General features: G+C 62.2%; 53 protein-coding genes and 1 pseudogene (1 of these 54 only partly in view). 34 read left to right on the top strand and 20 right to left on the bottom strand.

The window, feature by feature from the left end; translation table 11 throughout:
* A protein-coding gene (locus NJC38_RS19975) for an MFS transporter (protein WP_253116780.1) crosses the window boundary here: on the top strand, positions 1-923 show its 3' portion. 271 nt of this gene lie to the left of the window's left edge; the window shows 923 of its 1,194 coding nt (coding positions 272-1,194); its start codon lies beyond the left edge, outside the window; the stop codon is at positions 921-923.
* Here the strand turns inward: NJC38_RS19975 and arfB are convergent.
* From arfB to NJC38_RS19935, 8 genes are all read right to left on the bottom strand, one after another.
* Positions 917-1,330: an alternative ribosome rescue aminoacyl-tRNA hydrolase ArfB gene (arfB, locus tag NJC38_RS19970; protein WP_253116778.1), complete on the bottom strand. Its 414-nt coding sequence runs from the start codon at positions 1,328-1,330 to the stop codon at positions 917-919. The genes NJC38_RS19975 and arfB overlap by 7 nt on opposite strands.
* A gap of 43 nt (positions 1,331-1,373) precedes the next feature.
* Positions 1,374-2,768 (bottom strand): amino acid permease, encoded by a 1,395-nt coding sequence (locus NJC38_RS19965; protein WP_045481589.1) that lies wholly within the window; start codon positions 2,766-2,768, stop codon positions 1,374-1,376.
* Between the two features lie 79 nt (positions 2,769-2,847).
* On the bottom strand, positions 2,848-3,978 hold the full coding sequence (gene rluB, locus NJC38_RS19960; RefSeq protein WP_045481592.1) for a 23S rRNA pseudouridine(2605) synthase RluB: 1,131 nt from the start codon (positions 3,976-3,978) through the stop codon (positions 2,848-2,850).
* Positions 3,979-4,175: 197 nt separating this feature from the next.
* Positions 4,176-4,367, bottom strand: a complete 192-nt coding sequence (locus NJC38_RS19955) for a DUF1289 domain-containing protein (protein WP_253116775.1) — start codon at positions 4,365-4,367, stop codon at positions 4,176-4,178.
* Positions 4,368-4,484: 117 nt separating this feature from the next.
* Positions 4,485-5,282: an SMC-Scp complex subunit ScpB gene (scpB, locus tag NJC38_RS19950; RefSeq protein ID WP_045481598.1), complete on the bottom strand. Its 798-nt coding sequence runs from the start codon at positions 5,280-5,282 to the stop codon at positions 4,485-4,487.
* Between the two features lie 12 nt (positions 5,283-5,294).
* On the bottom strand, positions 5,295-5,993 hold the full coding sequence (locus tag NJC38_RS19945) for a ScpA family protein (protein ID WP_162484340.1): 699 nt from the start codon (positions 5,991-5,993) through the stop codon (positions 5,295-5,297).
* A gap of 104 nt (positions 5,994-6,097) precedes the next feature.
* Complete coding sequence (locus NJC38_RS19940) at positions 6,098-6,727, bottom strand: L-threonylcarbamoyladenylate synthase (RefSeq protein WP_253116773.1); 630 nt, start codon at positions 6,725-6,727, stop codon at positions 6,098-6,100.
* Between the two features lie 14 nt (positions 6,728-6,741).
* On the bottom strand, positions 6,742-7,605 hold the full coding sequence (locus tag NJC38_RS19935) for a PHP domain-containing protein (RefSeq protein WP_253116771.1): 864 nt from the start codon (positions 7,603-7,605) through the stop codon (positions 6,742-6,744).
* A gap of 65 nt (positions 7,606-7,670) precedes the next feature.
* On the opposite strand from NJC38_RS19935, the gene NJC38_RS19930 reads away from it, so the two are divergent.
* The 5 genes from NJC38_RS19930 to NJC38_RS19910 all read left to right on the top strand — a co-directional run bounded on the left by NJC38_RS19930 (position 7,671) and on the right by NJC38_RS19910 (position 11,353).
* The gene (locus NJC38_RS19930; RefSeq protein WP_045481607.1) at positions 7,671-8,270 is read left to right on the top strand and encodes a septation protein A; all 600 of its coding nucleotides are present in this window, start codon (positions 7,671-7,673) and stop codon (positions 8,268-8,270) included.
* Between the two features lies 1 nt (position 8,271).
* Positions 8,272-8,571, top strand: coding sequence for a YciI family protein (locus NJC38_RS19925; protein WP_045481609.1), 300 nt, complete (start codon positions 8,272-8,274; stop codon positions 8,569-8,571).
* 35 nt (positions 8,572-8,606) lie between these two features.
* Positions 8,607-9,284, top strand: coding sequence for a response regulator transcription factor (locus tag NJC38_RS19920; RefSeq protein ID WP_253116768.1), 678 nt, complete (start codon positions 8,607-8,609; stop codon positions 9,282-9,284).
* Between the two features lie 206 nt (positions 9,285-9,490).
* Complete coding sequence (locus NJC38_RS19915) at positions 9,491-9,937, top strand: Spy/CpxP family protein refolding chaperone (RefSeq protein ID WP_045481613.1); 447 nt, start codon at positions 9,491-9,493, stop codon at positions 9,935-9,937.
* A 75-nt stretch (positions 9,938-10,012) separates the two neighbouring features.
* On the top strand, positions 10,013-11,353 hold the full coding sequence (locus tag NJC38_RS19910) for a HAMP domain-containing sensor histidine kinase (RefSeq protein WP_045481616.1): 1,341 nt from the start codon (positions 10,013-10,015) through the stop codon (positions 11,351-11,353).
* 226 nt (positions 11,354-11,579) lie between these two features.
* Here NJC38_RS19910 and NJC38_RS19905 read toward each other — a convergent pair whose 3' ends face one another.
* Positions 11,580-12,140: a nitroreductase family protein gene (locus NJC38_RS19905; RefSeq protein ID WP_253116766.1), complete on the bottom strand. Its 561-nt coding sequence runs from the start codon at positions 12,138-12,140 to the stop codon at positions 11,580-11,582.
* A gap of 157 nt (positions 12,141-12,297) precedes the next feature.
* Between NJC38_RS19905 and NJC38_RS19900 the strand changes: the two genes are divergently transcribed.
* Positions 12,298-13,752 carry a TrkH family potassium uptake protein gene (locus NJC38_RS19900; RefSeq protein WP_253116764.1) on the top strand — a complete coding sequence of 485 codons (1,455 nt, stop codon included), beginning with the start codon at positions 12,298-12,300 and terminating at the stop codon, positions 13,750-13,752.
* A 58-nt stretch (positions 13,753-13,810) separates the two neighbouring features.
* Positions 13,811-14,122, top strand: coding sequence for a DUF962 domain-containing protein (locus NJC38_RS19895; RefSeq protein ID WP_045481624.1), 312 nt, complete (start codon positions 13,811-13,813; stop codon positions 14,120-14,122).
* A gap of 122 nt (positions 14,123-14,244) precedes the next feature.
* On the opposite strand, the gene NJC38_RS19890 is transcribed toward NJC38_RS19895, so the two are convergent.
* Together NJC38_RS19890 and NJC38_RS19885 are read right to left on the bottom strand one after the other, a co-directional pair.
* Positions 14,245-15,057 carry a UDP-2,3-diacylglucosamine diphosphatase gene (locus tag NJC38_RS19890; protein ID WP_253116762.1) on the bottom strand — a complete coding sequence of 271 codons (813 nt, stop codon included), beginning with the start codon at positions 15,055-15,057 and terminating at the stop codon, positions 14,245-14,247.
* 105 nt (positions 15,058-15,162) lie between these two features.
* Positions 15,163-15,453 (bottom strand): SelT/SelW/SelH family protein, encoded by a 291-nt coding sequence (locus NJC38_RS19885; RefSeq protein ID WP_045481630.1) that lies wholly within the window; start codon positions 15,451-15,453, stop codon positions 15,163-15,165.
* 357 nt (positions 15,454-15,810) lie between these two features.
* Between NJC38_RS19885 and tssI the strand changes: the two genes are divergently transcribed.
* Entirely contained in the window at positions 15,811-17,838 is a 2,028-nt protein-coding gene (gene tssI, locus NJC38_RS19880; RefSeq protein WP_253116760.1) for a type VI secretion system tip protein TssI/VgrG, read from the top strand.
* Complete coding sequence (locus NJC38_RS19875; protein ID WP_253116758.1) at positions 17,835-18,695, top strand: DUF4123 domain-containing protein; 861 nt, start codon at positions 17,835-17,837, stop codon at positions 18,693-18,695. Before tssI ends, NJC38_RS19875 begins: the two co-directional genes overlap by 4 nt.
* On the opposite strand, the gene NJC38_RS19870 is transcribed toward NJC38_RS19875, so the two are convergent.
* The 3 genes from NJC38_RS19870 to NJC38_RS19860 all read right to left on the bottom strand — a co-directional run bounded on the left by NJC38_RS19870 (position 18,682) and on the right by NJC38_RS19860 (position 21,431).
* On the bottom strand, positions 18,682-19,497 hold the full coding sequence (locus NJC38_RS19870; RefSeq protein WP_253116756.1) for an ABC transporter ATP-binding protein: 816 nt from the start codon (positions 19,495-19,497) through the stop codon (positions 18,682-18,684). The genes NJC38_RS19875 and NJC38_RS19870 overlap by 14 nt on opposite strands.
* Before the next feature lie 2 nt (positions 19,498-19,499).
* Entirely contained in the window at positions 19,500-20,360 is an 861-nt protein-coding gene (locus NJC38_RS19865; protein WP_253116755.1) for an ABC transporter permease, read from the bottom strand.
* A gap of 165 nt (positions 20,361-20,525) precedes the next feature.
* Positions 20,526-21,431 (bottom strand): LysR family transcriptional regulator, encoded by a 906-nt coding sequence (locus NJC38_RS19860; protein ID WP_045481645.1) that lies wholly within the window; start codon positions 21,429-21,431, stop codon positions 20,526-20,528.
* A 252-nt stretch (positions 21,432-21,683) separates the two neighbouring features.
* Between NJC38_RS19860 and NJC38_RS19855 the strand changes: the two genes are divergently transcribed.
* From NJC38_RS19855 to NJC38_RS19780, 16 genes are all read left to right on the top strand, one after another.
* Positions 21,684-22,295 carry a cysteine dioxygenase gene (locus tag NJC38_RS19855; protein WP_045481648.1) on the top strand — a complete coding sequence of 204 codons (612 nt, stop codon included), beginning with the start codon at positions 21,684-21,686 and terminating at the stop codon, positions 22,293-22,295.
* On the top strand, positions 22,292-23,875 hold the full coding sequence (locus tag NJC38_RS19850) for a rhodanese homology domain-containing protein (RefSeq protein ID WP_045481651.1): 1,584 nt from the start codon (positions 22,292-22,294) through the stop codon (positions 23,873-23,875). Before NJC38_RS19855 ends, NJC38_RS19850 begins: the two co-directional genes overlap by 4 nt.
* Before the next feature lie 79 nt (positions 23,876-23,954).
* Positions 23,955-25,310 (top strand): LLM class flavin-dependent oxidoreductase, encoded by a 1,356-nt coding sequence (locus tag NJC38_RS19845; RefSeq protein ID WP_253116753.1) that lies wholly within the window; start codon positions 23,955-23,957, stop codon positions 25,308-25,310.
* A complete protein-coding gene (locus NJC38_RS19840; protein ID WP_045481658.1) occupies positions 25,307-25,978 on the top strand; it encodes a peroxiredoxin-like family protein in 672 nt (223 codons plus the stop codon). Before NJC38_RS19845 ends, NJC38_RS19840 begins: the two co-directional genes overlap by 4 nt.
* 42 nt (positions 25,979-26,020) lie before the next feature.
* A complete protein-coding gene (locus NJC38_RS19835) occupies positions 26,021-27,199 on the top strand; it encodes an acyl-CoA dehydrogenase family protein (protein ID WP_253116751.1) in 1,179 nt (392 codons plus the stop codon).
* Between the two features lie 433 nt (positions 27,200-27,632).
* A complete protein-coding gene (locus NJC38_RS19830) occupies positions 27,633-28,715 on the top strand; it encodes a methyl-accepting chemotaxis protein (protein WP_045481664.1) in 1,083 nt (360 codons plus the stop codon).
* A 74-nt stretch (positions 28,716-28,789) separates the two neighbouring features.
* Positions 28,790-29,155, top strand: a complete 366-nt coding sequence (locus tag NJC38_RS19825; protein ID WP_045481668.1) for a response regulator — start codon at positions 28,790-28,792, stop codon at positions 29,153-29,155.
* Between the two features lie 4 nt (positions 29,156-29,159).
* Positions 29,160-29,480 carry an STAS domain-containing protein gene (locus tag NJC38_RS19820; RefSeq protein WP_253116749.1) on the top strand — a complete coding sequence of 107 codons (321 nt, stop codon included), beginning with the start codon at positions 29,160-29,162 and terminating at the stop codon, positions 29,478-29,480.
* A 3-nt stretch (positions 29,481-29,483) separates the two neighbouring features.
* On the top strand, positions 29,484-31,601 hold the full coding sequence (locus NJC38_RS19815) for a chemotaxis protein CheA (protein ID WP_253116747.1): 2,118 nt from the start codon (positions 29,484-29,486) through the stop codon (positions 31,599-31,601).
* 27 nt (positions 31,602-31,628) lie between these two features.
* Positions 31,629-33,260 (top strand): methyl-accepting chemotaxis protein, encoded by a 1,632-nt coding sequence (locus NJC38_RS19810; protein ID WP_253116745.1) that lies wholly within the window; start codon positions 31,629-31,631, stop codon positions 33,258-33,260.
* Between the two features lie 27 nt (positions 33,261-33,287).
* Positions 33,288-33,809 (top strand): chemotaxis protein CheW, encoded by a 522-nt coding sequence (locus NJC38_RS19805; protein ID WP_045481679.1) that lies wholly within the window; start codon positions 33,288-33,290, stop codon positions 33,807-33,809.
* A gap of 1 nt (position 33,810) precedes the next feature.
* Entirely contained in the window at positions 33,811-34,623 is an 813-nt protein-coding gene (locus NJC38_RS19800; RefSeq protein ID WP_045481682.1) for a CheR family methyltransferase, read from the top strand.
* Complete coding sequence (locus NJC38_RS19795) at positions 34,614-35,123, top strand: chemotaxis protein CheD (RefSeq protein ID WP_253116743.1); 510 nt, start codon at positions 34,614-34,616, stop codon at positions 35,121-35,123. Before NJC38_RS19800 ends, NJC38_RS19795 begins: the two co-directional genes overlap by 10 nt.
* Positions 35,120-36,196: a chemotaxis response regulator protein-glutamate methylesterase gene (locus tag NJC38_RS19790; protein ID WP_253116742.1), complete on the top strand. Its 1,077-nt coding sequence runs from the start codon at positions 35,120-35,122 to the stop codon at positions 36,194-36,196. The genes NJC38_RS19795 and NJC38_RS19790 overlap by 4 nt, the downstream gene beginning before the upstream one ends.
* 176 nt (positions 36,197-36,372) lie before the next feature.
* Positions 36,373-37,029: a response regulator transcription factor gene (locus tag NJC38_RS19785; protein WP_045481691.1), complete on the top strand. Its 657-nt coding sequence runs from the start codon at positions 36,373-36,375 to the stop codon at positions 37,027-37,029.
* A gap of 100 nt (positions 37,030-37,129) precedes the next feature.
* Complete coding sequence (locus NJC38_RS19780) at positions 37,130-38,440, top strand: OprD family outer membrane porin (protein WP_253116740.1); 1,311 nt, start codon at positions 37,130-37,132, stop codon at positions 38,438-38,440.
* A 500-nt stretch (positions 38,441-38,940) separates the two neighbouring features.
* Here NJC38_RS19780 and NJC38_RS19775 read toward each other — a convergent pair whose 3' ends face one another.
* Complete coding sequence (locus NJC38_RS19775) at positions 38,941-39,846, bottom strand: LysR family transcriptional regulator (protein ID WP_253116738.1); 906 nt, start codon at positions 39,844-39,846, stop codon at positions 38,941-38,943.
* Between the two features lie 159 nt (positions 39,847-40,005).
* Between NJC38_RS19775 and NJC38_RS19770 the strand changes: the two genes are divergently transcribed.
* The 4 genes from NJC38_RS19770 to NJC38_RS19755 all read left to right on the top strand — a co-directional run bounded on the left by NJC38_RS19770 (position 40,006) and on the right by NJC38_RS19755 (position 45,973).
* Entirely contained in the window at positions 40,006-41,025 is a 1,020-nt protein-coding gene (locus NJC38_RS19770; protein WP_045481698.1) for an alpha/beta hydrolase, read from the top strand.
* A gap of 60 nt (positions 41,026-41,085) precedes the next feature.
* On the top strand, positions 41,086-42,516 hold the full coding sequence (locus NJC38_RS19765; protein WP_045481701.1) for a mechanosensitive ion channel family protein: 1,431 nt from the start codon (positions 41,086-41,088) through the stop codon (positions 42,514-42,516).
* 205 nt (positions 42,517-42,721) lie between these two features.
* A complete protein-coding gene (locus tag NJC38_RS19760) occupies positions 42,722-43,177 on the top strand; it encodes an AraC family transcriptional regulator (RefSeq protein WP_253116736.1) in 456 nt (151 codons plus the stop codon).
* Positions 43,178-43,207: 30 nt separating this feature from the next.
* The gene (locus tag NJC38_RS19755; protein ID WP_253116734.1) at positions 43,208-45,973 is read left to right on the top strand and encodes a winged helix-turn-helix domain-containing protein; all 2,766 of its coding nucleotides are present in this window, start codon (positions 43,208-43,210) and stop codon (positions 45,971-45,973) included.
* Positions 45,974-46,104: 131 nt separating this feature from the next.
* On the opposite strand, the gene NJC38_RS19750 is transcribed toward NJC38_RS19755, so the two are convergent.
* Positions 46,105-47,577 carry a winged helix-turn-helix domain-containing protein gene (locus NJC38_RS19750; RefSeq protein ID WP_045481710.1) on the bottom strand — a complete coding sequence of 491 codons (1,473 nt, stop codon included), beginning with the start codon at positions 47,575-47,577 and terminating at the stop codon, positions 46,105-46,107.
* Between the two features lie 203 nt (positions 47,578-47,780).
* On the bottom strand, positions 47,781-48,731 hold the full coding sequence (locus NJC38_RS19745) for a GlxA family transcriptional regulator (RefSeq protein ID WP_045481713.1): 951 nt from the start codon (positions 48,729-48,731) through the stop codon (positions 47,781-47,783).
* 247 nt (positions 48,732-48,978) lie between these two features.
* Between NJC38_RS19745 and NJC38_RS19740 the strand changes: the two genes are divergently transcribed.
* Together NJC38_RS19740 and NJC38_RS19735 are read left to right on the top strand one after the other, a co-directional pair.
* Positions 48,979-49,701 (top strand): pirin family protein, encoded by a 723-nt coding sequence (locus NJC38_RS19740; protein WP_253116732.1) that lies wholly within the window; start codon positions 48,979-48,981, stop codon positions 49,699-49,701.
* A gap of 181 nt (positions 49,702-49,882) precedes the next feature.
* Positions 49,883-50,740, top strand: a complete 858-nt coding sequence (locus NJC38_RS19735) for a sensor domain-containing diguanylate cyclase (protein WP_253116730.1) — start codon at positions 49,883-49,885, stop codon at positions 50,738-50,740.
* Between the two features lie 19 nt (positions 50,741-50,759).
* Here the strand turns inward: NJC38_RS19735 and NJC38_RS19730 are convergent, their stop codons facing one another.
* From NJC38_RS19730 to NJC38_RS19720, 3 genes are all read right to left on the bottom strand, one after another.
* Positions 50,760-51,524, bottom strand: a complete 765-nt coding sequence (locus NJC38_RS19730) for a hypothetical protein (RefSeq protein WP_253116728.1) — start codon at positions 51,522-51,524, stop codon at positions 50,760-50,762.
* A 233-nt stretch (positions 51,525-51,757) separates the two neighbouring features.
* On the bottom strand, positions 51,758-52,069 hold the full coding sequence (locus NJC38_RS19725) for a hypothetical protein (protein ID WP_144403175.1): 312 nt from the start codon (positions 52,067-52,069) through the stop codon (positions 51,758-51,760).
* A gap of 359 nt (positions 52,070-52,428) precedes the next feature.
* Positions 52,429-52,764, bottom strand: a complete 336-nt coding sequence (locus NJC38_RS19720) for a helix-turn-helix domain-containing protein (RefSeq protein ID WP_253116726.1) — start codon at positions 52,762-52,764, stop codon at positions 52,429-52,431.
* 256 nt (positions 52,765-53,020) lie between these two features.
* Here NJC38_RS19720 and NJC38_RS19715 point away from each other — a divergent pair.
* A pseudogene (locus NJC38_RS19715) lies at positions 53,021-54,070 on the top strand (TonB-dependent receptor); the annotation flags it as partial.
* A gap of 96 nt (positions 54,071-54,166) precedes the next feature.
* Positions 54,167-55,927, top strand: a complete 1,761-nt coding sequence (locus NJC38_RS19710) for a S8/S53 family peptidase (protein WP_253116724.1) — start codon at positions 54,167-54,169, stop codon at positions 55,925-55,927.
* Positions 55,928-56,421 lie beyond the last annotated feature (494 nt).

The raw sequence follows: 56,421 nt of genomic DNA, 5'->3' as shown, positions 1-56,421 counted from the left end.
TTGGCTGCGGCGTCAGCGGGGTGTTCATGCTGCTGGCGGTTGGCCTGCAAGACTGGCCATGGCTGAGCCTGGTCTGCCTGTTGGTGGGCCGGCTGATTCTAGGCAGCGCAGAGAGCCTGGTCGGCTCGGGGGCAATCGGCTGGGGGATTGGCCGGGTCGGTGCCCAGCATACGGCCAAGGTGATTTCCTGGAACGGCATCGCCAGTTACGGCTCGCTGGCCATCGGCGCCCCGCTGGGGGTATGGATGGTCAACAGCTACGGGCTGGCCAGCATGGGCCTGAGCCTGATTGTGCTGGGGCTCGTCAGCCAGCTGTTGGCCTGGAAAAAATCTCCGGTGCCGATCGTCAGCGGCGAGCGCCTGCCGTTCATCCATGTCCTGGGCCGGGTATTTCCGCACGGTATGGGCCTGGCACTGGGGTCGATCGGTTTTGGCACCATCGCCACCTTCATCACCTTGTATTACGCCAGCAACCAGTGGCCCAACGCAGCGTTGTGCCTGAGCCTGTTCGGCGCCTGCTTTATCATCGCGCGGCTGATCTTCGGCAACCTCATCAACCGCCTGGGCGGCTTTCGCGTGGCCATCGTCTGCCTGAGCGTCGAGACCTGCGGATTGCTGCTGCTATGGCTGGCCCAATCGCCGGAACTGGCCCTGACAGGCGCGGCGTTGACCGGTTTTGGCTTCTCGCTGGTATTCCCGGCGCTGGGCGTCGAAGCGGTGAATCTGGTACCGGCCTCCAGCCGCGGCGCAGCGGTGGGTGCCTATTCGCTGTTCATCGACCTGTCGCTGGGCATCACCGGGCCGCTGGCAGGTGCCATTGCCGCCGGGTTCGGCTTTGTATCAATCTTTCTGTTCGCCGCCCTGGCTGCACTGGCGGGGTTGTTGCTGAGTATCTGGCTGTATCGGCGCAGCCGGGCTCAATAGTCGACCTTGCCCCGCCCCGACTTGATCGAACTGCGCTTGGTCTTGGACTCCAGGCGGCGCTTTTGCGAACCGAGGGTCGGCTTGGTCGGGCGGCGCTTCTTCTCGACCTTGGTGGCGCTGACGATCAGCTCAGTCAGGCGCAACAGCGCGTCGTTACGGTTCTGCTCCTGAGTGCGATACTGCTGAGCCTTGATGATGATCACTCCGTCAGCCGTGATGCGGCTGTCGCGCAGGGCCAGCAGGCGCTCCTTATAGAACTCGGGCAGTGACGAAGCCTTGATATCGAAGCGCAGGTGGATCGCGCTGGAGACCTTGTTGACGTTCTGCCCACCGGCGCCCTGGGCGCGAATCGCCGACCATTCGATTTCGCAATCAGGCAGGTGAACGTTGCTGGAGATAATCAACATAGCGCCTCCGTGGGCCTGCCATGAGCCAGGCCCGAATCGCCGCTCAGGCCTTGATAGCCGCCTTGAGCGACTTGAGCAAGTAGAACAGCCACATCGCCGCCAGCCACAACGGAATGGCGAACACCGAATTACGGATGCCGGGAATCAACAGCATGATGCCCAGGATCAGCACCACGAAACCCAGGCACAGGTAGTTGCCCAGCGGATACCAGAGCGCCTTGAATGCCGGAACCTGGCCGGTGCGTTGCAGATGCTGGCGGAATTTCAGGTGCGAGTAACTGATCATCGCCCAGTTGATCACCAGGGTCGCGACCACCAGTGACATCAACAGCTCCAGCGCCTCACCGGGCATGAAATAGTTGATCAATACCGCCATGACCGTCACCGCTGCCGAGAGCAGGATGGCCCGTACCGGCACACCGCGGCGGTCGACCTGCGCCAGGCTGCGCGGCGCGTCACCCTGCTCAGCCATGCCCACCAACATTCGGCTGTTGCAGTAGGTGCCACTGTTGTACACCGACAGCGCTGCCGTCAGGACCACGAAGTTGAGCAGGTGCGCGGCGGTGTCGCTGCCGAGCATGGAGAACACCTGAACGAACGGGCTGCCACTGTAGGAATCGCCCGAAGCATTGAGGCTGCCTAGCAGGGTGTCCCACGGGGTCAGCGACAACAGCACCACCAGCGCACCGATATAGAAAATCAGGATGCGGTAGATGACTTGGTTGATGGCCTTGGGAATCACGGTTTTCGGCTGGTCCGCCTCGGCGGCGGTGAAACCGAGCATTTCCAGCCCGCCAAAGGAAAACATGATGAACGCCAGGGCCATCACCAGACCGCCCAGCCCGTTGGGGAAGAAGCCGCCATGCTCCCACAGGTTGCTGACCGAGGCCTGCGGGCCGCCCTTGCCGCTGACCAACAGGTAGCTGCCCAGCGCAATCATGGCGATGATCGCCAGCACCTTGATGATCGCGAACCAGAACTCGGTTTCGCCAAACACTTTGACGTTGGTCAGATTGATGGCGTTGATCAGCACAAAGAACACTGCGGCCGTGACCCAGCTCGGGATCTCCGGCCACCAGTAATGCACGTACTTGCCGACCGCGGTCAGCTCCGACATGCCGACCAGGATATACAGCAACCAGCAGTTCCAGCCCGACAGAAAGCCGGCAAAACCGCCCCAGTAGTTATGCGCAAAATGGCTGAACGAGCCGGCCACCGGCTCCTCGACGATCATCTCGCCCAATTGGCGCATGATCAGAAAGGCAATGAACCCACACAGGGCGTAGCCGAGAATCATCGACGGACCGGCGGACTTCAATACCCCGGCCGAACCCAGGAACAAGCCGGTGCCCACCGCACCGCCCAGGGCGATCAACTGGATATGCCGATTCTTGAGCTTGCGTTGCAGCCCGCTCGGCTGTACGTCAGTTGCACTCATTGAAAACTACCCGATCTTTATCTTTGACTGAAATGACAAACGCCGGTCGAAACCGGCGTTTGCTTGAGGCTCAAGAGCCTTACTGGGGCTTGCGACCCGGACCACGACGCGGTGCATCGTCACCCGACGGGCGCTTGCCGGCCGGCTTGCCCGGACGCTGACGCACGTCCGATGGCCGCTCGGCCACCGGCGTGGCACGACCACGACCGCCGCTGCGCGAATCGCCCGGCTTGCCGGACAGGTTTGGCCGCGCACGCTCTTCGGTCTTCGGCGCACGTGGCGCACGCTCGCTGCTGGCCGGGGCATCAGCCGCAGCCGCCGGACGCAGGTTACGCACCCGCTCGCCCTTGCCCAATGGACGCGAAGACTGGCGCTGCAGGCGCTCCATTTTCTCGCGGCTCTTGCCACTCATCACCGGCATGGCGACCGGTTTGAGGCCGACTTCTGCCGCCAGGATGTCGACTTCCTGCTGGCTCATTTCGCGCCAGCGGCCCATCGGCAGGTCGGAATTGAGGAACACCGGTCCGTAACGCACCCGCTTCAGACGGCTGACCACCAGACCTTGGGATTCCCACAGGCGACGCACTTCACGGTTACGACCTTCCATCACCACGCAGTGATACCAGTGGTTGAAACCTTCGCCGCCCGGAGCTTTCTGCACGTCGGTGAAACGCGCCGGGCCGTCTTCGAGGATCACCCCGTTCTTCAGGCGCAGCAGCATGTCATCGTCCACTTCGCCACGTACCCGTACCGCGTATTCGCGGTCCATCTCGTAGGAGGGGTGCATCAGCCGGTTGGCCAGCTCACCGTCAGTGGTGAACATCAGCAGCCCGGTGGTATTGATGTCGAGACGGCCGATGTTGACCCAGCGGCCTTCTTTGGGACGCGGCAGGCGGTCGAATACGGTCGGCCGGCCTTCAGGGTCGTCGCGGGTGCAGATTTCACCGTCCGGCTTGTTGTACATGATGACCCGGCGCACGTTCTCGCGGGACTCTTCGCGCTTGACCAGTTGCCCGTCGACACTGATCGCATCATGCAGGTCAACACGCTGGCCGAGGCTGGCGACAACGCCATTGACCTTGATCCGGCCCTGGCCGATCCAGGCTTCGACGTCGCGGCGCGAGCCCACGCCGATACGCGCCAGAACCTTCTGCAGTTTTTCGCCTGCGGGTTTTTCGGCCTGTTCGTCTTGCAGTTCTTTTTCACTCATCTGGGCACCTCCCGGTGTGTCGAATCAGGGTTCACCGAGGACCGGCAAAGCCTGTTGCCCGGCGGGCAGTGTGTGCCGCGCCCTGGCGAAATTCAAGAATCGTCTGGCCCTGGGTCGGTTGCCATCGGGCAATCACCGCGTTGCCGGGTCAGAGGGGCGCGAATCATACGCGCTTGTGGCTGGTTACGCACCCATGGTTATTTCTTTTTCCGCCGATCGGCGCCTTTGAGCGTGCTCATGCGCTTTTTGGCCAGGCTCAGAATCTCGCTGCGCTGATCCTTGTCGAGCTTCTTCCAGGCCTTGATTTCTTTCTTGCTGCGGCCACAGCCGAGGCAGATATCAGCATCGAACTTGCACAGACTGATGCACGGATTCTTGCTTGAGCTCATTGATACCTCGGCTTGGGGAATGTCTGTAGCAGGGGCCGGGCGGCGATCCGCTTCAGCCCGAAGCCAAGCCCCCCTTTCGCAGCTAAAGCTGCTCCTGCAAGCGATCGCGGTGGGGCATCAAGCCGGTTTTTCCAGCTCGGCCTCGTCGTCTTCCTGGTCCTCGATCGCCGCCTGGGGTTGCTCGCGCAGCAGGTCATCGAAGTCGGTTTTGAGCCCCTGCTCCATATCGTCGAGTTCCAGCAGCAGGGTGCGAAAGCTGGTTTCCTCTTTCGGTGCGGTGTCGCCGTCGCCGACCTCTTCGCCTTCAAAGCTGGCATCGGCCAATGCCTGCAGGTGCGCCGGCACCGGGGCGTCGTCGATGTCCAGCAGCGGCTCGGGTTCCATTTCACGCAGGTCGGCCAGCGGTGGCAGGTCTTCGAGGCTTTTAAGGTTGAAGTAGTCGAGAAATGCCTTGGTGGTGGCCAGCATCGCCGGGCGACCCGGCACGTCGCGGTAGCCGACGATGCGTATCCACTCGCGCTCCAGCAAGGTCTTGATGATCTGGCTGTTGACCGTCACGCCGCGCACATCTTCGATCTCGCCACGGGTGATCGGCTGGCGATAGGCAATCAGCGCCAGGGTTTCCAGCATCGCCCGCGAGTAACGCTGAGGGCGCTCCTCCCACAGCCGACCGACCCACGGCGCGTAGCGCTCGCGGATCTGCAAGCGGTAACCGGAGGCCACCTCTTTAAGTTCGAAAGCACGGCCTTCGCACGACTTGCCCAGCAGTTGCAGGGCCTTCTTGAAGACCGGCGGCTCCGGACGCTCGGCCTCTTCAAACAGCTCGTACAGACGCTCCAGAGGCTGCGGCTTGCCAGAGGCCAGCAGAAAAGCTTCCAGCAAGGGCGCCAGGTCGCGGGGTTCATTGAGGTTCATGGCAGGTTTGCTCTATTCGGCTCGGGCGCGCACGTGGATGGCGGTAAAGGGTTCATTCTGCACCAGTTCGACCAGCGACTCCTTGACCAGCTCCAGCACGGCCATGAAGGTCACCACCACGCCCAACCGCCCTTCTTCGGCGCTGAACAGCTCGATAAAGGGCACAAACCCGCCGCCTTTAAGGCGTTCGAGCACGTCGCTCATGCGCTCGCGGGTCGACAGGGTTTCGCGACTGATCTGGTGGCTTTCGAACATGTCGGCACGGCGCAGCACCTCGGCCATCGACATCAGCACCTCTTCGATACTGACCTCCGCCAGCAGCTTGCGCGCCCGCGCCTCGGGCGCCTCAAGGCGCGGCACAATGATGTCGCGGCCGACCCGGCTCAATTGATCGATGCCCTCGGCGGCATTTTTAAAGCGTTCATACTCTTGCAGACGACGGATCAGTTCGGCACGCGGGTCGTCTTCTTCGGCCTCGACGGCCTCGGAACGCGGCAGCAGCATGCGCGACTTGATCTCGGCAAGCATGGCGGCCATGACCAGGTACTCGGCGGCCAGCTCCAGGCGCACGCTTTTCATCAACTCGACATAGCCCATGTACTGCTTGGTGATTTCCGCCACCGGGATATCGAGAATGTCGACGTTCTGCTTGCGGATCAGGTACAGCAACAGGTCGAGCGGCCCTTCGAACGCTTCGAGGAAAACCTCCAGCGCATCCGGCGGAATGTACAGGTCCAGCGGCAACTGGGTGAACGGCTGGCCATAGACCCGCGCCAGCTGTTGGTCAAGTTGCGCCGGGCCGTCGAGTTCGCTCATCAGGCGGGCTCGGCAAACGGCGTCGGGTCACCACAGCCCACCCGCACGATCTGCGGCTCGCCATCGGACAGGTTGATGACCGTGGAGGCCGAGACGCCGCCGATACCGCCGTCGATAATCAGGTCGACGTGGTGTTCAAGGCGGTCGCGCATATCCTCGGGATCGCTCAGCGGCAAGCTGTCGCCGGGCAGGATCAGGCTGACGCTCATCATCGCCTCGCCCAGTTGCGCCAGCAACGCCTGGGCAATCGGATGCCCCGGCACCCGCAGGCCGATGGTGCGGCGCTTGGGATGCAGCACCAGACGCGGCACTTCACGGGTGGCGTTGAGGATGAAGGTGTAAGGGCCGGGAGTGTGGGCCTTGAGGGCGCGGAAAGCCCCGGTGTCGACCTTGGCAAACAGCCCCAGCTGCGACAGGTCGCAGCACATCAGGGTGAAATTGTGCTTGTCGTCCAGTTGGCGCAGGCGGCGGATACGCTCGATGGCGCTCTTGTCGCCGATCTGGCAGCCCAGGGCATAGGACGAGTCGGTCGGGTACACCACCAGCCCGCCGGCCTTGATGATCTCCACCGCCTGTTTGATCAGGCGTGGTTGCGGGTTCTCCGGGTGGACCTGAAAGAATTGGCTCACGGTAACTTCCTGTGTCATACAGCAGCAATCACGGGTTCTTGTTTGAAACGGTTCCATAGCGGCGGCAGATCTTCGGGCAGCGGCCGGTAAATACCGATTTCCGACCAGTGTCCCGGCCCGTGGAAATCGCTGCCGGCACTGACCAGCATGCCAAACTCCCGGGCCAGGATGGCCAGCGTACCGACCTGCTCGGCGGGCTGCATGCCGTTGACCGCTTCGATGGCATGGCCACCGGCCTGGAGAAAGTCGCCGACCAGGCGGCGTCGCTTGCTACGGGTGAAATCATAGTGCATCGGGTGTGCCAGGCTGACCCACGCGCCGGAAGCACGCAGGGTCGCGACCGTTTCTTCAAGGGTCGGCCAGTGTTGCTTGACGTCCCCGAGCTTGCCGGCGCCCAGCCACTTGCGAAACGCCTCGCCACGATCCTTGACGTATCCGGCATTGACCAGATAGTCGGCAAAATGCGGCCTGGCCGGGGCATTGCCACTGTCGCCCAACGCCTGTTGCACGGCCCTTGCTCCCTGAAGAGCGCCGGGCATGCCCTTTAGTTCAAGTTTTCGGCTGATTTCCTCGGCGCGCAGCCAGCGCCCGTGGTGCAGGCGGTCGATGGCCTCTTTGAGCGCTGGGGCGTCGAGGGCAAAACCGTAACCCAATACATGGATGGTCGCCCCGCCCCAGGTGCACGACAACTCGACGCCGTTGATCAGTTGCATGCCCAGCTCGCGGGCCGCCGTGTGGGCTTCAGGCAGCCCTTCAATGGTGTCGTGGTCGGTCAGCGCCAGCACCCGCACGCCATTTTCATGAGCCCGGGCAACCACCCGCGCAGGGGCAAGGGCGCCATCGGAGGCCGTACTGTGGCAGTGCAGATCAACAATCATGGGAGAGCTTTCGCGGTCTTGGATGTTTGTTATTATGCCGCCACATCCCGCTTCTGGCTGCCATTGTGAAACAATTCATCGATTTCATCCCGCTGCTGCTGTTCTTCATCGTTTATAAAACCGACCCGCGTACGGTCGAGCTGCTCGGCCATCAAGTGTCGGTCGGCGGCATCTTCAGCGCCACCGCGGTGCTGATCATCAGCTCCGTGGTGGTCTACGGCGTGCTGTATTTCAAGCAGCGCATGCTGGAAAAGAGCCAGTGGCTGACCCTGGGGGCGTGCCTGGTGTTCGGTAGCCTGACCCTGGCGTTCCACAGCGAAACCTTCCTCAAATGGAAAGCCCCGGTGGTCAACTGGCTGTTCGCCCTGGCTTTTCTCGGCAGCCATTTCATTGGTGACAAGCCGCTGGTCCAGCGGGTCATGGGCCACGCGCTGACCCTGCCGCAAGCGGTCTGGGTACGCCTGAACATCGCCTGGATCATCTTCTTCGTATTCAGCGGCGCCGCCAACCTGTACGTAGCCTTTACCTATCAAGACTTCTGGGTCGACTTCAAGGTCTTCGGCAGCCTGGCCATGACCCTGGTATTTCTGGTCGGCCAGGGCCTGTACCTGGCCCGCTACCTGAGCGACTCCGCACCTGATTCTGCGACCAAACCCAAGGACTGACATGCTCTACGCCATCATTGCCACTGATACTGCGGACTCCCTGGAAAAACGCCTGAGCGTGCGCCCCGCACACCTGGAGCGCCTCAACGCTCTGAAAGACGCCGGTCGTCTGGTGCTGGCTGGCCCTCACCCGGCCATCGACAGCAACGACCCAGGCCCGGCCGGCTTCAGCGGCAGCCTGATCGTCGCCGAATTCGAGTCGCTGGCGGCCGCCCAGAGCTGGGCCGAGGCCGACCCGTTCGTCGCCGCCGGGGTCTATGCCCAGGTTGTGGTCAAGCCGTTCCGTCAGGTTCTGCCCTGAGCCGCGCACCTGTCATTGGCCCGATAGAGTAAGTCATGAGCGAACTATTATTGATTGACGATGACCAGGAGCTGTGTGAGCTGCTGGGCAGCTGGTTGTCCCAGGAAGGCTTTCAGGTGCAGGCCTGTCACGACGGTCAAAGTGCGCGCAAGGCCTTGAACGAGGCCGCCCCGGCGGCCGTGGTGCTGGATGTGATGCTGCCCGACGGCAGCGGCCTGGAGTTGCTCAAGCAATTGCGCAATGAGCACCCCGACCTGCCGGTGCTGATGCTCTCGGCCCGTGGCGAGCCGCTGGACCGCATTCTGGGTCTGGAACTGGGCGCCGACGACTACCTGGCCAAGCCATGCGACCCGCGTGAACTGACCGCGCGGCTGCGCGCCGTGTTGCGCCGTAGCCACCCGGTCAGCACCTCAAGCCAGCTTGAACTGGGTGACCTGAGCTTCAGCCCGCTACGTGGCGTGGTCAGCATCGACGAAAAAGAGATGACCCTGACCGTCTCGGAAAGTCGCCTGCTTGAAGCGCTGCTCAGCCAGCCCGGCGAGCCGCTGGACAAACAGGAGCTGGCGCAACTGGCGCTGGGCCGCAAGCTGACATTGTATGACCGCAGCCTGGACATGCATGTCAGCAACCTGCGCAAGAAGATCGGCCCACATCCGGATGGCCGGCCCCGCATCGTGGCGCTGCGCAGTCGTGGCTATTACTACAGCGTGTAGAGGCGGCCGGGCGGCAATCCGTCTCGCTCGCGAAGGGGGTGAGACATTCGCAGCAGATACTGTGGTTTCAACGGCCTCTTCGCGAGCAAGCTCGCTCCTACAATCTCTTTACCCAAGCTTTACGCAGGGTTGACCGCGCTTGACCTTGATCTCCCTAAACTGGGCTCCAACGGCAACGAGCCGGACTGGAAATCAGGAGACACACCATGCGCAAGACCCTTACCGCTCTGATGTTTGCCGCTGCCCTGCCAACCGTGGCCATGGCTGCACCCGTAGCCCCGGCAGACGGCCACGACGGCGGCCCGCGCTTTCACCAGGACCATGGCCCAGGCAAACACCGTGGCGGTCCATTCGGTGATCTGGACCTGAGCCGCGAGCAGCGCCAGCAGATCGGCAAACTGATGGGTGAACAGGCCCACGCCCGCAAGGAAATCAACGAGCGCTTCCTGGCCAAGCTGCCCGCGGCAGACCAGAAGGCCATGAAGGATGAGCTCGAAGCCAGCCGCACCAAGACTGACACCGCGATCCGTGGCTTGCTGACCCCTGAGCAGCAGAAGGAATTTGACGCCGACAAGAAAAAGCGCGAAGAACGTCGCGCCGAGTGGGCTGAATTCCAGGCCTGGAAAGCTGAAAAGGCCAAAAAGGCGCAATAATCCCCCTAGTGATGTCATCATCGCGACCCGGCATGCCCCGCATGCCGGGTTTTACCGTTGCAGAGAGGTTGCTCCGTGCGTTCATTGTTCTGGCGAATCCTGGCCAGTTTCTGGCTGGCCATAGCCCTGGTGGCAGGGCTGTCGATTCTGGTCGGGCACATGCTCAACCAGGATGCCTGGGTGCTCAACCGCCACCCGGTGCTCAACGAGCTGCCGCAGAAGTGGACCAAGCGCTTCGAAGAACAGGGGCCCGATGCCGCCCAGGATTACCTGGAAAAACTCAAGCATCGCCACCGCATCGATGTGCAGGTGCTCAACAGCAACGGTGAAGCGGTGATCCCCGGTACTTTCCCGCCCCGCGCCGCCGCCTTCGAAGCCCGCCAGAAAAACGACCCCAAGCAATTGCCGTGGCGGCGGCTGACCACCGAATACACCAGCGAGACCAGCGGCGAAACCTACCTGCTGATTTATCGCATTCCGCACCCTGAGCTGGAGCAGTGGCATCGCCAGAGCCTGGTCTGGCCGCTCAGCGCGCTGTTCATTGCCCTGGTGGTGCTGACCCTGTTCAGCCTGATGGTGACCCTGTCGATCACCCGCCCGCTGAGCCGCTTGCGCAGCGCGGTCTATGACCTCGGCCAGACCAGCTATCAACAGCACAGCCTGGCGCAACTGGCCAACCGCCGTGACGAGTTCGGCGTGCTGGCCAATGACTTCAACCGCATGGGCGCACGTCTGCAAAGCCTGATCGGCAGCCAGCGTCAGTTACTGCGCGATGTGTCCCACGAATTGCGCTCGCCGCTGGCCCGGCTGCGTATCGCCCTGGCACTGGCCGGCCGGGCCACCCCGCAAGAGCGGGAAAAACTCTGGCCACGGCTGGATCGCGAGTGCGACCGCCTCGAAGCGCTGATCAGCGAGATTCTGGCGTTGGCGCGGCTGGATGCTGACCTGGCCAAGGCCGAACCGGTGGACCTCAATGAACTGCTGCACCGGTTGCGCAACGATGCGTTGCTCGATGGCCTGCCACCGGACATCGAGCTGCAGGTCGCCAACCCGCTGAGCGTTGAAGGCTGGCCGGACATGATCGAACGCGCCGTCGACAACCTGCTGCGCAACGCCCGACGCTTCAGCCCGCCGGAGCGCCCCGTCCAACTGAGCGCCCAGCGCAGCGGCGAGCAGATCCGCATCAGCGTCCGCGATCACGGCCCCGGCGCACCGGCAGAGCATCTGGCACAGCTGGGCGAGCCGTTCTTTCGTGCACCGGGTCAAACGGCTGCCGGTCATGGTTTGGGCCTGGCGATTGCCAAACGCGCCGCCGAACGGCACGGCGGCAGCCTGAGCCTGAGCAACCATCCCGACGGAGGCTTTGTGGCAATACTCGAACTGCCGCTGGTGCCAGTGAGCGGGCCTCCCGCTTAGCCGCTCATGCCCGCACAGCAAACACGGCCCCTCTGTGGGGACCTTGGTCGCGAAAGGGCCAGTAAAATCGGCACATCTGCTGTGAATGTAAAGTCGTCTTCACAAGCAAGCTCGTTCCCACAGAGAACCGCGCCGACCGTAACCGATCGGCATTAGTCCTACATTGCGGCTCGCGGCTAAAGCAGATCGCCGGCCGACGAATCGCCGCCCGGCCGCCCCTACCGCTTCAGCCCTGCCAGGCGCTGACGAACGCGGCAGGATCTTCCTTGGCGGCCACACGGGGCGGGTTCTGCGGGGTGCCAAGGTATAGAAAACCCAGCACTTCTTCGTCATCACTCAGGCCAAAACCCTTGGCTACATGGGCCGAAAACGACAGCTCGCCGGTGCGCCAGACGCCGCCCAGGCCCAGCGCATAAGCAGCCAGCAACACCCCGTGGGCAGCGCAGCCGGCGGTCAGACGCTGTTCGCTGCGGGGCACCTTGGGGTGATCCTGCAAACGGGCGACCACCACCACGACCAACGGCGCACGCAACGGCCCCAGGCGCGCCTTGTCCAGTTGTTGCGCGCTGGCCTCGGGGTCTTGCAGCAGCAGTGCTTCGGCCAGCAGGTCACCCATGCGCTCACGGGCCGGGCCTTCGACGCTCAGGAAACGGTACGGCTTGAGCAGACCATGATCAGGCGCACGCAACGCCGCGCCGAACAGGATTTCACGCTGCGCAGCATCCGGGGCCGGCTCGACCAGACGCGGGACCGAAACACGGTTGAGCAATACATCGAGCGCCTGCATGGGCGAATCTCCTTGAAAGGTGGTCGGGCATTCTAGGCCACAGTGGCTATCAATAACGAGTGCAAACGCGATAAACAGCTACTCTTGGGCTAGCGGTTTACATGGCCTCAAGCGCAGGTAGAATGGCGCCTCCTTCCCCACCCGTCCGAGCAGTTTCATGGCGTTGCCGACCCTTCGCATCATCGGTTTTATCATCGGCATCTTCCTGATCACCCTGGCGATCTCGATGATCGTGCCGATGCTGACCCTGGTGATCTACGACCGTTTCGAAGACCTGCGCTCGTTCCTGTGGGCCAGCGCCATCACCTTTATCGCAGGTCTTGCGCTGGTGATACCCGGGCGCCCGGAACATGTGCACCTGCGCCCGCGGGACATGTACATGCTGACCGTGTCGAGCTGGATCGTGGTGTGCATCTTCGCCGCCCTGCCGTTCTTGCTGACCACCCACATCAGCTATACCGACTCGTTCTTCGAGAGCATGTCGGGTATCACGGCCACCGGTTCGACCGTGCTTAACCACCTGGACAGCATGTCGCCGGGCATCCTGATCTGGCGCTCGATGCTGCACTGGCTGGGCGGTATCGGCTTTATCGGCATGGCGGTAGCGATCCTGCCGTTGCTGCGCATTGGCGGCATGCGGCTGTTCCAGACCGAGTCCTCGGACCGCTCGGAAAAGGTCATGCCCCGTTCGCACATGGTGGCCAAGTACATCATCCTCGCCTATGTCGGCTTTACCGTGTTCGGCAGCCTGGCGTTCTGGTGGGCGGGCATGGGCATTTTCGATGCGATCAACCATGCGATGTCGGCGATCTCCACCGGCGGCTTCTCCACCTCGGACCTGTCGCTGGCCAAATGGCCGCAACCGGCGGTGCATTGGGTCGCAGTGGTGGTGATGATCCTCGGCAGCCTGCCCTTCACCCTGTATGTGGCGACCCTGCGCGGCAACCGCAAGGCGCTGTTCAGGGATGAACAGGTGCAGGGGCTGCTGGGCCTGCTGCTGGTCACCTGGGCGCTGATGACCCTGTGGTACGGCCTGACCACTGACCTGCCATGGCTTGACGCCCTGCGCCACGTCGCGCTGAACGTCACCTCGGTGATCACCACCACCGGCTTTGCCTTGGGCGACTACAGCCTGTGGGGCAATTTCTCGCTGATGCTGTTTTTCTACCTGGGCTTCATCGGCGGTTGCTCCGGCTCGACGGCCGGCGGCGTGAAGGTGTTCCGCTTCCAGGTCGCCTACATCCTGCTCAAGGCCAACCTTAACCAGTTGATCCACCCGCGGGCGGTGATCAAGCAGAAGTACAACGGCCACCGCCTGGACGACGAGATCGTGCGCTCGATCCTGACCTTTTCGTTCTTCTTCACCATCACCATCTGCGTGATCGCCCTGCTGCTGTCGCTGCTCGGCCTGGACTGGATGACCGCCCTGACCGGCGCGGCCAGCACCGTGTCCGGGGTCGGTCCGGGGCTGGGTGAAGTGATCGGCCCGGCCGGCAACTTCGCCAGCCTGCCGGATGCCGCCAAATGGATTCTGTCGGCCGGCATGCTGCTGGGCCGGCTGGAGATCATCACCATCCTGGTGCTGTGCGTACCCGCATTCTGGCGTCACTGATGACGCGGCTTGTCGATCAGGGCTAGACTCAGACCTGATCGACAAGAGGACGTCATGCATGGAAAACGTCAGATCTTTCGCCAGTTTCGCGCAGTTCTATCCGTTCTATTTGCAGGAACACCGCAACAGCACCTGCCGGCGCCTGCACTTTGTCGGCACCAGCCTGGTGATCTTCCTGCTGGCGTTCGGTATCGGCAGTGGCCGCTGGTGGTTGCTGTGGTGGGTGCCATTGGCCGGTTATGGTTTCGCCTGGCTCGGGCACTACGTGTTCGAGAAAAACCGCCCGGCGACCTTCAAGCATCCGTTCTATAGCCTGCTGGCGGATTTCGTGATGTTCCGCGACATGCTGCTGGGCAAGGTGCCGTTCTAAGACGGCTTGCCTTATGGGGTCGGCCGACGATGCGCTGTAGGACCGGCCGGGCGGCGATCGGCTTTAGCCGGGAAAGCATTCACCGCTGTACGCGGGAAGCCCGTTCGCGGCTGAAGCCGCTCCTACGAGGCCGTCACCGCCTGTTCTTCGCGCTGTTTCGCCGTGCCCTGCGCATCGGCCAGTCGATACAGTTCGATGGTGCCGTCCAGGTGTTCGATCAGCGCCGTGCAGGACTCGACCCAGTCGCCGCAGTTGAGGTACTGCACATCCCCAACGTCGCGAATTTCCGCATGGTGGATATGCCCGCAGACCACGCCATCCAGTCCTCGGCGCACGCATTCGTGGGCAATCGCCTGCTCGAAGTCGCTGATGAAGCTCACTGCAGTCTTGACCTTATGCTTGAGGTACGCCGACAGCGACCAGTAGCCATAACCGTAGCGAGCGCGCCAGTGGTTGAGCCAGCGGTTGAGGGTCAGGGTGAATTCGTAGGCCGAGTCGCCCAGAAAAGCCAGCCAGCGGTGGTAGCGGGTAATCACGTCGAACTGGTCGCCATGGATCACCAGCAGGCGACGGCCATCGACGGTGACGTGCTCGGCCTCATCCACCAACTGGATATTGCCAAGGATCAGCTTCGAGTAACGGCGCAGGAACTCGTCGTGGTTGCCGGTGATGTAGATCACCTCTGTGCCACGCTTGCTCATGGTCAGCAGGCGGCGGATCACGTTGGTGTGCGCCTGGGGCCAGTACATGCCGCCGCGCATCTTCCAGCCATCGATGATGTCACCGACCAGGTAGATCGTGTCGGCCTGATAGCCTTTGAGGAAGGTCGACAGATGCTCGGCCTGGCAATCACGAGTGCCCAGGTGCACGTCGGAGATCCACAGGGTCCGTACCCGTTGCTTGCGGCTGGGCTTGGCGAATTCGGCGCTGGTCATACTGAACCTCCGGCAGGTTTTGGCGTAGCGTGCGCCTGACCGGTGAATTGAATATGACGTCAAGATGGCGTTAACGTGACAGCCGCCGGATTGCCGACCGGTCTGTTACTCAGCCACGCGGTCGTTGTGCCCCAGGTCGCGTTGCGGATCGATCTGGTCACGCACCCGTTGCTTGAGTACCTTGGCTTCCGGGAAGCCTCCATCGGCCTTGCGCTCCCAGATTTGTACATCGGCGCAGGTGATGCGAAATATCCCGCCCGTACCCGGTTCCAGACAGACCCGGCCAAGATCATCGCCAAAGGTACTGAGCAACTCCTGCGCCAGCCAGGCTGCACGCAACAGCCATTGGCACTGACTGCAATAGGTGATGACGATTTCGGCTTTAACGGTGCTCATCGAGGCAGGTCCCTGACGATGGATTGGAGAGCACCATGATACGCCGTCTGGTTGTTTGTAACCGGCCCAACAACCTTCAACTGCGCAATCAATGACCCGGGATTTGCGCCCCACAGCCCATTGCTGTGCTCCACACCCATTAACTTCGAGGCTTTCAGTGATGCGCAACACCCTGCGCAGCAAGATGCAATGGCTTGCCCGAAGCTTGTTCATTTTCTGTCCAGCCACTCACCACGGAAAACCACAACCCATTGATAAAACACAAAATTCTGTATTCGGCACAGTTCTTGGTTTGTCCGCCTGACGCCGCCGAACCGGCGCACATCTGCGACCCCGGTCAGCGCAAGGAGATCTGCCATGTCCGCCGCCCCCCAACAGCACGTTTTTACCCTCACCCTGCCCGGCCAGCATGATTTTCAGGTGCTGGCCTTTCAGGGCCGCGAAGCGCTGAACGAGCCGTTTCGCTTCGATATCCAGCTGGTCAGCGAACGCCAGGATCTGGATCTGCAAGCCTTTCTGCATCGCCCGGCGTTCCTGCAACTGAGCGCCGAGGGCGGTGGTATTCATGGTCAGGTCGAGCGCATCGCCCAGGGTGATCGCGGTCAGCGGCTCAGCCACTACCAATTGAGCCTGCGCCCGCGCCTGGCCAATCTCGCTTACCGCAGCAACCAGCGAATATTCCAGAACAAGAGCGTGCAGGAGATCATCATCCTGCTGCTCAAGGAGCACGGCATCCTTGCCGATGCCTGGCGCTTTCATGTGCACAAGCCGTACCCGCCCCGCGAGTACTGCGTGCAGTATCAGGAGTCGGACCTGCAGTTCATCCAGCGCCTGTGCGAAGAAGAAGGCTTGCACTATCACTTTGAACATAGCCGGCAAGGCCACGTGCTGGTGTTTGGCGACGACCAGACGTTCTTCCCGCGGCTGGCGCCCCAGCGCTACAACCCCAACACCTCGATGGTCGCCACGACGCCGGTGGTCAAGCGCTTCAAACTGCGCCTGGAAACCCGCAGCAACCGTACCGCCCGGCGTGACTGGAGTTTCACAATCCCACGGGTGCATTTGCACAGTGAGGCCAGCAGTGACGCCCCGCTCGACCTTGAAGACTATGTCTACCCGGCACGCTTCAGCCACCGCGAGCACGGCCAGTTGCTTGCTACCCGCGCTCTGGAACGCCATCGCCATGACCATCAGTTGGCCGAGGGTCACAGTGACCAGCCGCAACTGGTCAGCGGCCATTTTCTGCCCCTGACCGAACACCCGCGCGAGGTCTGGAATGAGTTGTGGTTGCTGACCGAGATCCAGCACGAAGGCCATCAGCCGCAAGTGCTTGAAGAAGCCGGTGAACCGGCGGCGCTGTCCCATGGCGAATTCAGCCAGGGCTACCGCAACCGCTTTCTGGCCACCCCGTCACAGGCGCTGTACCGTCCGCCGTTGCGCCATCGCAAACCACGGGTACTGGGCAGCCAGACCGCTATTGTCACCGGGCCCGCCGGGCAGGAGATTCACTGTGACCCGCATGGCCGGGTCAAGGTGCGCTTTCATTGGGACCGCGAGCGTCAAAACGACGAGCACTCCAGTTGCTGGATGCGCGTGGCCAGTGGCTGGGCCGGCAGCCACTACGGTGCGGTCAGTTTGCCCAGGGTCGGCACCGAAGTGCTGGTGACCTTTATTGAAGGCGACCCGGACCAACCCTTGGTCAGTGGCTGTCTGTACCACACCGACCAGCCACATCCCTATCCACTGCCCGAACACAAGACCCGCAGTGTGTTCAAGAGCATGAGCAGCCCAGGCGGTGGCGGCTTCAATGAAGTGCGCATCGACGACCGCCAGGGTCAGGAGCAGATCTTCGTCCATGCCCAACGTGACTGGGACCAGCGCATCGGCCACGACCAGAGAGTTCATGTTGGCAACGAACGCCACGAGCGGGTCGAAGCCACCAGCTACTCACACCTGTTGGCCGATGAGCACACCACTATCGATGCCGACCGACGCACGCAGGTCCAGGCCAATGATCACTTGAGCGTCGGCATGACCCAGCATGTGCGGCTGGGCGTCGCGCAGTTGGTCGAGGCCGGTCGGGAAATTCATCTCAAGGCCGGCAGCAGGCTGGTTCTCGACGGCGGTCAGCAAATCACCCTCAAGGCCGGCGGACACTTCATCAGCATCAATGCCGCTGGCATCACCATGAGCACCCTGCCCCTGCCTGACCCGCTGGGGATGGCCGCCGACGGCAGCCCCGCCCAACCTCTGCTGCCAGGCCCCCTGGACGCTGCCGCGAGCAGTGAACCACCGCCGTTGCGGGTAGCAGCCCAGCAGTTGACGTTCAAGCGCAGCGCCCGTTGCGAGCCATGCGAGCAAGCCGCGCGCAAGGCCAAGCCATGAACCTGACGCACTACCTGCTGGTCGACGGCCTGCTCATGCCTGACGCGCTCAGGCAGCTCCACGGCCGCCAGCAAAACCTCGACATCGAACCGCTGTACCTCGGCACCCGCTGGGCCGACTTCCAGGCCCAAGGCCCGATCCTGGTACAGGCCAGTGCATCACTCAGGGACGCATGGCCGAGCGATCCACACTGGCAGTCCTGTGCGAGCCTGCTGGCCAGTGGCGCAGCGCTGCTGGAGATTGCCAACCACCTGCGCCACTTCATCTGCCCGCCGGACGCGTTGGGCAATGCCAGCTTGCTGCGCTTCTCTGATCCGGTGGTGATGCATCACTGGCTGAGCAGTTTCGCTGCCGGGCAACTGGACCTTACGCTGGGTCCGATTGATGAGCTGCGGGTCGCAGAGCCCCGGCAACCCTGGCAGGCCGCCAAAGGTATCGCCGCATTCCGTGTAACCGGCGAGCGCCAGCCCTGGGCAGTCGGTTTCGCCCTGCAAGGTGCGCAGCAGCTCGAAGCCTTCGAACAGGCAACCGTGTTTGTCTTTCAACAACGCCTGTACAACTGGCTGCTTGGCGAGTATCCCACCGCCTTTGCCGGGCAAAGCCCCAACCAGATCGATCAATGGCTGGAGCAGTCACTGAGCAGTGGCCGTGAATGGGGGCTGATCACCGAGTTTGGTTTTGCGACCTGGGCCAGATACCGCCTGGCGCTGGGTGAAGACTTCGTCACCGCGCCCGATGGCGTCTGGCAGCAGTGGCTCCGGCAACAGACCGCACCCCGTTGTACCTCACCTGAACAACAGCTGGACGACTTCGATCTGCATCACAACAGCCTGACAGCCAGCCTCAGCGGGCATTAGCCACCCGCCGCAACGCGGTCAAGGTCTGATCTACTGCGGCACCGTGCTCGCCGGCCTTGACTCCCAGCAACCCCAGCAACCGGGCCCGGATTGCCTGGAAGCCAGGCTGACCGCTGTCACGCTGGCGCGGCAGGTCGATATGGATCTGGTCGGCGATTTTGCCGTGAGCCAGCACAATGACCCGGTCGGCCAGCAAGATGGCTTCATCCACGTCATGCGTCACCAGCAGCACCGCCGGGGTGTGTTTGCGCCATAGATCAATGATCAATTGGTGCATGCGGATGCGGGTCAGTGCATCAAGGGCGGCGAAGGGTTCATCGAGCAATAGCAGTTGCGGTTCGCGCACCAGGGCACGGGCCAGAGCAACCCGCTGGGCTTCACCACCGGACAGCGTCGCCGGAAAGGCATTGATGCGATGCGCCAGGCCAACCTCGGTCAGCGCTGCCTCGGCGCGGGCCTTGGCATCAATGCTGCGCAGGCCAAGGGTGACGTTTTTCCAGGCGCGTTTCCAAGGCATCAGCCGCGGTTCCTGAAACACCGCAGCGCGGGCCTTGGGCACCCGCAACTCGCCACCTTCGATACTGTCGAGCCCGGCCAGGCTGCGCAGCAAGGTGGTCTTGCCCGAACCACTGGCACCCAGCAAGGCGACGAATTCGCCGGGGGCAATGTCCAGTTGCAGATTGTCGATCACCCGCTGTTCGCCGAACTGGCGCACCACCTTACGCAGTTGGACGGCGGCAGGCGGCTGGTGCTCGGCACTGGAGCGGGCGGCGACGGGTTCCTGCAGGTCGAGAGCGTTCATGTTCAGGTCCTCAAGAAGGTCGGACGCCAGGCCAGTGCATAGCGTTCCAGAGTGCGGATGATGCCGTCGATCAACAGGCCCAGAACGCTGTAGATCAACAGGCAGATGACAATCACATCAGTGCGCATGAAATCGCGGGCATCACTGGCCAGGTAACCGATGCCGGCGGTGGTGTTGATCTGCTCGACAAACACCAGGGCCAACCACGAGATGCCCAGCGAGTATCGCAGGCCGACAAAGAACGAAGGCAGCGCGCCCGGCAGAATCACATGCCAGATCAGTTCGCGGCGGCTCAGGCCCAAGGTATTGGCCGCCTCGATCAGTTTGGGGTCGATATTGCGGATACCGGAAAACAGATTCAGATACACCGGAAACGTGGTGCCGGTGACGATCAGCGCCACCTTGGTGAATTCGCCAATCCCGAACCAGAGAATGAACAACGGCACCAGCGCCAGGGATGGAATGGTGCGCAGCATCTGCATGGGTGAGTCGAGAATCACTTCACCCTGTTTCGACAACCCGGTGAACAGCGCCGCCGCCACGCCAATTGCCACACCGATGCCCAAGCCGAGCAAGGCACGTTGCAAAGATACCCATAAGTGCCCGGCCAGTTCGCCGGAACTGATCATCTCCCACAGCGTGCCACCTATCTGCGAAGGCGCAGCGATTACCCGGCCAGGCAACAGGCCCGTCTGAGAGGCCAGTTCCCAGAGCAGCAATAACGCCAGCGGGCTGAGCAGGCGCACCACGAATGCCGGAACCGTCCAACGGCGCGCACCCGGTTTGCCAGCCGTGTGGGCCGGGTCAGGCTTGCTGATGGTTAGATAGCCGGCGGCGGCAGGCTCAAAGGCTTTTTCAGGCATGGGCAGCTTCCTTGGTAGTCACTCGGACGACACACATCCGAGTGGAGCAAGGCCCATGCTAGGCGCATAAGAAACGTCGGTGAAATTCTATTTAGCGATAACCTAATGTTTAAATCTTCTGATCATCGCCATTTATATAATGCAGATTTTTTATACAAAGCAGGTTCAGGCTGCGGCTGACACCTGCTTGAGCGAATGGGCTACCAGATTGCCAAACGCGTCGACCGGCGCTTGCAGATTGCCCAGAAAGCGCGGGTAAACCAGCCACAGGTCCATCACCGGCTTGAAGTCCTTGAGGTTGACCACCGCCAGTTGCTCACGGTGGGCACTGCGCTCCAGCAACGGCCGTGGCACCAGACCCAGCCCCATGCCATCGGCAACCAGCCCCAGTTGCAACTCAGTGCCGAAGGTTTCCAGGTTGACCTTCAGGCCCAGCCCCTGGTCAGACAAGGTGCGTTGCAAGCCGGCACGAAAACCGCAGCCGTCAGGGTTGAGCACCCAGCCCTGCTGGTAACAGTCAGCCAGTTTGACGGTCTTTTTCGGCGCCGATTCGCGAGCGCAGACCACCACCAGCTCGACCTTGCCGATCGACTGGCCAAGGATGTTGTCCGGAAAAATCTTGCCGGCCGGAAACAGTGCAGCTGCGGCATCCAGCTCGCCGTTCTCGATCTTGCCGATCAGGTGGCTGCCCCAACCGGTCACCACTTGGGCACGCAGCTCGGGAAACTCACCGCGCAATTGCTTGAGAGCGTCGAGCAACACCACATCGCCGATGGTCTGCGGCACGCCGAGACGCAACTGGCCGCTGGGCGGTGTATCGCTGGCCACCAGCTCGCGCAGGGCGTCCATCTCACGCAGGATCGCCAGGCACTTCTGATAGACCTGATGCCCCATGGGGGTGGGTTTGAGCGGTTTGGTATTGCGGTCGAACAGCTCGACCCCCAGCGCCTGCTCGAAATTCTGCACGCGCCGGGTAATGGCCGGCTGGGTCAGTTGCAAGGACTCAGCCGCGTGGCTGATCGACTGACAGCGGATCACTGCAACGAAAGCATCGATATCATCAATTTTCATTCGAACCGCACATAAAGGCATAAAAGGAACATAGGCAAAAAGCATAGTGCCATTCGCGCTTTCTGGAAAGTCCGATAACGTGCCGAACGCGCGGCGTGGCGGGTCCCGGACGAACCGATGCATATGCAAGGTCACAACGACAAAACAGCTTATAAAGAGCTTTTGGTTATATTCTAATCATAAAAAAATAGCATATTAAGTACAGCTATTATGTTTATATCCAGCCATGCCTCACCACCGCCTGGAATGGATATGTCACACACGCCTCATCCCGAAAGACTCCGTGCCTTTATCGGTGCGCTGGCCGAACTGATCGACGGCAATCCGCACGAGAGCGACCTGCTGCATCGCGGTGGCCAGTTGTTGTCGCAACTGGTCAGCTTCGATGACTGGCTGCCCGACGAATTTGCCATCCCGGACCCCACCCGCTACCAGCAGTTTCTGCTGCACGCCGATTCAAGGCAGCGCTTTTCCATCGTCAGTTTTGTCTGGGGACCGGGCCAGAGTACACCGATCCACGACCACCGGGTCTGGGGTCTGATCGGCATGTTGCGCGGCGCCGAGTACTCGCAAGGCTTCGTGCGCAGCGCCGATGGCCGGCTGGAACGTGAAGGCCCGGCCATCCGCCTGGAGCCAGGTCAGGTCGAAGCCCTGTCGCCACGCAGCAACGATGTGCATCAGGTCAGCAATGCCTTTGCTGACCAGGTGTCGATCAGCATTCACGTCTACGGCGCCAACATCGGTGCGGTGCGGCGTGCGGTGTACCTCGACGATGGCACCGAGAAGCCGTTCATTTCCGGGTATTCAAACGCCTTTCTACCCAACATCTGGGATCTGTCAAAAGAAGCGAGCCAAGCACGATGACTACACAAGCAACCCGTTCCTATACCGATATTCGCCAGGCGCTGCTGGACCGGCAAGAACTGGCCCTGGTCGACGTGCGTGAAGAAGCTCCGTTCGCCGAGTCGCATCCGCTGTTCGCGGTCAACATCCCGCTGTCCAAGCTGGAGCTGGAAGTGCTGGCGCGGATTCCGCGCAAGGACACCCCGGTGACCGTCTACGACAACGGCGAAGGCCTGGCGCAGCGTGCCGTGCAGCGCTTTGTCGAGCTGGGCTACAGTGACGTGAAACTGCTCGAAGGCGGCCTGGCCGGCTGGGGCGCGGCGGGCGGTGAGTTGTTCATCGACGTCAACGTGCCAAGCAAGGCGTTTGGCGAACTGGTCGAGCACCATCGCGGCACACCGTCGCTGGCCGCCGAAGAGGTCAAGGCGCTGCTCGATGCCAAGGCCGACGTGGTGGTGCTCGATGCCCGCCGCTTCGACGAATACCAGACCATGAGCATCCCGACCGGGATCAGTGTGCCCGGCGCCGAGCTGGTGCTGCGCGCCCGCGAACTGGCACCCGACCCGAGCACCCGGATCATCGTCAACTGTGCCGGTCGTACCCGCAGCATCATCGGCACCCAATCGCTGGTCAACGCTGGCCTGCCCAACCCGATCAGCGCCCTGCGCAACGGCACCATCGGCTGGCTGCTGGCTGGCCAGACCCTGGACCATGGTCAGGCCCGGCGTTTTGCCCAGGTCAGTGAACAAACCCGCCAGAGCGCCAGCGCCGACGCCCGCCAGGTCGCCGACAAGGCCCGGGTCCAGCGGGCCAGCCTGGCTGACCTGCAGCGTTTCCAGGCAGAGGCCGCGCGCACCACTTACCTGTTCGACGTGCGCACCCCGGAAGAATTTGCCAAGGGCCACGTGCCCGGCGCACGCTCGACACCGGGCGGGCAACTGGTGCAGGAAACCGATCACTTCGCCAGCGTGCGTGGCGCGCGCATTGTGCTGGCCGATGACGACGGCGTGCGCGCCAACATGTCAGCTTCATGGCTCGCGCAACTGGGCTGGGAAGTCTACGTGCTGGACGACTTGCAGCCGGCTGACTTCAGTGCCAGCGGCGAGTGGGACGCCCCCGCCCCGCCAACCCCGCAGGTCGAGCAGATCAGCCCCGAGACCCTGGCCCAGTGGCAGGCTCAGGGCAACGTCGCGGTCCTGGATTTCACCGCCAGCGCCAACTATGTCAAACAGCATATCCCCGGCGCCTGGTGGACATTGCGCGCCGATCTGGCCAACGCCCTGGCAAAGATCCCGAGCGCCGAACGCTATGTGCTGACCTGTGGCAGCAGCAAGCTGGCGCGCCTGGCCGTGGCCCAGGTCGAGGCGCTGACCGGCAAGCCGGTGTTCCTGCTTGAGGGCGGCACCGCCAGCTGGATCAAGGCCGGCCAGCCGCTGGAACACGGCGAAACCCGGCTGGCTTCAGCGCGTACCGACCGCTATCGCCGCCCGTATGAAGGCACCGACGCCCCCCGTGAGGCGATGCAGGCCTACCTGGACTGGGAATATGGCCTGGTGGCGCAACTGGGTCGTGATGGCACCCATGGGTTTTATGTGATCTGAACCGAAGACAGCCGCTCCTACGGCGCCCGGCCGGTCCATGCAGGTCCAGCCGGCCCTCTCATTTTCAGGAGAATTTTTCATGAGCAAGCAAGGTCATCTCAAGCAGCGTCATCTGAAACTGGGCGCCATGGTTCATGGTGTCGGTCACGGTTGGGGCGAGTGGCGCCATCCGGACGCGCTGGCTGATGCCAGCGTCAACTTCGGTTTTTACAAGCAGCAGACCCGCCTGGCTGAAGCCGCCAAATTCGACTTCGTGTTCATTGCCGACAGCCTGCACATTCACGAAAAGTCCAGCCCGCATTACCTCAACCGTTTCGAGCCGTTGACCGTCTTGTCGGCACTGGCGGCCACCACCGAACATATCGGTCTGGTGGCGACGGTGACAGTGAGCTACACCGAGCCCTTCCAGGTCGCCCGGCAATTTGCTTCTCTGGATCACATCAGCGGCGGTCGCGCCGGCTGGAACATCGTGACCTCCTGGCTGAGCGGCACCGCCGATAACTTCGGCAAAAGCGAACACCCGCCGCATGCCGTGCGCTATCGCATCGCCAAGGAGCACGTTTCGGTGGTGCGTGGCCTGTGGGACTCCTGGGAAGACGACGCCTTTATCCGCAACAAACAGAGCGGCGAATTCTTTGCCCCCGACAAGCTGCATGCACTCAATCACCAAGGCGAGTTCTTCAAGGTCAAAGGTCCGCTGAACATTGCCCGTTCGCGTCAAGGCCAGCCGGTACTGTTCCAGGCCGGCACCAGCGAAGACGGGCGTAACTTCGCCGCCGAATATTCCGACGCGATCTTCGTCCATGTCGAGTCGCTGCAGGACGGCATCGCCTATTCGGCAGACCTGAAAAAGCGCGCTGCCGGCTTTGGCCGTGACCCGCAGACGCTGTCGATTTTGCCGGGCATCCGCCCGATCGTCGGCCGTGACGAGGCCGAAGTGGAGGCGCGTTTCCAGCAGGCCGTAGAACTGGTCAGCATCGAGGATGCCATCGTGGCTTTGGGCCGCCCGTTTAACGACCACGACTTTACTCAGTACCCCCTCGACGAGCCGTTCCCGGAACTCGGCGACCTGGGCGCCAACAGCCAGAAAGGCGGTTCCGACCGGATCAAGCGACTGGCCAGAGAACAGCAGTTGAGCCTGCGCGAAGTGGCGTTGTGGTTCTCCCGGCCGAACCGGGATTTCGTCGGCACCCCGGAGCACGTCGCCGACGCCCTGCAGACCTGGTTCGAACAGGGCGCGGCCGACGGTTTCATCATCAATTCGCTGCTGCCCGATGGCCTGCAGTATTTCACTGAACTGGTGGTGCCGATCCTGCAACAGCGTGGCCTGTTGCGCACCGAGTACAGCGGCGCCACCCTGCGCGAGCATTTCGGCCTGGCCAAACCGGCCAACCGTTACAGCGCAACAACACGCCCCGAGGACGCCGTCGCATGAGCCAGTCACTCAACCAACAACTGGCCGACCTGCACGCCGAGCGGGTCGCCAGCTGGGCGCCTGAAGCCCTGCAAATCAACATCAACCAGCGCCAGTTGCTGGTCGATACCGCCGACACCGAACGCTTCGTCAAAGCCGGTGATCACATCGGGCCGTTCGAACTGCTCAAGGTTGAAGGCGGTGTGCTGAGCCGCGACCAGTTGCTGGCCGAAGGCCCGGCGGTGCTGGTGTTCTTCCGCTTTGCCGGCTGCCCGGCCTGCAATCTGGCCATCCCGCATTACGATCGCCAACTGGCGGCGGCGCTCAAGGCCAGGGGCGTACCGTTGGTGGCGGTCAGCCCACAGGTGCCTGAGCGTCTGATCGAGATCAAGCACCGACATAACCTGACCCTGCAAGTCGCCAGCGACAAGGACAACGTCCTGGCCAGGCGGCTGGGGATTCTCTACAGCTTCGACGAGGCTTCGCGCCAGGCGGCATTAAGCAAGGGCTCCTCGATTGGCGAGGTCACCGGCACCGGCACCTGGGAGCTGCCACAGCCCACCGTGGTGGTGCTCGACCGCGAAGCGCGGGTGGTGTTTGCCCAGGTCAGCCCCGACTGGCTGGTGCGTGCCGAAGCCGAACCCATCCTGCAAGCCGTCGAGCTGGCCCTGACCGCAGCGACGGTCTGAGCGGCCTGATAGCCGGCGGCCGCCACTGAAAAGGAATCACACATGAGCCTCACAAGTCTTCGTCAGCCTGTTGACGAACCAGAGTCGGCGGCAGCGTTCAGCGCCAGGCTGGCCGATATCAGCGCCCTGCTGGCCAGCACCGCCGAGCACTATGACCAAAGCGGCGAGTTTCCGCACGAGAACTTCCGCGTGCTGCACGAGCACGACCTGCTGGGTCTGACCGTGCCTGTTGAATTGGGCGGCGGCGGTGCCGACCTGCCCAAGGCGCTGGAGGTGATCAAGGCGGTGGCCAAAGGCGAGCCGTCCACGGCGCTGATTCTGGTCATGCAGTACATCCAGCACGCACGCCTGCAAGACAGCCTGCAGTGGCCGGCACACCTGCGCAAAAAAGTCGCCCTGGACGCCGTGCACAACGGTGCGCTGATCAACGCCCTGCGCGTCGAGCCCGACCTTGGCACGCCGGCGCGTGGCGGCCTGCCGGCAACCATCGCCCGGCGTACGGCGCAAGGCTGGCGCATCAGCGGGCGCAAGATCTATTCCACCGGCAGCCACGGCCTGACCTGGTTCGGCGTGTGGGGCCGCAGTGACGATCAAGACCCGCTGGTCGGTACTTATCTGGTGCACAAGGACACCCCGGGCATTCGCATCGTCGAAGACTGGGACCACTTGGGCATGCGCGCCACCAGCAGCCATGAGGTGATCTTTGAAGATGTGCTGATTCCGCTGGAACAAGCGGTCAGCGTCAGCCCCTGGAGCAACATCCGCGCCGAACTGGACCCGGCCGGGATGCTGTGGATGTCGGTGCTGCTCTCGGCGGTCTACGACGGTGTAGCGCACGCTGCGCGTGACTGGCTGGTGGCGTGGCTGGAGCAGCGCAAGCCATCCAACCTCGGCGCCTCACTGGCCACCCTGCCGCGCTTTCAGGAGGCGGTCGGGCACATCGATACGCTGCTGTTCGCCAACCACAATCTGCTGCATTCGGCCGCCCACGGCCAGGTGCCCAGCCAGCATGCCGCACAGATCAAATACCTGGTCACCAACAATGCCCAGCGTGCCGTCGAAATCGCCCTGGAGGCCAGCGGCAATCCTGGGCTGTCACGCAGTAACCCATTGCAACGCCACTACCGTAACGTGCTGTGCGCCAGGGTCCACACGCCGCAAAACGACACCGTGCTGCAAGGCATCGGCAAGGCCGTGTTCAGTGCCCGCAGCGCCCCTTAAGGGCAGCTCTGAGCGCCTGCAAGCCCTTAATAGAACCTCTGATAGCAACGGGGCATCTGCCATGAAGCAGGTGCTCCGTTTTCGCATATGGCACCTTGAAATCATGCACCGAATCACCTGTCAACCGGGGCAGAAGTACTCCAATGCAACACTTTCTTTCCAAATAGCGCCACCTGACCAGAGCCCCGGACCACGACCCTTAAGCCAATTTCCTAGACACAGCCACTGCAAATGACTAAACGCGGATTCGACCGTCCCTGCCAAGTCGTTGCGGCAGAAGGCATTAGGCTGACTGCTCAGTCAAGTCTTCCGGTGACCGAGGCTAATAAGTCCCCCCATGACCCGCTGGTCGGATTAGGGGTTGCCCCGATATTGACGTCAAATTGCCATCGCTATGATCCCCGGACTTTCAGGTAATCGAATGGATGCGAGGATGTTGATTTATCTTGCTTTCTGGGTAGGCCTCGCACTCGGTGCCACTGGACTCGCATTGAGCCAGAACCTGGTCATCATCGCCGGCCTGCTGATCATTGCCTGCGCCACCGTGGTGGTGCAACTGCGCAAACCCGCCCCGGTTGCAGATCCGGTTGTCCCCACAGAACCCGGCACCCCCTCGCCAGCGCCTGACGTGCCGGCCCTGCTGCACACCGTGGTGCCCAGCTGGAGCGACAGCATCGCCCAGAGCCGCGACCTGCTGCAAAGCAACATCGGCGACCTGTTCGAGCGCTTCAGCAACATTGCCAGCCGCCTTGAAAGCAGCCTGGGTAATTCGGAAAACATCCTGGCCAACGGCGGCGTCGGCACCAGCCTGCGCGATGCCAACCAGCGCCTGATGGAAGTCACCCATGCCTTCGAAGCCAGCAGCAAGCGTCAACAGGCGCTGATCGACACCATCAGCCAGCTCGACAGCTATGCCAGCCAGTTGCAGCAGATGGCCAAGCGGGTGCAGGAAATCGCCAGCCAGACCAACCTGCTGGCCCTCAATGCCGCCATCGAGGCTGCTCGTGCCGGTGAACATGGCCGGGGCTTTTCGGTGGTTGCCGACGAAGTGCGCAAGCTTTCTTCACTGTCGGCCGAGACCGGCCAGGGCATGGACATCAAGGTCGAAGAGATCAACCACGCGATCCAGTCGACCATCAGCGCCGCCGCCGAGCTGGGTGAAAGCGAACGCAGCAACCTGGCGTTCCTGGATGCGTCGGTCAAGACCGTGATGAGCCACCTTGAAGACAACCTCAATGAGCTGTCCGGCGCCTCTCACACCCTGCAGCGTGATGCCCGCGATACCCAGCAGGACATTCAGGCGATCATGATCAGCCTGCAATTCCAGGACCGCGCCGACCAGATGCTCGACCACGTCCAGAGCGACCAGCAGCAGCTGCTCGACGCCTTGCAGCAACAGGACGCCAGCCTGCACGACCCGCGTGCCTGGCTCGACCGCCTGCGCCAGCGCTTCACCACCGAAGAGGAACGCCACGGGCGAACCCAGACCACTGCCAGTGAAGTCACGTTCTTCTAGAGCCCCTGGCGACCGAATTCGTTGTAGCTGTTTTTTCTGTGTTTATTGCCTTTTCCTTTGCGAGGAACTCCTACATGGCCAAGACCGTAATGATCGTCGATGACTCTTCTTCGATGCGCCAACTGGTGAAGATGAGCCTGACCAGCGCCGGCCATCAAGTGATCGAAGCCAGCGATGGCCGTGATGCCCTGAACAAACTGACCGGGCAGAAAATCAACCTGATCATCAGTGACGTGAACATGCCCAATCTGGACGGCATCGGCCTGGTCAAGGCGGTCAAGGCCCGCCCCGAGTACCGCTTCACACCGATCATGATGCTCACCACCGAAAGCGAGCAGTCGAAGAAAGCCGAAGGCCAGGCCGCTGGCGCCAAAGCCTGGATCGTCAAGCCGTTCCAGCCCCAACAGTTGCTGGCGGCAGTCGAAAAGCTGATGGGCTGAGCCCATGTTCACCCTCAGCCACCCGACCCCGGACGCACCGGCGCTGCTGCACGCCGCCGGTGACCTGACGATCTACGAAGTCCAGCAGGCCCTTGAGCAACTCAAGGCGCTGCTGCCCGCCGCCAGTGATGCGACCTGGCAACTGGACCTTTCCGGTATCGCTGAACTCGACAGTGCCGGTGCGCAATTGCTGCTGGCGCTGCACCAGAGCCTGGCGGCTTATGGGCAGCAGCCCGAAATCATTGCGGCCTCGCCCTGCGTGATCGAACTGGCCGGGTTGCTGGCCCTGGATGTACTTCACCCCACCGCCCCGGCCGAGGATTGACCCATGTTCAGTGGCGATCAGTGGAACCAACTGCTGCAAGGCTTTCTGGATGAAGGCCGTGATCTGCTCAAGGACGCTGAAGACAGCCTGCTACGCCTGGAAATCAGTCCCGAGGATGACGAAGCAGTCAATCAACTGTTCCGCGCCGTGCACACCCTCAAAGGCTCGGCGGGTATTTTCTCGCTGACCGCGCTGGTCAACCTCACCCATCATCTGGAAAGCCTGTTGATGATGGTGCGTGACGGTCAGTTGACCCTGACCTCGCAAATGACCTCGCTGATGCTGACCTGCATGGACGAGCTGAGCACCCTGCTTGAAAGCGTCGACGACAACGGCCAGTTGAACGTCGATGAAAGCCGTCACGCGCCGCTGATTGCCGCGCTGTCGGCGGCCCAGGGACATGCCCCGCAAGCGCAGGACAGCCCGGCACAACCGGTGGCGGGCACCCCGGACGAGCTCGACGTACATGACTGGCAGATCAATATCGGTTTCGCCCGCGAGCTGTTCGAAAATGGCTTCGACCCGGCCGCCTTTGTCCGTTACCTGAAAAAGCTCGGGGCCATCACCGAGCTGCAGACCGACACTGCCGGCCTGCCGGCATTGCACGAGCTGGACCCGCATCAGTGCTACCTGAGCCTGGCGATCACCCTGCGCAGTGCTGCCGGACGGGAGCAGATCGTCGACGTGTTCAGCTTTATCGAAGACTTCTGCACGCTTGAAATCGAGCGGCTGGATGGCGGGTTTGCCGATTACCGGCACCCGGACGATCAGGCGCCAGCCCAGGCCGACAACGCCGCGTTGCCGATGCAGATTATTGGCGATTCGTCGCAAACGATTGCGCCAGCGGCCGCGCAACCGCCCGCCAGACACACCGCTCAAGCAGGCGCCGCAGCCGCCGAGCGCACCGCACCCCGAGAAAAGCGCAGCAGCGAAAACACCCTGGTCAAAGTTTCGGCCCATAAGCTCGATGAGTTGATCAATCTGGTCGGCGAACTGGTGATCAGTACCGCCGGCGCGCAGATGCAGGCCAAACTGTCTGGCGACACCCGCTGCATCGAAAGCACCCAGGCGGTGTTCCAGCATGTCGAGCAGATCCGCGAGAGCGCCCTGAAGCTGCGCATGGTCGAGGTCGGCGAAACCTTCAACCGCTTCCACCGCGTGGTGCGCGACGTGAGCCAGGAGCTGGACAAGAAGATCCAGTTGACCATCCGTGGCGGCGAGACCGAACTGGACAAATCGGTGATCGACAAGATCGCCGACCCGCTCACCCACCTGGTGCGCAACGCCATCGACCACGGCATCGAACCGGGCGCCGAGCGGCTGGCCGCTGGCAAGCCCGAAGAAGGCAACCTGAGCCTTAACGCCTATCACGACTCTGGCATGATCGTGCTGGAAATCAGTGACGACGGCCGCGGCCTGAACACCGCACGGATTCTGCAAAAGGCCATCGACAAGGGCATGGTCGAAGCCGACGCGCAACTCAGCGACCGGGACATTCATGCACTGATCTTCGAACCCGGCTTTTCCACTGCCGAGCAGGTCTCCAACCTGTCTGGCCGTGGCGTGGGCATGGATGTGGTGCGCAGCGCCATCGACCAGTTACGCGGCCTGATCGAGATCGATTCGGTGGCCGGCTTTGGCTGCACCTTCCGTATCCGCCTGCCGCTGACCCTGGCGATCATCGACGGTTTTCTGGTCAGTGTCGGCAACGACAGCTTCGTCATCCCGCTGGACATGGTCACCGAATGCATGGAGGCCAGCGAACAGACGCTGGACAAAGGCTACGGCTACCTCAACCTGCGCGGCAACCCGCTGCCGTGCATCACCCTGGACAGCCATTTCGGCCTCGACAGCGAGCCGGTGCGCCGGCGCAACATCGTGGTGGTCAGCCAGGGCCGCCAGCAGGCCGGGCTGATCGTCGATCAGTTACACGGCGAGCTGCAAACCGTGATCAAACCGCTGGGCAAGATGTTCCAGCACCTGCGCGGGATCAGTGGCTCGACCATTCTCGGTTCCGGGCAGGTCGCGCTGATTCTCGACATCCCCAGTCTGTTCCGTCATTTGCAGGCCCTGGTCGATACCCCCGCCCCGAGCCAGGCCAACGTCGCCAACGCCCACTAGTTCATTGCCGCTTTCAGGAGATTCAGCATGCAGTTCATTCGAAACATGAAGATAGGCTTGAGGTTGACCCTGGGCTTTCTGGTGGTGGTGGCACTGACCATCGTCATCGGCCTGATCGGTATCCGCAATCTGGACCAGGTCAACTCGCTGTCAGACCGTATGTATGAGGTCGACGTCGAAGGCATGAGCATGTTGCAAGAGGCCAACAACCAGTTGATCAATGTCGGCCGCTATGTACGCGGTGCACTGCTGGCCACCGATCAGGAAGGCCGGGAGAAACTGTTTGCGGCGACCCTGACCGCTCTGGAACGAAGCCGTCAGCAAATCACCAAAGGCCGCGAGACCTTCCTGACCAAAGAAGGCCAGGCAAAGTATGACCAGGTCAATGCGCCATTCACCGAATACGAGGGCCTGGTCAAACAATTGATCAGCGTCAGCCGTAGCACCAATCAGTATCAGGAAGCCAGCGCTATCACCGAACTGCTGCCCAAGCTGATGGCCAGCAGCGATACCGTTGACCGCCTGCTCGGCGAACTGGTTACGCAAAAGAAGACCCGCGCCAGCGAAGCCAACGATGAAATCACCAACATCTATCTGGACTCGCGCGTGCAGATGATTGGCCTGCTGGTCGCCGCGACCCTGTTGGGCATGCTGATCGGCGTGCTGGTCACCCGCAGCATCACCAAACCGCTCAACGATGCCGTGGTCGCTGCCAACCGCATGGCCGCCGGTGATCTGAGCCAGGACGTGCAGGTCAACAGCAAGGACGAAACCGGCCAGTTGCTGGCCTCGATGCAGAACATGGCGGTGCGCCTGCGCAGCATTCTCGGCGACGTGCGCAGCGCTGCCGATGCGCTGTCTTCAGCCTCCGAGCAAGTCAGCTCTACCTCGCAGTCGCTGAGCCAGGCCGCCAACGAACAGGCCGCCAGTGTCGAGCAGACCAGCGCCTCGGTCGAGCAGATGTCAGCCTCCATCGCCCAGAACACCGAGAGCGCCAAGATCACTGACGGGATTGCCGGCAAAGCGGCCAACGATGCCGTACAGGGTGGCGGCGCCGTGGGTGACACGGTGCTGGCCATGAAGCAGATTGCCGACAAGATCAGCATCATCGACGACATCGCCTACCAGACCAACCTGCTGGCGCTTAACGCGGCCATCGAAGCGGCCCGTGCCGGCGACCACGGCAAGGGCTTTGCGGTCGTGGCTGCCGAAGTGCGCAAGCTGGCTGAACGCAGCCAGGTGGCCGCTCAGGAAATCGGTCAGGTCGCCTCCAGCAGCGTGCAACTGGCCGAACAGGCCGGTCGCCTGCTCAACGAAATCGTGCCGAACATCCAGAAAACCTCCGACCTGGTTCAGGAAATCACCGCAGCCTCGCAGGAACAGAGCGGCGCGGCCGGGCAGATCAATATCGCCATGGGCCAGATGAACCAGATCACCCAGCAGAACGCCTCGGCCTCGGAAGAACTGGCCGCCACCGCCGAAGAGATGAACGCCCAGGCCGGCCAGTTGCAAGAGTTGATCGGCTTCTTCCGCTTCGACGAAAACGCCGCCAACCGGCCACTGCCACGGGTTAACGACACCTTCAGCGGCGGCACCCCGCCGTCCTGGTCGCGTGGCAAGAGTCAGGTCGACGAAGGCCAGTTCGTCAGCTTCGGCTGACCGGACCTGTTCAGGAAGAGCACAGCCATGAACCTTGCCCAGAGCTCCGATTCATCGTTCGACGCGGCTCACGCGCTGAGCGTGCAGCACCTGTCGTTTCGGGTCCGTGACGCCGCCTACGCGCTGCCGATCGACCTGGTGCGGGAAATCATCGAGTACCACGACGTCACCTCGGTACCGATGATGCCCGCCTTCATCCACGGGGTGATCAACCTGCGCGGCAACGTGGTGCCGGTGCTGGACCTGGCCGCGCGGTTCGGCTTCGAGCTGACCCGCCCTGACAAGCGCACCTGCATCGTGATCATTGACCTGGCGATGGAAGAGCACCACCAGCGCATCGGCCTGGTGGTCGATGCGGTGGATGCGGTGCTGGACATCGACCCGCAACTGGTGGTGCCGCCACCGCCATTCGGTGCCGGGATCCGTACCGACTTCATCGCCGGCATGGCCCGTAACGAGCAGAGCTTCACGATCATCCTCAATGTTGCGCAGGTGCTATCGCTCGACGATATCCGCCAGCTCAGTCTTGCCGTGAGCAAGGGCAGCTGACATGGCCGATGCACTGAAGCTGCCGGGGCTCGGCGACAGCGAGTTCCGCCACCTGCAAAAGCTCATGGCCGAGGCCTCGGGGATCCAGATGGCCGACAACAAACGGCCACTGGTGGCAGGCCGGTTGATGAAACGCCTGCGTCATTACCGGCTCGACAGTTTCACCGCGTACCTGCGCATGATCGAGCAGCCGCTGTACCGTCAGGAGCGCCGGCTGGTGGTGGACTTGCTGACCACCAACGAGACCTACTTTTTTCGTGAACACCCGCACTTCGATTGCCTGGGCGAGTGGCTGACCCGTCAGCGCGGGCCGTTGCGGCTATGGAGCGCGGCCTGCTCGTCGGGCGAAGAGCCTTACAGTATGGCCATGGTGCTCAGCGAACACGCCACCACCAAAGACTGGTCGATCACCGCCAGCGACCTGAGCCTGAGCATGCTGCGCAAGGCCCAGGAAGGTATCTACGACATCAGCCAGGCCAAGTACTTTCCTGAAGGCTGGCTGCAGCGCTATTGCCTGAGCGGGGTTGGCGACATGAGCGGGCGCTTTCGGGTCCAGGCGGCGCTGCGTGAGCGCCTGAACCTGCGCGAAGTCAACCTGGTCCAGCCGCTGGTCGAGGACCTGGGCCTGTTCGATGCGATTTTTCTGCGCAATGTGCTGATCTACTTCGATGGCGAGGAAAAGCGCCGCATCGTGCAGCGCATCGTTGGTCAGTTGCGTCCCGGCGGACTTCTGTTCATCGGCCACGCCGAAAGCATCCATGGCCTGCAATTACCGCTCAGGCTGATTCAACCCTCGGTATACGAATGTCTGTAAGTTCTTCGCTGTTCTTGCGCCCCGGCGATTATTTCTTTGGTCGCCACAACGGTCCGGTCACGACGCTGCTGGGCAGTTGCGTGTCGATCATTCTCTGGCACCCGCGCTGGCGTCTGCTCTCGGTGTCCCATTACGTGCTTCCCCGCGAACCGGGTCAGCCGGGCTTGCGCAACGATCCGCTCGACACCCGTTACGGCGACGCGGTGTTCCGCCGCCTGCATGCCGACATGCTGCGTCATGGCACCCGCCCGTGTGAATACCGCAAGAGCATTTTTGGTGGCGGCACCCTGAGCAGCCCGCTCGGGCGCATCGCCTGCCGGGTCGGGCATAGCAACAGCGAGTTCGCCCACCGGCAGTTCAGCCTGCGCAACTGGCCGGTGGATCACTGCGATATAAATGGCGATCATTACCGCCGCCTGCTCGTCGACGGCAGCAGTGGCCGCATCGACTGCGAGCGCAAACTGATGCGCCTGCCGGTCAGACCCAGGTGGGTATCATGATCAAGGTCTTTATCGTCGATGACTCGGCGCTGGTGCGTCAGGTGCTGACCAGTTGCCTGGACAATCACCCCGGCATCAAGGTCATCGGCCATGCCGGTGATCCGCTGTATGCCATCGACAAGATGCGCCGTGACTGGCCGGACGTGATCATTCTCGATATCGAGATGCCGCGCATGGACGGCCTGACCTTCCTGCGCCAGATCATGAGCGAACGCCCGACCCCGACGCTGATCTGCTCGACGCTGACCGAAAGCGGTGCGGGTGTCTCCGTGGAAGCCCTTTCTGCAGGCGCTGTGGGGGTCTTCACCAAGGCCCGGCTGGGCCTGCGCCAGAGCCTGGAGCAGATGTCCAGCGAGTTGATCCGCACCATTGAAGAGGCGGCGCGTACCCGCCCCGGCGCCTTCAGGCCTGTGGCAAGCGCCTTGCAACACCAGAAAAACAAAGCAACCCCAACGGCGCCGCCAAGCGCACCGACAGGCTTGTTGCACACCACCGATCGGGTGGTGGCACTGGGTTGCTCGACCGGCGGCACCCAGGCACTGGAATACGTGCTTCGTCAGTTGCCACGTGACTGCCCGGGCATTGTGATCGTTCAACACATGCCGGAAAAATTCACCGCTGATTTCGCCCGTCGGTTAAACAACCTGTGTCAGATTGAAGTGCGCGAGGCCAGGCATCTGGATCGCGTCCACAGCGGTCTGGCACTGGTCGCCCCCGGCGGATTCCATATGCAGCTCAAACGCAGTGGCGCGCATTACCAGGTCGAAGTCCTCGATGGTCCCCCCGTCAATCGTCACAAACCTTCGGTAGATGTGCTGTTTCGCTCGGTCGCCCGGCATGCCGGGGCCAATACCCTGGGCGTGATCATGACCGGCATGGGCGACGACGGGGCACGCGGGCTGCTGGCGATGCGCGATAGCGGTGCCCAGACCGTGGCTCAGGACGAGACCAGTTGCGTGGTCTTTGGCATGCCCAAGGAAGCGATCCGGATGGGCGCTGCACAAACGATTGAACCGTTATCCAGAGTCCCGCTGCTGATCCAGCAATTCGGTGACCATGCTCGACACGGCTGAGGGAGGTTGCCGGAACAACGATATGGACGTCTCCCCCTGTGGGCGTCTGTAAAACACATTGTGGCCAGCAGGCATATTCAGACCGGTCTGGCCCCGTGCCACGCCCCACACGGGATACAACAACGCCGCCTGAACACAAGGACGGCATTTATTCCCACGCGACACAGGCCTGATCTATGCCTTGCCGAATTTTGCTCGCTGATGACTACCCACTGTTTCGGGCCGGTATCCGGGCGCTGCTGGAAAAACAACATGACTACGAGATCGTCGGTGAGACCGGCGATACGTTGAGCACTGTAGAACTGGCCGTGGTGCTGGCCCCGGAAATCGTCATGCTGGACATGTCCATAGAACGCACGGCCAGCGTGCACACACTCGAAGAACTGGCGCTGCATGCGCCGGCCTGCAAGGTTTTGATGCTGTCGATGCACACGGACTCGGAGTTCGTCATGAAGTGTCTGCAACTGGGCGCCCATGGTTATCTGCTCAAGAGTGCCAGTGTGCTGGAACTGGAGCTGGCGCTGCAGTCATTGCGCAGCGGCGGGCAGTATCTGTCGTCGGCAGTGGTGCCGATGGTGGTCAGCCAGGCGGTGAAAAAGACCCTGGTGCAGCCGACCCGCAGCAGTAATGTGGCGCTGACCGAACGCCAGTTGGAAATCCTGCGCCTGATCGCCCGTGGCGAGTCGACACGCTCGATTGCCGGCGGCCTGGGGTTGTCGGTCAAGACCGTCGAAGCCCATCGCTCGCAGGTCATGCACCGCCTGGGCATTCACGATATCGCCAGCCTGGTGTTGTTCGCGGTACGTGAAGGGATTATAGAGGTCAATGACTGAGCGTTTTCAGGCTCAGCTAAAAGCCGGACACGACACATCTGCTCAAGCCATGCCTGGTCAGCCGGGTCAAAGTTAGCGCTTTGGCTCAGAGGCGTCTGGCATGCGCAGTTTTGTTCTGTTCAACGGGCTACTACTTACCGCCCTGGCTCATGGCGCGCAGGCTCAGGACAACGGTTTCTGGCAGGACGCTCAGGCGGGTGTGCTGGCACGTAATTACTTCCTGCACAACGACTACCGTAACGACCGGGTTCGCGAGCAGAACTACAGCCAGGAGTGGGCGCAGGGGTTTATCGGCCACTTCAATTCCGGCTTTACCTCAGGCAACGTGGGCCTGGGAATCGATGCGCATGGTTTTTTCGGTCTGCGCCTGGACAGTGGTCGCGGCACGGCGGGTACCGGCCTGCTGCCGCTGGACAGCGATGGCCGCGCCGAACCGGATTACTCCTCGGCAGGCGCGGCACTGAAGCTGCGCCTGGGCGCCACGCAGTTGCGGGTGGGCGAGATGGAGGTCGAGACGCCAGTGTTCGACACCGCCGACAAGCGCCTGCAACCGGAGTACGCCACTGGCTGGTTGCTCGACAGCCTTGACGTGCCGGGCGTGCGCCTGGTGGCCGGGCGCTTTACCGCGTTCAAGAACCAGAACCAGTCCACCGGCCGTGGTGATCTGGAGGGCTACGGCGCCAGCACCGCCGGACAGAGCATCAGCCTGGCCGGGATTGAAAGCCGCAGTGACCAGGCGCTGGGCGGTGCGTTGTATATCGGAGAGTTGAGCGACACCTGGCGGCAGTATTACGGCAACCTGCATGGCGGTCATCTGCTGGGTCCCCAGACGCGGTTTGACTGGGATGCCAACCTGTATCGCACACTGGACAGTGGTCAGGCGAGTGCCGGTGCGATTGCCAATACGGCGGCCAGCCTGCTGCTGAAACTGACCCATGCCCGGCAGGCTTTCAGTTTCGGTTACCAGAAGATCCATGGTGATACGCCGTTTGATTTTGTCGGCGGTGATTCGATCTATCTGGCCAACTCGATCAAGTACAACGACTTCAATGGCCCTGGCGAGCAGTCCTTTCAGGCGCGTTATGACCTGGACCTGGGTGATGTGTTTTCGGGTTTGAGTTTTATGGGCCGCTATGTGCGCGGCAGTGGTATCGATGGCACCGATGCGCCACGCGGTGGTGCGTACAACCGGTTTGCTGGCGCTGAGGATCGCTATGTGCCGTTGCAAGGCAAAGGTGGCAGGCATTGGGAACGCGACCTGACTCTGGCCTACAAGGCCCCGGCAGGCGCCTTGCAGGGGCTGTCGGTGGAGTTGTCGTATGTGACCCATCGGGGCAATGCGGCGCAGGGTAATAACGATCTGGATCGGCTGTATGTGGTTGTGCAGTATCCGTTGGATATCTTGCGTTGAGCGGGAGCGGCCGGGCGGCGATCCGCTTGCGCCGCGAATGGGTCTTTAGACCGATGGAAAATCCTTCATCGTGTTGCCTGAGCTGCATGTTTCGCCCTGCTGGGCGAGTCACTTTGGGGCGCCAAAGTGACCAAAGCGCTGGCTCCTGGCTTGGGTCCGCCCTGCGGGCGAACTTCCCTCCGTCCGGCATCGATTCGGGGGCCGGCGCGATGGGCATCCCTGCCCAGCGCACCTGCCCTTCATATCAAGAGCAGTGGCATCCCTGCCAGTTTCTCCCCCGAATCGACGCCTACCCTCGGCCTGCGCCCAAGTCGCGACTCGCGTCGTCGTGCCATCTCGGCTCGAAGATCAAAAGCTCAAACGTCAACTCCACTCGACGCATACCCGGTGGGAGATTTGCCGGTTCTACTGGCCCTTTCGCTGTGGTCCGGCACCGCAGCAGGCCAGCTACCACCGAGATCGGGCCAGGTCCAAAATCGCTTAACCGATCAGCTTTTTCCCTACGGTCGATCCCCGGTTTCAATACTGCCTTGCAAGCGCTCTTTGAGAAACTCGATAAACGCCTGCACCGGTCTGGAGGTCTGGCGGTGTTGTGGGTAGACCGCCGAGAGGGTCAGTGGTGGCGGGCGCAAGTCGTCGAGGACACGCACCAGGCTGCCGCTGCGCAGTGCGGCACCGACGATGAAGGTCGGCAGGTAGGTGATGCCCAGCCCGGCAATCGCCGCGTCGCGCAGCAGGTCACCGTTGTTGACCCGCATGCGGCCGGTGACGTTGATCAGCGTCGGTTTGCCCGGCCCGTCGAAGCGCCATTGCACCTGGCGGCTGTGGCCGTAAGGCAGGCAGTCGTGCTCGTGCAGTTGTTCCGGTGCGGTCGGGTGGCCGCGTTCGGCCAGGTACACGGGGCTGGCGCAATACACCCGTTCGATACTCGCGATACGTCGGGCCACCAGCGACGAATCTTCCAGAGTGCCGATGCGCAGCACCAGGTCGTAGCCTTCGCTGATCAGGTCCACCGGCCGGTCGCTGAGGTCCACTTCGATGCTCACGTCCTTGTAGCGTTGCAGGAACAACGGCACCAGGCAGCCAAGATGGGCGATGGCGAACGACAGCGGTGCACTGACCCGGATAGTGCCGCGCGGTTCGTTGTTCTGGCCGGCGATGCCCTGTTCGACCTGCTCCACCTCACTGAGCAGGCGCAGCGATGATTCGTAGTAACTCTGCCCCAGTGGCGTGACGTCCAGGCGCCGGGTCGAGCGGTTCAGCAAGCGGACCCCGAGGCGTTCTTCAAGCTGCATCAGGCGCCGGCTGACGAACTGCTTGGACAGGCCGAGTTTGTCGGACGCCGCCGTGAAACTGCCCGATTCCATGACCTGGCAAAAGATACGCATGTCTTCAAACGGGTTCATTGTCTCTTCCAGATTGACAGTTAAACGCCTTATACCCGCTTTTTCCGGTTTCGACAGCAAATTAATCTGTGTCCACGGTGCAGCTGAGGCCATACGCCATCAGCCACACCGAATTCTTCTGCCTGAATAACCCAACTCTGAATACCCAAGGACACTTTCATGAAATCGATCAAGATCAGCCTCGTTGCCAGCCTGCTCGCCCTGTCGGTCAACAGCGCTTTTGCCGCTGGCAGCCCAGGCGTTGAACACGATACCCAGGCGTTTCTCGAAGCCCTCGCCGCCGGCGGTGGCAAGCCGCTTGAGCAACTGAGCCCCAAGGATGCCCGTGCGGTGCTGACCGGCGCCCAGGCCTCGGTGAAGGTTGATCTGTCGGGCGTTGAAGTGACGCCGCGGACCATCACGGTTGACGGTCAGGCGATCAACCTGCAGATCGTCCGCCCGGCCAAGGTCAAGGGTGACTTGCCAGTGTTCATGTTCTTCCACGGCGGCGGCTGGGTGCTGGGCGACTTCCCGACCCACCAGCGGCTGATCCGCGACCTGGTGGTCGGCTCCGGTGCGGTGGCGGTGTATGTCGACTACACCCCGTCGCCTGAGGCTCAGTACCCGACCGCGATCAACCAGGCTTACGCCGCGACCCGCTGGGTGGCCGAGCATGGCAAGCAAATCGGCGTCGATGGCAAGCGCCTGGCAGTGGCAGGCAACAGTGTCGGCGGCAACATGGCCGCGGTGGTGGCGCTGATGGCCAAAGAACAGAAAGCCCCCGCACTGCGCTTCCAGTTGCTGCTGTGGCCGGTGACCGATGCCAACTTCGATAACGGCTCGTACAACCAGTTTGCCGAGGGCCACTTCCTGACCAAGGGCATGATGAAGTGGTTCTGGGACAACTACACCACCAACGCTGCCGAGCGCGCCCAGGTGCATGCCTCGCCGTTGCAGGCCAGCCCCGAGCAACTGCGCGGCCTGCCGCCAGCGCTGGTGCAGACCGCCGAGTTCGACGTGCTGCGTGACGAAGGCGAGGCTTACGCTCGCAAGCTTGATGCCGCCGGGGTACCGGTCACCGCAGTGCGCTACAACGGCATGATCCATGACTACGGCCTGCTCAACCCGTTGACCCACATCCCTGAAGTGCGCTCGGCCATGCGTCAGGCCGCCGGCGAACTGAAAGCTCACCTGAACTGACCACTACCAGACCAGGCGCTGCCCTCACAGCGCCTGGTCTCTTTTTTCGGAGTCGCCACCATGTCCTTCGTACTCAGCCATCCCCTGCTGTGGGGCGCCGTTATCCTGCTGGCCGATGTCTCGCTCTGGTATCTGGTGCCGCTGCATCTGCGGGCCGCCCGGGTGGCCATGCGTCTGGCGCTGTTCGTGCTTTACACCAGCCTGTTGATCAACAGCGGCATCAGCCCGCTACTGGCGCCCAGCTGGCCTGACGACAGCGTGATGCAACTGGGCGCGACGGCACTGGCGATTCTGTGGTGGCTGTTTGCGGCGCGGACCATGACCGTGCTGATCGGTCTGGCGCTGATGCGCCGGATCGGCCAGAGCGGCCGCTTGCTGCAGGACGTGTTCGGTGCGCTGATCTTCCTCGCTTGTGTGGTGGCCGCTGCCGGTTATGTGCTGGAGCTGCCGGTCAAGGGGCTGCTGGCGACTTCCGGGGCGATGGCGATCATCGTCGGTCTGGCCTTGCAGAGCACCCTGAGCGACGTATTCAGCGGCATCGTGCTCAACACCACCAAGCCCTATCAGGTGGATGACTGGGTGACCATCGACGGTGTGGAAGGCAAGGTGGTGGACGTCGACTGGCGCGCCACCCACTTGCAGACCAGCGCCGGTGCTACCGCCGTGGTCCCCAACTCGGTGGCGGCCAAGGCCAAAATAGTCAACCTCAGCCGACCCAGCAACATGCATGGGGTGTCGATCAGCATTCAGGTGCCCAAGCATGTCCGCCCACGCCGGGTGCTCGACGCTCTGCAGCGTGCCCTGCAAGGCAGCGACAGCCTGCTGCTGACTCCGGCGCCCAAAGCGGTGCTCAAGGAATCGGGCGAAACCATGGCCGAGTATGTGGCCAGCGGTTTCATCGCCGAACTGTCGCGCAAGGGTGAAGTGCGCAACCAGTTGTTTGACCTGGCCCACCGGCACCTGGAAGCGGCCGGAATCATTCGCCAGAGCGAGGGCAATGCGGTGCCGATTTCCCGGGCCAGGGCGCTGCTTGATGAGGTCAAGGTGTTCCGTTCACTGAGCGAGGAAGAACGCGATGCACTGGCCGAGGCGATGACCGCCGAGCAGTACGTCGCAGGCCAGGTGGTGCTGGATGTGAACGAGGTGTCCGAGTCGCTGTTTGTGATTGCCACAGGAGTGGTCAGTGCGGCGGTGCCCGACGGCGACAAACAGGTCGAAGCCGGGCGCATGGGGCCCAGCGAGATCATGGGTGAGCAGAGCGTGCTGGGCGATACCCCGTCCGAAGCCAGCTTCACTGCCATGACCTCAAGCATCATCTACCGTATCGACAAGGCCACCGCACGGGCCTGCCTGGAGAAATGCAAACAGGTCAACCGGGCCTTCAACAAGCTTCAGGCGGTGCGCCAGAACAACGCGCACAGTGTGTTACTGGCCCGCCCCGCACAAACCCGCAAAAACGGCTTCCTGAGTTGGTTGCAACGCCGCAACTGATCCCGCCAATGCTCTGGCCCGCAGCCTTGCGGGCCGATTCAAAAAGCAAAACGCCATCATCCGCGTTTGCAGAATTAACAACGATTAACTCGTCAGCCACGTGTGTGCAACCAAGAATGGCGGCCTCTGTGCAGACTTTTGCCCACGCAAAGTGCGGGTCCTGTTCAAGGCTCAAATGCCTCCCCGAGACTTACGGACAATTGCCATGACTCAAGATTCCCGACCAACGCGAGTTCTTCCCTGTCAGATCTGTTTACGCCTGCACAGCCGCAAGCGCCCCGTGTCGGCAGACAGTGGTGGTTTGACACCCTGGCGCGAGAAGCTCGCCATGCAACTGATTCTGGACAACCTCAGTGAGAACATCGAAGTGACCGGGCTGGCCAAAGCCTGTGCGTTGTCACGCAGTTACTTCTCGCGCGCGTTCAAGGCCAGCACCGGTTTGTCGCCTCAGGAATGGATCCGCGAACAGCGAATTCTGCGCGCCAAGTGCCTGATCGCCCACACCAGCATGAGCCTGACCCAGATCAGCCAGGAATGCGGGTTTTGCGATCAGTCACACTTTTCGCATATCTTCTCGCGCAGCGAAGGCATTACTCCGCTGACCTGGCGTGGCCATGCCTTGAAGAACCGTCATGATCACGGCTTGCGGATCGCCACCTGAGACCATTCGCCCATGCCAAGGAGTGCGCTGATGCCATCGACCCATGAGCAGCCCCTGCAGTTAGGGCCTTTGCGCATCTACCCCGAGCAACGCCTGGTGCTCGATGCCGACCAGCCGCTGCGTTTGTCTGGCCGGGCGCTGGACATTCTGCTGGTGCTGCTCGAACACCCCGGTGAAGTGGTCAGCCGTCAGACCCTGATGAGCCGGGTCTGGCCCACCAGCGTGGTCGAAGACAGCAACCTGCGCGTGCATATGGCAGCGCTGCGCAAGGCACTTGGGGATGGCCAGGCCGGCCAGCGGTATATCGTCACCGTGGCCCAGCGCGGCTACAGCCTGGTCGCGCCGGTGGTGCGCCTGCAACAGCCCGCACCCGGCCCGGACAGCGACACGCCGATTCATCTGAACCACAACCTGCCGGCGCGCCAGGCACGGATGATCGGCCGCCAGCCACTGGTCCAGGCCCTGGCGGTGAAGTTACAAAGCCAACGCCTGATCACCCTCACCGGCCCCGGCGGCATCGGCAAGACCTCCGTGGCGTTGCACGTTGCACACTCGCTGGTCGGTGATTACCGCGACGGTATCCGCTGGCTGGACCTTGCCGCGCTCAGCGACCCATTGCTGGTCGCCGCACAACTGGCTGCGCTGCTCGATCAGGCCCCGGCCGACGGCGACGCACTGGGCCAGTTGTGCAACTGGTTACGCGACCGCCAACTGCTGCTGGTGATCGATAACTGCGAGCATCTGATCGATGCGATTGCCGTACTCTGCGAGCGGCTCCTGCGCAGCGCACCCCAGGTTCATATTCTCACCACCAGCCGCGAGAGCCTGCGCGCCGAGGGCGAAGTCATTCAGCGCCTCGATGCCCTGGCCTGCCCGCCTACCGAATTGACCAGCCAGGTCGAAGCCATGGGCTTTGCCGCCTTGCAGTTGTTCGTCGAGCGCGCCATGCACAGCCAGGCGCATTTCGACCTGAGCCCGGCCAGCCTGGCGCTGGCCAGTGACATCTGTCGCCGGCTGGAGGGCATTCCGCTGGCCATCGAACTGGCCGCCGCGCAACTGGCCAGCCTGAGCCTGGAAGACCTGCAGACCCAACTGCAGGACAGTGTGGGATTGAGCATCACCGCTCACCCGGACAGCACCGGCCGTCATCAGACCCTGCTGGCGACCCTGGACTGGAGCTTTAACCTGCTCGAACCGGCCGAGCAGCTCTGCCTGTGCCGGCTGGCCGTGTTCAAGAGCCGCTTCAGCCTGGAGTCGGCGCTGGCAGTGGCTGGCGACCCGGCGCTGTCGGCGGCGCTGCTGTGCAATACCATCAGCCAGTTGGCCAACAAATCGCTGTTGAGCGTCGAGGCCGGTGATGAAACGGTGTTCTACCGCCTGCTCGACACCACCCGCCATTACGCGCTGGCCAAGCTGCGCCAGCGCAACGAACTGCCCGAGACCCTCAAACGCCATGCCGAGCACTGCCTGGCGCTGATGCAGCAGGCGCGCCACGACTGGCACAACCTGCCCACCCGGCAATGGATGCAACGCTACACCCGCAGCCTGGAGGACATTCGCGAGGTGCTCGACTGGGGTTTGAATGGCGAGGGTCCGCAAGCTTTGGCGATTTCACTGGTCGCGCACTCGGCGCCGCTGTGGCAGGAACTGTCGCTGCTCAAGGAGCACGGTGTGTACGTGCGCAAGGCCTTGCAAGCGCTGCAACACAGTGACCAGCCATGCCCGCCACTGGAATTGCAACTGCGCCTGGCGCTGGGCAACTACAGCTACCACAGCCGCGGCGCCAGCCTTGAAACCGTCGACGCCTTCAATGAAGCAAGACGCCTGGCCGATCAGGCCGGTGACGCCGACGGCCGGTTACGTGCGGTGTCCGGGCTCACAGCGGTCAATCTGTGCGGCGGTGATTATCAGGCGGCGGTGCTGCAGAGCCAGCAGTTCGAGCAATTGGGCGACGCGCCGATCACCGACCTCAGCGCCCTGCGTCTGCAAGTATTGGCCCTGCACTACAGCGGTCAGCAGACCCAGGCACGCCAGTGCGCCGAGCAAGCCCTGCAGCGCCTGAGCCACAGCGGACACTTGAACCGCTTCAGCCATGGCTTTGGCATTCAGTACGACCAAAGTGTGGCGGCGCTGACGATTCTGGCACGAATTCTCTGGCTGCAAGGCAGGCCCGCCGAAGCCCGGCGTACCGCAAACCAGGCACTGGAGATTGCCCTGCAGATCGACCATGGCCTGTCGATCTGCTACACCCTGGCGCTGGCCGGCTGCCCCATCGCCTTGTCCGAAGGACAAACTCAACTGGCCCACCAACGGGTCCGGCAACTGCATGCGCATGCCCACAAGCATTCGGTGTTGTTGTTCTACACCTGGGCCCAGCATTACGCCCGTCTGCTCGACTTGCCCGTCCAGCCGGCCAGCCCGGCCAGCGGCCTGTTGCGCGACATTCTGCTGAGCCTGCGCGGCGGCACGGTAGACGCCCGGCAACTGGAACGTGCGCGCAGTGGCGAAGCGGGTTGGTGCGCCGCTGAAATACTGCGTTGTCATGCCCAGCAGCAACCGGATGAAATCGCTCAGGATCAACTGCAACAGGCGCTGGACCTCGCCCGCCAGCAAGGCGCTGTGCTTTGGGAGCTGCGCTGCGCGCTGAGCCTGGCACGGTTATGGTTGCGCCAGCAGCGCCCTGCCCAGGCCGTAGAGGTGCTGCAACAGGTGCTCAATAGCGGCGAGGCCGATTGCGATCTGGCCGAACAGCGGCTGGTCACAAGCCTGCTGCACAGTTTGCAGGAGCCGCTTTAGCGGCAATCCTGGTCAATTAGGCACTGCATACCTCGGTGGAACCTTGGTCGCGAAAGGGCCGGTAAGGTCACAGCAGATGTGGTGCTTTTACTGGCCTCTTCGCGAGCAGACCGGGGCGCCGGGCGGCGATCCTACGCGCTCGCCAGGCTGTATTGCGGGTATCCCATGTAACGCTCGTAGCAAACCTGCAACGCCGGATATTCGCCACAGGCCTGCAAGCGACGCAAGGCATGTACCCGCACGGTATTGAGCAAGCGATAACGCACGGTCTGGTGATCGACCCTCACCGTCAACAACGACTTTGCTTCAAGCAGCACCAGCACATTGCGCAATTGATCCGGCCCGAAATCCTCGCAACACACCACTGCGCTTGCTGCTTGCCAGGTGAAGTCCAGGGCGAAGATCGCCAGGCGGCGCAGCAGGGTTTGCTCTTGCTCGCTCAGGTGCGCATGACTCCAGTCCAGCGCGGCGCCCAGTGACTGATGGCGGGCTACGGCGGTGCGACGACCGAGGCTCAGCAGCCACTGGCCATTGCTCATTTGCGCACGCAGGCCCGACAGCGCGAATACATCAAGCTGCGAGGCAAGCAGTTCGATTGCCAATGGCAGGCCGTCGAGCTGTCGGCAGATCTCGGTCACTGCGCTCAGATCCTGTTCACGCAGCCGATAATCCGGCTGACACGCCTGCACCCGGCTCACCCATAACTGCACGGCCGAGCAGGCCAGCACCTGCTGCCGGTCGTGCATGGCGGCACGTGACGGCACCTCCAGTGCGGGCACCGGCAAACAGTATTCGCCACGCGCATACAACGGCTGCCTGCTGGTGGCCAGGATCGTCAGTTGCGGTGCCTGCGCCAGTAAGCCTTCACCCCACTGGCGGCAGACGTGGGGCAGGCATTCGGCGCTGTCGAAGATCAACAGGCATTGGCGCACGGCCAAGGCTTCGCCCAGCACATCCAGCGCGGGTCGACCCGCCGCCTCGAGTTGCAGCAAGGCCACCAGTTGCTCAAGCAGTTGCTCCGGCGCCGCGCTGGAACAGTCGAGCAGCCACACCCCATCCCGGTAATGCCCGACCAGCAGCTCAGCGACCCGACACGCCAGCCGGCTCTTGCCGACGCCCGCCGGACCAGTGAGGGTTATCAGGCGCCGGGCAGACAACTGCCGGGCCAGGCTGGCCACTTGTTCATTGCGGCCGATCAGCGGGGTCAGCATGGCCGGCAGGTTATGCTGCGCCACGACTTCACCGGTCGACCAGCCGGCATCTTCGCCTTGCGAAACCTGCGCGACAAAGCTGTAGCCGCGCTGCGCGACGGTTGCGATGTAGCGCTGGCCATCGCGCCCGCCGCCCAGGGCGCGGCGCAATGCAGCGATGTGCACCCGCAGGTTGACTTCCTCGACCACCGAGTCAGGCCAGACCTGTTCGATGATCTGCTGTTTGCTGAGCACTTGACCGGCCTGCTCGACCAGCACCTGAAGAATATCCAGGGCGCGCCCACCCAGGGTCAACGCCACACCACTGCGCATGACTTGCCGCTGACGCACGTGCAACGCATAGGGACCGAACAGCAGCACCGCGTCGCCGGAGGTATTGTTCAGACTGTTCATGCGCACTCCCGCGCGCTGCACGGGGAACCGCCCGGTCAGCACCTGACTTTGAAGAATTAACCAGTGTTAATCTTCGCAGCCACAGCGCGTGAGACAACCGCGCCGGGGGGCCCGATACGGTCAATCCGGTGCGCTATCCGGACACCGGGCTGGCTGAACGGCTGCTGAACGCATTGAGTTTGTGTGGCGATAGTGTTCAACCGCTAGCTGAACTGCTCGCGATACTGATTAGGCGTCAGCCCCAACCGGGCGCTGAACAATGAACGCATGTGCCGCACGCTGCCAAAGCCGCTTTTATAAGCAATGGTCTTGAGCGGCAGGTCGGTGGTTTCCAGCAGGCTGCGGGCGCAATCGATGCGCGCACTCTGGAGGAACTCCATGGGTGTCATCTGTAGTTCGCGAACAAACAAACGGGAGAAGTGCCGGGCGCTCATGTTGGCCAGGGCCGCCATGCGCTCGACGGTAAACGGCTCGCCCAGTTGCTCCAGCACCTGGTTCTGCACCTTGGTGACCACACTTTCCTGAGGGGCCACGGCAGTCATCAGCGGGCTGAACTGCGCCTGGCCGCCCTGGCGCTTCATCAGCACCAGCAGCACCTTGGCCACGTCCTGGGCAACTTTTTTGCCATGATCCCGGGCGACCACTGCCAGGGCCAGGTCGATGCCTGCCGTCACGCCGCCAGAGGTCAGCAGGTTGCGGTCCTGAATGTAGATCTGATCGGTTTCCACCCGCGCCTTGGGCACCCGCTTGATCAGCCGCTCGGTATAGTGCCAGTGAGTGGTGACCCGATAGCCATCGAGCAGCCCGGCATCGCCCAGAATGAACGCCCCGGTGCAGATTGAGCCAAACCACTGCGCGCGTTGCACTGCCTCCGGCAGCCAGGCAAGCACTTGCGGCATCTGCCGGTCATAAGCCCCCGGCCCGCCCGGAATCAACAGCAGATCGCAGGCATCGTTGGCCTGTTCGATCGCCAGGTCAGCCTGCACCACGACCCCGTTGGAAGCCCGCAACGCACCGGGTTCGGAGCCGATGGTCACGATCCGGTAATGGTTTTCCGGCGCCAGGTAACGGTTGGCAATGGAAAACACCTCCAGCGGCCCGGACATATCGAGCAGCAGGAAATCGGGGAACAGCAGCATGGCCACGGTTTTCATGAGGGCTGGATCATGGAGGTAGCGGTGCTCATCAATAAATGTCTGGATCGCGTCAACTTGACCAAAAACGGACACAATTCTTAACGAGCGTTTTACCAGATAATTCAACACGGGGAAAGAACTGTCAACCGCAAAGCGACAGTCATTCATGATTGAGCCACTTATTGCGACAGTCTGATCGCAGTAATCTTGTTCTCAACAGATCGGCACCTGAATCACCAGGGCCGACACCGATTGGAGAACCATCATGCTCACTCTTCGCAAAGCTTCTGACCGCGGCGCTGCCCACCACGGCTGGCTCAATTCGCAGCACACCTTCTCGTTCGCCAACTACTACAACCCCGACGAAATGGGCTTTTCCGATCTGCTGGTGATTAACGACGACCGCGTCGAAGCCGGCAAAGGCTTCGGTCAGCACCCGCACCGCGACATGGAAATTTTCTCTTACGTGCTCGAAGGTGCGCTGGAACACAAGGACACGCTGGGCACCGGCTCGGTGATCCGCCCAGGCGATGTGCAACTGATGAGCGCCGGCAGCGGTGTGGCGCACAGTGAGTTCAACCACTCGCATGAAGAGCGGGTGCACTTTCTGCAAATCTGGATCGTGCCCAACATCGCCGGCGCCACGCCGAACTACCAGCAGCAACACTTCAGCGCCGAAGACAAGCGCGGCCGCCTGAAGCTGATCATCTCGCCGGACGGCCGGGAAGGTTCGTTGCAGGTTCGTCAGGATGCCAACGTGTATGCCGGCCTGTTCGACGGTGCCGAGTCTGCCGAGCTGAGCCTGGACGCCGACCGCTACGCCTACGTGCATGTTGCCCGTGGCAGCGTGGTCCTCAACGGCCAGGCCCTGGGCGAAGGTGATGGGGTCAAAGTGCGCAACGAACAGCGTCTGCAACTCAGCCAGGGCGTAGATGCAGAAGTGCTGGTCTTCGACCTGCGCGCCCAGGACCGTCCACAGCGTCCATAAGGTGGCCGATCCCTTGCAAATTGCATGGTGCAACAGGCACAACGCCGCGGCTGACGCGGCGTTGTCGTTTAATTTTTGTTACCCGCCTTGCGCAGATCTGCTGGAAGTCTGCAAGATGGCTCATCGCCTGTCCGACCGGTCAGATCGATGACCAGTGCCATGAACCGGACTTGCCTCTCCTATGCCCGTCGACTTGCAAACGCTCTATCCCAGGCTGATCCACCTGATGCTGGATACGGTCTTCGTAGTCGACAGCAGCGACCGGATCGTGTTCGTTAGCGATGCCTGCGAAGCATTGCTGGGCTACCGGGCCGACGAGTTGATCGGCACCCTGATCACCGGCTACCTGCACCCTGACGACGTGCCCGCCACGCGCGGCTCGATTGAACGGGTCATGAACGGCCTGCCGCACGTCGACTTTCGCAACCGCTACATCCGCAAGGACGGCGCCGTGGTGTCGATTCTGTGGGCAGCGTTCTGGTCTGAAGAGTTCGATGCGCGCATCGGCGTGGCCCGCAACGTCACCGCACTGGCCGAGGCCGAGCAACAGCTGCGTTTTCTCGCCCACCATGATCCGTTGACCGGGCTGACCAACCGGGCATTGTTCACCGACCGGCTGCAGACAGCCTTGAACGCAGCACAGCGTAATGAAAATACCGTGGCTTTGCTGTTTCTCGACGTCAACGGCTTCAAGGCCATCAACGATGTGCATGGGCATGCCGTCGGTGACCAGGTGCTCTGCGAGATTGCCAGGCGCCTGCAAGACTGCGCGCGCAAGAGCGACACGGTGGCGCGCATGGGTGGCGATGAATTCACCGTGCTGCTGACCAACGTCCATTGCGGGGAGGGTATCGAAGCGAAAGTCGCGCAGCTCATCAGCGCCCTGGCCGAACCGCTGGGGCGAGAGTTTGGTGATCTGCAAATGCCGTCGTGCAGTATTGGCGTGGCGCGTTTTCCCGAGCATGGCACCGACGCCGATGCGCTGCTCAGTCATGCCGATGCAGAGATGTATCGGGTCAAGCGCCAGCGCGGCAGATGAATATCCAAGGCACGACTTGCTAACGCGTCCTGACCAACCGGGCCAATCCCACCGTGACCAGCACCGCCAACACCACCGCCACGCTCAGCGACGCCCCCACGCCCCATTGCACAATCGAGTGCTGCAGCGCCAGGTAAAAGCCCACCACGCCCACCGCGCCGATGGCGTTGCCACGCACGATGGCGCCCAGTTCATAGCGCCCGCCCTGCACATGGGCAAATACTGCCAATGGCCAGGCAATCACCGGGATCGGTGCCAGCAAGCCACTGATCACAGGGCCCAGCCACTCGGCGCTGGCCGTAATTGCCAGTAACAACAGCGTTGCGGTGAGCATGCGCATCGGAATGACCCACCGCGGCAGCGCTACATAGTTGGCCTTGCGGGTCTGCGCCTCTTTACCCGTGAGCACGATGTTCGCCGCGACCAACAACAAGGTGGCAATGATCGACACCAGCGGCGCGCCCACACCACTGATTGCCAAAGCGGTCGCCGCATAAGCCATCAGTGCCGTGATGCAGCCGATAAAGGCCCCGACTTTACGGGTCACCAGAAAGTAAAACAGGTAAGTCGCCTGAATTGCCGCCAACCCGGCCAGCGCCCCCGGCACCGCCTGCAAGGCAAACCCGGCGCCTTGTTCAAGACTGAGAAACAGCATCACCAGCGCAGAAGTAATCGGCAGCCCGGACAGTAAACCGCCGATATGCGTACCCCAGCGTTTGGCCGCCAGAGAGATGACCAGCATCAGCGTGGGAGTGATGAGCAATTTGAGGTAGAAGGCGGTCATCAACAAGACATCGAACCAGACATGGAAAGACCGCCATCTTAACCGCAACGAATTGGCCAGACGCAGACAGTAAAAAAGACCCGAGCTTATCGGGCGGAACGGGCACGCATCACTCGCTACGGGTACCCGCTTGCTGAGCCCTTGAACCGACTCGCTGCTGTCTGGAAATCAACATGAATCGGCATCAATTGCGGGGAATGCCTCTGCGATTTCTTTAAATGCTGTGTGGCATCCTAGCGAGACGTTTCAGACAGCGCTCTTGACGACAGCTCTGTATGGCCGTTGCAACTCACCATCGCATAGTACTTGTTGTCAGGCACATCAACAGAAACTGACCAGAGCCGATGGGCCGGGTTGTAAGTGGCATCTGAAAGAATCCTGACGCCCTCCCCTCCACCCTTGGGAGGAAATCTGTCGAAGTAGGCGCGAATCGATTTCTCTAGAAAATCCTGCCCGGCCTCAGGACAAGGCGCGCTTTGTTGTTGCCCACACCCCACCACCATAATCAGCAGCGCGGCCATTGATAACGGTTTTAAAAATCGCATGATGATCCTTGTCCGCCAGTCTGGCCTTGAGTACGGATGTTATCGCGCAACGGATAAAAATGCCCATCGCCGGAAGATAGCTGCCCCCTTGCCAGTCAATATTCCCGACGGCTCCGGCCTCTCATCTACCAGCCCTCAGCGCGGCTTTTTACAAACATTTACAGCACTCTGACCCTGGGTTTCTCGCACCAGAAGGACAAGACAAACTACTTCTGGGGCTCGTCGATGGCTGGCCTGGACGTTGACATCCTCCCCGGCCTGAAGGCCAGAGATTCCTACGGCGCTCAGGCGCGGCATCGAGCCGCCCCAAGTCGCTTCGGTGGGTTCCTGCTGCTGGCGCCATGACCTCTGCGCTCACTTCACAGGCTAACCGGGCGTGTCCCGCCCTTAGTACATTCATCGCGCCGACCACATCGGCGTTGCCTTCGAAACCACACCCCACACACCTGAACATGTTGCAATGGGTGAACAGGCGCATCGGCCAGCCATGCGGTTTGCGGGCTATTGCGCCATTCGGTCAGCAACTTGCACAGGCCCGCATAGCCGAGCTTCTTCTCGCCTTGCTCGTGGCGCTCCTTCTGCAACGCCAGCGCCTTGTTGAAGACGAAGCGACAGGAGCCCGCAAAGCGGCGCATTTGCCGCTCCTGCCAGCCGTCTGGCATGAGTTCGTACTTGAAGGCTTGAAGTCGTTGCATGCTGCTCTTGAGCCATGAGCAATGAAGACGACATTAGGCGCGGATGGCACGGTGTTTTCAAGGTGCATGCCCATGGGGTCTTTGTAACGAAATACCGCCGTAGAAGAGCATCTGTGTCACCGTGTTACTGCGCATCATCCTGTGGCGGTGCGTCCATCAAACAGCAGCAGACACCCCATTGCCGCCAGGGACGGCTAAGCCGTCCGCGCTATCCTTCCCCGCACTGAACGGCGGGGCTTGTCGCGCCCCGATGGTCAGCGGCCCGTTCGACGCCTTCGGCCGTACTCATGAGCTGGTGGTCGGCGCCAGCAAGCGTGTCTATGACCGGACCACTCACAACTACAGCCCGTACAACCTCTACTGGCCGCTCGATGGCGCCAAGCCGGATTTCGTGCGCACCAACGACAGCCATAACATCACCACCCAGGATGGCGTGTACCTGACCACTCGCCTGAACCTGGCCGACCCGCTGAAGCTGATTCTGGGCAGCCGCCTGGACTGGTACGACTACGACAACCGCAGCGGCGCCGGCGACTACAAGGTGACCCGCAACGTCACCCGCTACGCCGGCCTGATCTACGACCTGGACGCGCACCACTCGGTATACGCCAGCTTCAGCGATATCTTCACCCCGCAAAGCTCGCTGGATACCTCCGGCACCCCGGTACGGCCCATAGTCGGCAAGAACTACGAGATCGGCATCAAGGGCGAGTACTTCGACGGTGCGCTGAACGCCAGCCTGGCTCTGTTCCGCGTCGACCAGCAAAACCGTGCGGTGCAGGTGTTCGTACCGAACTGCCCGCAATCGGCCTGCTATGAAGCCTCCGGCGAAGTGCGCAGCCAGGGTATCGACCTGGAACTGCAAGGCGCACTGACCGAAAACTGGCAGGTCGGCGGCGGCTATACCTATGCCCGCGTGCACACCATCAAGGATGACGCCGCACCGCAGAACGTGAACCAGCGTTTCGACACCGACACTCCAGAACACCTGTTCAAGCTGACCACCCGTTATCAGTTCCAGGGCCAACTGGAAAAACTGCGCGTGGGCGGCAACCTGTCCTGGCAGAGCCGCATGTACAACGACTTCGCCGTGCTCAACGGCAACTACCGTCTGGAACAAGGCAGCTACGTGCTGACCGACCTGATGGCCGGCTACAAGGTCAACCAGAACCTGGACCTGCAAGTGAACGCCAACAACATTTTCGACCGTAAATACTATGCGTCGATTTCCAACGCAGTGACCTACGGCGGCGACACCTATGGCGCACCGCGTAACCTGATGCTGACCGCCAAATACAGCTTCTGAGCCTCTTGCCCGGCGCAAGGAAGCGCCACTGGGCAGTGAACAAACCCGCCATGCCCGCAGTCCGAACAGCACCCCGCTGATCCAGGACACTCCGCCATGCCTTTGCGCCCTGCCGCTCTGACCACTTTTCTTGCACTGTCCGGTATGGCTGTGGCCCAAGAACCCTTGCGCCTGGAGCAACTGGCGCGCTGCGGCGATCTGCTCGACAGCCAGCGCCAGACCTGGTGCCTGACCGTGCGCGGTATGACACAGCACACGCCCAGCCTGAAACTTGCCGGCCAGAGCCTGCCGGCAAACGCGGTGCAACGCGACGGCCAGAACCTGCGCCTGACCCTCGACAGCCATGGCCGGCAGAGCGGCCCGCTGTGGCTGGAAGACGGCACGCGGGCCAGCAATGCGGCCTGGCTGACCCTGCGCAACAGTCATGTAGTGGCAGCCAAAGCGGATGAAGTGGCGAAGAACATGGATGGCCTGACCACCTACGTGAATCTGGTCAGCGTGTTGATCGAAGAAAATCAGGATGGCCGCCTGGCCGCGCAGCAGTTGGCCGACAAATATGGCGCTACGGTGGTCGGCAGCATTGCGCCGCTCAACCTGTATCAACTGCGCCTGCCCGCCACCGATCTGGTGCAGCGCGATGCCTTGGTGTTGCGTCTGGGCAGTGAGATCAGTGTCGATGCGGTGGTGATTGAAGAGTCGGCTGCCGAGGAGGCTGAACAGCCGCCGGTACGCCGGCAAGAACCGCGTAAACCCGCGCCGGACTCGGACGAGTGGGCTGCCAATCGCTTTGTCGATGCCGTCAATTACTACCAGCGGCGCATCCCCGGCCGCCAGTCGCCCATCCAGCCGCAACCGGTGCGCATCGGCCTGATCGAGCGCAGTGTGGATTTCGACACCGCCGATTTTAGCGACTATATCGGCGCCTGCGCGCTGCCGCGCACCTGCGTCTATGCCCGTGACGCCAGCAAGCCGGACAGCCACGGCACCACCGTGGCGGGGATTCTCGCTGCAGGTTGGGACAACGGCGGCAACACCGGCCTGTTGCGCAGCCTGGACAAGCATTCCGGCGGTTTCGAGGTGATCGTGGAGCGTAATTCTGATGCCGGGATCACCGCCAATATCGCCGCCTCGGTGAACCTGGTCGAAGACGGCGTGCGGGTGCTCAACTGGAGCTGGGGCATTCATCGGGTCGGGGCCAAGACCGTGGACGGCACCGAGGTGGATTCGCTGTTGCGCTCGGGGCTGGCCATGAGTGGTTATGAAGAGCTGCTCGAAGAGTTCTTCTTCTGGCTGCGCCGCGAACACCCGGACGTGCTGGTGGTGAACTCGGCGGGTAACGGCTCGTCGTTTTCCAGCACCGACGAATACCGCCTGCCCTCCTCGTTCGTCACCGAACAACTGCTGGTGGTCGGCGGCCATCAGCGCAGCGAGCAGCCTGGCCTGGCCGTGCAAGACCCTGGCTATGCGGTCAAACGCAGTTCATCGAACATTGATAAGCGCGTCGACATCACCGCTGCCGCCTGCGCCCATGCCTCGACCCGCGACGCCGGGCAGACCGGTAGCGTGCATTGCGGCACCTCCTATGCCACGCCAATGGTCGCCGGCCTTGTGGCGACCATGCTGTCGATCAATGCGCAGTTGCAACCGGCGCAACTGCGCATGCTGCTGCGCCGCAGCTCGATGACCATCGGTGACAACTACGACTTCGAGCCCACCGATGCCGAAGACCTCACCGCACCGATCCTGCCGTCCGAACGCAGCTACCAACTGGACAACCAGGACGTTGGCCGCTCGGCACGCCTGGACATGCAGCAGGCTCTGGACCTTACGGTGCAGAGCCGTGAGCGGGTGCGCTGACAGACCGTTAAAAAACAAGCTGCCTGGTGCCGATGAGTTAAAGCGACTTGGCATGCTCACACGCTTGCTGATTTGAAATACTGTGGGAACGAGCCAGCTCGTGAATAGAACAATCCCGATAGCCTCTGGAGCGCCTGGAAAACAGCCTTCACGACCAAGGTCGTTCCCACCTCGATCCTGATCTGAAATACGGCCGCTCCCACCCGGTTCCTGCCTTGAAATACTGTGGGAACGAGCCAGCTCGTGAATAGGCCAATCCCGATAGCCCCTGTAGCGCCAAGAAAACAGCCTTCACGACCAAGGTCGTTCCCACCTCGATCCTGATCTCAAATACGGCCGCTCCCACCCGGTTCTGCCTTGAAATACGGTGGGAGCCAACTGTCTTTCATCATCCCCCGATGAATGGGCATTTTATAATGCCATCGCGGATAGATTCCGCGATGGCGGGCAAAGCCCGCCCCCCATTCAAACCACGTGATCACGCCATGGTGTTC

Origin of the sequence: Pseudomonas sp. 21LCFQ010, from assembly GCF_024129905.1 — a bacterium.
Lineage (GTDB): Bacteria > Pseudomonadota > Gammaproteobacteria > Pseudomonadales > Pseudomonadaceae > Aquipseudomonas.
Note: the sequence above shows the minus strand (reverse complement) of the source record. Positions and strands in the feature narration are given on the sequence as shown.

Coding starts and splice junctions, on each gene's coding strand:
- arfB (WP_253116778.1), bottom strand. CDS start 1,330: ATGTTGATTATCTCCAGCAACGTTCACCTGCCTGATTGCGAAATCGAA.
- NJC38_RS19965 (WP_045481589.1), bottom strand. CDS start 2,768: ATGAGTGCAACTGACGTACAGCCGAGCGGGCTGCAACGCAAGCTCAAG.
- rluB (WP_045481592.1), bottom strand. CDS start 3,978: ATGAGTGAAAAAGAACTGCAAGACGAACAGGCCGAAAAACCCGCAGGC.
- NJC38_RS19955 (WP_253116775.1), bottom strand. CDS start 4,367: ATGAGCTCAAGCAAGAATCCGTGCATCAGTCTGTGCAAGTTCGATGCT.
- scpB (WP_045481598.1), bottom strand. CDS start 5,282: ATGAACCTCAATGAACCCCGCGACCTGGCGCCCTTGCTGGAAGCTTTT.
- NJC38_RS19935 (WP_253116771.1), bottom strand. CDS start 7,605: ATGATTGTTGATCTGCACTGCCACAGTACGGCCTCCGATGGCGCCCTT.
- NJC38_RS19925 (WP_045481609.1), top strand. CDS start 8,272: ATGCTCTACGCCATCATTGCCACTGATACTGCGGACTCCCTGGAAAAA.
- NJC38_RS19920 (WP_253116768.1), top strand. CDS start 8,607: ATGAGCGAACTATTATTGATTGACGATGACCAGGAGCTGTGTGAGCTG.
- NJC38_RS19915 (WP_045481613.1), top strand. CDS start 9,491: ATGCGCAAGACCCTTACCGCTCTGATGTTTGCCGCTGCCCTGCCAACC.
- NJC38_RS19905 (WP_253116766.1), bottom strand. CDS start 12,140: ATGCAGGCGCTCGATGTATTGCTCAACCGTGTTTCGGTCCCGCGTCTG.
- NJC38_RS19900 (WP_253116764.1), top strand. CDS start 12,298: ATGGCGTTGCCGACCCTTCGCATCATCGGTTTTATCATCGGCATCTTC.
- NJC38_RS19895 (WP_045481624.1), top strand. CDS start 13,811: ATGGAAAACGTCAGATCTTTCGCCAGTTTCGCGCAGTTCTATCCGTTC.
- NJC38_RS19890 (WP_253116762.1), bottom strand. CDS start 15,057: ATGACCAGCGCCGAATTCGCCAAGCCCAGCCGCAAGCAACGGGTACGG.
- NJC38_RS19885 (WP_045481630.1), bottom strand. CDS start 15,453: ATGAGCACCGTTAAAGCCGAAATCGTCATCACCTATTGCAGTCAGTGC.
- tssI (WP_253116760.1), top strand. CDS start 15,811: ATGTCCGCCGCCCCCCAACAGCACGTTTTTACCCTCACCCTGCCCGGC.
- NJC38_RS19875 (WP_253116758.1), top strand. CDS start 17,835: ATGAACCTGACGCACTACCTGCTGGTCGACGGCCTGCTCATGCCTGAC.
- NJC38_RS19870 (WP_253116756.1), bottom strand. CDS start 19,497: ATGAACGCTCTCGACCTGCAGGAACCCGTCGCCGCCCGCTCCAGTGCC.
- NJC38_RS19865 (WP_253116755.1), bottom strand. CDS start 20,360: ATGCCTGAAAAAGCCTTTGAGCCTGCCGCCGCCGGCTATCTAACCATC.
- NJC38_RS19860 (WP_045481645.1), bottom strand. CDS start 21,431: ATGAAAATTGATGATATCGATGCTTTCGTTGCAGTGATCCGCTGTCAG.
- NJC38_RS19855 (WP_045481648.1), top strand. CDS start 21,684: ATGTCACACACGCCTCATCCCGAAAGACTCCGTGCCTTTATCGGTGCG.
- NJC38_RS19850 (WP_045481651.1), top strand. CDS start 22,292: ATGACTACACAAGCAACCCGTTCCTATACCGATATTCGCCAGGCGCTG.
- NJC38_RS19845 (WP_253116753.1), top strand. CDS start 23,955: ATGAGCAAGCAAGGTCATCTCAAGCAGCGTCATCTGAAACTGGGCGCC.
- NJC38_RS19840 (WP_045481658.1), top strand. CDS start 25,307: ATGAGCCAGTCACTCAACCAACAACTGGCCGACCTGCACGCCGAGCGG.
- NJC38_RS19835 (WP_253116751.1), top strand. CDS start 26,021: ATGAGCCTCACAAGTCTTCGTCAGCCTGTTGACGAACCAGAGTCGGCG.
- NJC38_RS19830 (WP_045481664.1), top strand. CDS start 27,633: ATGTTGATTTATCTTGCTTTCTGGGTAGGCCTCGCACTCGGTGCCACT.
- NJC38_RS19825 (WP_045481668.1), top strand. CDS start 28,790: ATGGCCAAGACCGTAATGATCGTCGATGACTCTTCTTCGATGCGCCAA.
- NJC38_RS19820 (WP_253116749.1), top strand. CDS start 29,160: ATGTTCACCCTCAGCCACCCGACCCCGGACGCACCGGCGCTGCTGCAC.
- NJC38_RS19815 (WP_253116747.1), top strand. CDS start 29,484: ATGTTCAGTGGCGATCAGTGGAACCAACTGCTGCAAGGCTTTCTGGAT.
- NJC38_RS19810 (WP_253116745.1), top strand. CDS start 31,629: ATGCAGTTCATTCGAAACATGAAGATAGGCTTGAGGTTGACCCTGGGC.
- NJC38_RS19805 (WP_045481679.1), top strand. CDS start 33,288: ATGAACCTTGCCCAGAGCTCCGATTCATCGTTCGACGCGGCTCACGCG.
- NJC38_RS19800 (WP_045481682.1), top strand. CDS start 33,811: ATGGCCGATGCACTGAAGCTGCCGGGGCTCGGCGACAGCGAGTTCCGC.
- NJC38_RS19795 (WP_253116743.1), top strand. CDS start 34,614: ATGTCTGTAAGTTCTTCGCTGTTCTTGCGCCCCGGCGATTATTTCTTT.
- NJC38_RS19790 (WP_253116742.1), top strand. CDS start 35,120: ATGATCAAGGTCTTTATCGTCGATGACTCGGCGCTGGTGCGTCAGGTG.
- NJC38_RS19785 (WP_045481691.1), top strand. CDS start 36,373: ATGCCTTGCCGAATTTTGCTCGCTGATGACTACCCACTGTTTCGGGCC.
- NJC38_RS19780 (WP_253116740.1), top strand. CDS start 37,130: ATGCGCAGTTTTGTTCTGTTCAACGGGCTACTACTTACCGCCCTGGCT.
- NJC38_RS19775 (WP_253116738.1), bottom strand. CDS start 39,846: ATGAACCCGTTTGAAGACATGCGTATCTTTTGCCAGGTCATGGAATCG.
- NJC38_RS19770 (WP_045481698.1), top strand. CDS start 40,006: ATGAAATCGATCAAGATCAGCCTCGTTGCCAGCCTGCTCGCCCTGTCG.
- NJC38_RS19765 (WP_045481701.1), top strand. CDS start 41,086: ATGTCCTTCGTACTCAGCCATCCCCTGCTGTGGGGCGCCGTTATCCTG.
- NJC38_RS19760 (WP_253116736.1), top strand. CDS start 42,722: ATGACTCAAGATTCCCGACCAACGCGAGTTCTTCCCTGTCAGATCTGT.
- NJC38_RS19755 (WP_253116734.1), top strand. CDS start 43,208: ATGCCATCGACCCATGAGCAGCCCCTGCAGTTAGGGCCTTTGCGCATC.
- NJC38_RS19750 (WP_045481710.1), bottom strand. CDS start 47,577: ATGAACAGTCTGAACAATACCTCCGGCGACGCGGTGCTGCTGTTCGGT.
- NJC38_RS19745 (WP_045481713.1), bottom strand. CDS start 48,731: ATGAAAACCGTGGCCATGCTGCTGTTCCCCGATTTCCTGCTGCTCGAT.
- NJC38_RS19740 (WP_253116732.1), top strand. CDS start 48,979: ATGCTCACTCTTCGCAAAGCTTCTGACCGCGGCGCTGCCCACCACGGC.
- NJC38_RS19735 (WP_253116730.1), top strand. CDS start 49,883: ATGCCCGTCGACTTGCAAACGCTCTATCCCAGGCTGATCCACCTGATG.
- NJC38_RS19730 (WP_253116728.1), bottom strand. CDS start 51,524: ATGACCGCCTTCTACCTCAAATTGCTCATCACTCCCACGCTGATGCTG.
- NJC38_RS19725 (WP_144403175.1), bottom strand. CDS start 52,069: ATGCGATTTTTAAAACCGTTATCAATGGCCGCGCTGCTGATTATGGTG.
- NJC38_RS19720 (WP_253116726.1), bottom strand. CDS start 52,764: ATGCAACGACTTCAAGCCTTCAAGTACGAACTCATGCCAGACGGCTGG.
- NJC38_RS19710 (WP_253116724.1), top strand. CDS start 54,167: ATGCCTTTGCGCCCTGCCGCTCTGACCACTTTTCTTGCACTGTCCGGT.